At 67.5% G+C, this 56,379-nt stretch carries 52 protein-coding genes (2 of these 52 only partly in view); 40 read left to right on the top strand and 12 right to left on the bottom strand.

The annotated features are described in order from the left end of the window. From AC3WLC_RS07620 to AC3WLC_RS07525, 20 genes are all read left to right on the top strand, one after another. Positions 1-869 carry the 3' portion of a DHA2 family efflux MFS transporter permease subunit gene (locus AC3WLC_RS07620; RefSeq protein WP_493683327.1) on the top strand. The gene continues 682 nt to the left of window position 1, outside the view, so the window shows 869 of its 1,551 coding nt (coding positions 683-1,551); its start codon lies off the left edge, out of view; the stop codon is at positions 867-869. Positions 870-1,063: 194 nt separating this feature from the next. Continuing rightward, positions 1,064-2,314: an ABC transporter substrate-binding protein gene (locus tag AC3WLC_RS07615; protein ID WP_493683326.1), complete on the top strand. Its 1,251-nt coding sequence runs from the start codon at positions 1,064-1,066 to the stop codon at positions 2,312-2,314. A 170-nt stretch (positions 2,315-2,484) separates the two neighbouring features. Continuing rightward, the gene (locus tag AC3WLC_RS07610; RefSeq protein WP_454027732.1) at positions 2,485-3,339 is read left to right on the top strand and encodes a helix-turn-helix transcriptional regulator; all 855 of its coding nucleotides are present in this window, start codon (positions 2,485-2,487) and stop codon (positions 3,337-3,339) included. Continuing rightward, positions 3,332-4,345 (top strand): branched-chain amino acid ABC transporter permease, encoded by a 1,014-nt coding sequence (locus AC3WLC_RS07605; RefSeq protein ID WP_493683325.1) that lies wholly within the window; start codon positions 3,332-3,334, stop codon positions 4,343-4,345. Before AC3WLC_RS07610 ends, AC3WLC_RS07605 begins: the two co-directional genes overlap by 8 nt. Position 4,346: 1 nt before the next feature. Next, the gene (locus AC3WLC_RS07600) at positions 4,347-5,435 is read left to right on the top strand and encodes a branched-chain amino acid ABC transporter permease (RefSeq protein ID WP_493683324.1); all 1,089 of its coding nucleotides are present in this window, start codon (positions 4,347-4,349) and stop codon (positions 5,433-5,435) included. After that, positions 5,432-6,220 (top strand): ABC transporter ATP-binding protein, encoded by a 789-nt coding sequence (locus AC3WLC_RS07595; protein WP_493683323.1) that lies wholly within the window; start codon positions 5,432-5,434, stop codon positions 6,218-6,220. Before AC3WLC_RS07600 ends, AC3WLC_RS07595 begins: the two co-directional genes overlap by 4 nt. Beyond that, positions 6,213-8,456 (top strand): ABC transporter permease, encoded by a 2,244-nt coding sequence (locus AC3WLC_RS07590; protein ID WP_493683322.1) that lies wholly within the window; start codon positions 6,213-6,215, stop codon positions 8,454-8,456. The genes AC3WLC_RS07595 and AC3WLC_RS07590 overlap by 8 nt, the downstream gene beginning before the upstream one ends. After that, positions 8,453-9,328: a phosphoenolpyruvate hydrolase family protein gene (locus AC3WLC_RS07585; RefSeq protein WP_493683321.1), complete on the top strand. Its 876-nt coding sequence runs from the start codon at positions 8,453-8,455 to the stop codon at positions 9,326-9,328. Before AC3WLC_RS07590 ends, AC3WLC_RS07585 begins: the two co-directional genes overlap by 4 nt. 27 nt (positions 9,329-9,355) lie before the next feature. Then, positions 9,356-12,250 carry a flotillin family protein gene (locus tag AC3WLC_RS07580; protein WP_493683320.1) on the top strand — a complete coding sequence of 965 codons (2,895 nt, stop codon included), beginning with the start codon at positions 9,356-9,358 and terminating at the stop codon, positions 12,248-12,250. An 11-nt stretch (positions 12,251-12,261) separates the two neighbouring features. After that, complete coding sequence (locus AC3WLC_RS07575) at positions 12,262-12,699, top strand: SRPBCC family protein (RefSeq protein ID WP_091838493.1); 438 nt, start codon at positions 12,262-12,264, stop codon at positions 12,697-12,699. 2 nt (positions 12,700-12,701) lie between these two features. Continuing rightward, entirely contained in the window at positions 12,702-13,154 is a 453-nt protein-coding gene (locus AC3WLC_RS07570) for an SRPBCC family protein (RefSeq protein ID WP_493683319.1), read from the top strand. Between the two features lies 1 nt (position 13,155). Continuing rightward, positions 13,156-13,977 (top strand): FAD binding domain-containing protein, encoded by an 822-nt coding sequence (locus AC3WLC_RS07565; RefSeq protein ID WP_493683318.1) that lies wholly within the window; start codon positions 13,156-13,158, stop codon positions 13,975-13,977. Positions 13,978-13,988: 11 nt separating this feature from the next. Further along, the gene (locus tag AC3WLC_RS07560) at positions 13,989-14,471 is read left to right on the top strand and encodes a (2Fe-2S)-binding protein (RefSeq protein WP_493683317.1); all 483 of its coding nucleotides are present in this window, start codon (positions 13,989-13,991) and stop codon (positions 14,469-14,471) included. Positions 14,472-14,481: 10 nt separating this feature from the next. Continuing rightward, the gene (locus AC3WLC_RS07555; protein ID WP_493683316.1) at positions 14,482-16,230 is read left to right on the top strand and encodes a xanthine dehydrogenase family protein molybdopterin-binding subunit; all 1,749 of its coding nucleotides are present in this window, start codon (positions 14,482-14,484) and stop codon (positions 16,228-16,230) included. Between the two features lie 104 nt (positions 16,231-16,334). Further along, positions 16,335-17,528, top strand: coding sequence for a xanthine dehydrogenase family protein molybdopterin-binding subunit (locus tag AC3WLC_RS07550; protein ID WP_493683365.1), 1,194 nt, complete (start codon positions 16,335-16,337; stop codon positions 17,526-17,528). Positions 17,529-17,532: 4 nt separating this feature from the next. Continuing rightward, positions 17,533-18,417 carry an AAA family ATPase gene (locus AC3WLC_RS07545; protein ID WP_493683315.1) on the top strand — a complete coding sequence of 295 codons (885 nt, stop codon included), beginning with the start codon at positions 17,533-17,535 and terminating at the stop codon, positions 18,415-18,417. A 310-nt stretch (positions 18,418-18,727) separates the two neighbouring features. After that, positions 18,728-19,843 carry a vWA domain-containing protein gene (locus tag AC3WLC_RS07540; protein WP_493683314.1) on the top strand — a complete coding sequence of 372 codons (1,116 nt, stop codon included), beginning with the start codon at positions 18,728-18,730 and terminating at the stop codon, positions 19,841-19,843. Continuing rightward, on the top strand, positions 19,840-20,721 hold the full coding sequence (locus AC3WLC_RS07535) for an amidohydrolase family protein (RefSeq protein WP_493683313.1): 882 nt from the start codon (positions 19,840-19,842) through the stop codon (positions 20,719-20,721). Before AC3WLC_RS07540 ends, AC3WLC_RS07535 begins: the two co-directional genes overlap by 4 nt. Before the next feature lie 19 nt (positions 20,722-20,740). After that, on the top strand, positions 20,741-21,589 hold the full coding sequence (locus tag AC3WLC_RS07530; RefSeq protein ID WP_291671714.1) for an N-acyl homoserine lactonase family protein: 849 nt from the start codon (positions 20,741-20,743) through the stop codon (positions 21,587-21,589). A 154-nt stretch (positions 21,590-21,743) separates the two neighbouring features. Continuing rightward, the gene (locus tag AC3WLC_RS07525) at positions 21,744-23,378 is read left to right on the top strand and encodes an isochorismatase family protein (RefSeq protein ID WP_493683312.1); all 1,635 of its coding nucleotides are present in this window, start codon (positions 21,744-21,746) and stop codon (positions 23,376-23,378) included. Between the two features lie 35 nt (positions 23,379-23,413). On the opposite strand, the gene AC3WLC_RS07520 is transcribed toward AC3WLC_RS07525, so the two are convergent. The 4 genes from AC3WLC_RS07520 to AC3WLC_RS07505 form a co-directional block, all read right to left on the bottom strand. Continuing rightward, entirely contained in the window at positions 23,414-24,085 is a 672-nt protein-coding gene (locus AC3WLC_RS07520; RefSeq protein ID WP_493683311.1) for a GDSL-type esterase/lipase family protein, read from the bottom strand. Positions 24,086-24,137: 52 nt separating this feature from the next. Then, a complete protein-coding gene (locus AC3WLC_RS07515; RefSeq protein WP_493683310.1) occupies positions 24,138-24,992 on the bottom strand; it encodes an ABC transporter permease in 855 nt (284 codons plus the stop codon). Further along, positions 24,989-25,942, bottom strand: coding sequence for an ABC transporter permease (locus AC3WLC_RS07510; protein ID WP_493683309.1), 954 nt, complete (start codon positions 25,940-25,942; stop codon positions 24,989-24,991). Before AC3WLC_RS07510 ends, AC3WLC_RS07515 begins: the two co-directional genes overlap by 4 nt. Positions 25,943-26,008: 66 nt before the next feature. Beyond that, positions 26,009-27,586, bottom strand: coding sequence for an ABC transporter substrate-binding protein (locus AC3WLC_RS07505; protein WP_493683308.1), 1,578 nt, complete (start codon positions 27,584-27,586; stop codon positions 26,009-26,011). A gap of 148 nt (positions 27,587-27,734) precedes the next feature. On the opposite strand from AC3WLC_RS07505, the gene AC3WLC_RS07500 reads away from it, so the two are divergent. After that, positions 27,735-28,652, top strand: coding sequence for a LysR family transcriptional regulator (locus AC3WLC_RS07500; RefSeq protein ID WP_493683307.1), 918 nt, complete (start codon positions 27,735-27,737; stop codon positions 28,650-28,652). Positions 28,653-28,693: 41 nt separating this feature from the next. On the opposite strand, the gene AC3WLC_RS07495 is transcribed toward AC3WLC_RS07500, so the two are convergent. After that, positions 28,694-29,581 carry a LysR family transcriptional regulator gene (locus tag AC3WLC_RS07495; protein WP_493683306.1) on the bottom strand — a complete coding sequence of 296 codons (888 nt, stop codon included), beginning with the start codon at positions 29,579-29,581 and terminating at the stop codon, positions 28,694-28,696. Between the two features lie 174 nt (positions 29,582-29,755). Here AC3WLC_RS07495 and AC3WLC_RS07490 point away from each other — a divergent pair, with 174 nt between their 5' ends. Further along, positions 29,756-30,841: a YeiH family protein gene (locus AC3WLC_RS07490; RefSeq protein WP_493683305.1), complete on the top strand. Its 1,086-nt coding sequence runs from the start codon at positions 29,756-29,758 to the stop codon at positions 30,839-30,841. A 113-nt stretch (positions 30,842-30,954) separates the two neighbouring features. On the opposite strand, the gene AC3WLC_RS07485 is transcribed toward AC3WLC_RS07490, so the two are convergent. Together AC3WLC_RS07485 and AC3WLC_RS07480 are read right to left on the bottom strand one after the other, a co-directional pair. Beyond that, complete coding sequence (locus AC3WLC_RS07485) at positions 30,955-32,493, bottom strand: HAL/PAL/TAL family ammonia-lyase (RefSeq protein WP_493683304.1); 1,539 nt, start codon at positions 32,491-32,493, stop codon at positions 30,955-30,957. 45 nt (positions 32,494-32,538) lie between these two features. Beyond that, positions 32,539-33,795, bottom strand: a complete 1,257-nt coding sequence (locus AC3WLC_RS07480; protein WP_493683303.1) for an aromatic ring-hydroxylating oxygenase subunit alpha — start codon at positions 33,793-33,795, stop codon at positions 32,539-32,541. A gap of 153 nt (positions 33,796-33,948) precedes the next feature. Here AC3WLC_RS07480 and AC3WLC_RS07475 point away from each other — a divergent pair, with 153 nt between their 5' ends. After that, entirely contained in the window at positions 33,949-34,788 is an 840-nt protein-coding gene (locus AC3WLC_RS07475; RefSeq protein WP_493683302.1) for a helix-turn-helix domain-containing protein, read from the top strand. Positions 34,789-34,796: 8 nt separating this feature from the next. Here the strand turns inward: AC3WLC_RS07475 and AC3WLC_RS07470 are convergent, their stop codons facing one another. Beyond that, positions 34,797-35,771: a fatty acid desaturase gene (locus AC3WLC_RS07470; RefSeq protein ID WP_493683301.1), complete on the bottom strand. Its 975-nt coding sequence runs from the start codon at positions 35,769-35,771 to the stop codon at positions 34,797-34,799. Between the two features lie 304 nt (positions 35,772-36,075). Here AC3WLC_RS07470 and AC3WLC_RS07465 point away from each other — a divergent pair, with 304 nt between their 5' ends. From AC3WLC_RS07465 to AC3WLC_RS07425, 9 genes are all read left to right on the top strand, one after another. After that, positions 36,076-37,620, top strand: coding sequence for an ABC transporter substrate-binding protein (locus tag AC3WLC_RS07465; protein ID WP_493683300.1), 1,545 nt, complete (start codon positions 36,076-36,078; stop codon positions 37,618-37,620). 29 nt (positions 37,621-37,649) lie between these two features. Continuing rightward, positions 37,650-38,609, top strand: a complete 960-nt coding sequence (locus AC3WLC_RS07460) for an ABC transporter permease (RefSeq protein ID WP_493683299.1) — start codon at positions 37,650-37,652, stop codon at positions 38,607-38,609. Beyond that, entirely contained in the window at positions 38,606-39,463 is an 858-nt protein-coding gene (locus tag AC3WLC_RS07455) for an ABC transporter permease (RefSeq protein ID WP_493683298.1), read from the top strand. Before AC3WLC_RS07460 ends, AC3WLC_RS07455 begins: the two co-directional genes overlap by 4 nt. Position 39,464: 1 nt before the next feature. Then, positions 39,465-40,451, top strand: coding sequence for an ABC transporter ATP-binding protein (locus tag AC3WLC_RS07450; RefSeq protein ID WP_493683297.1), 987 nt, complete (start codon positions 39,465-39,467; stop codon positions 40,449-40,451). Next, complete coding sequence (locus tag AC3WLC_RS07445) at positions 40,448-41,422, top strand: oligopeptide/dipeptide ABC transporter ATP-binding protein (protein ID WP_493683296.1); 975 nt, start codon at positions 40,448-40,450, stop codon at positions 41,420-41,422. The genes AC3WLC_RS07450 and AC3WLC_RS07445 overlap by 4 nt, the downstream gene beginning before the upstream one ends. Next, on the top strand, positions 41,422-42,420 hold the full coding sequence (locus AC3WLC_RS07440; RefSeq protein ID WP_493683295.1) for an Ldh family oxidoreductase: 999 nt from the start codon (positions 41,422-41,424) through the stop codon (positions 42,418-42,420). The genes AC3WLC_RS07445 and AC3WLC_RS07440 overlap by 1 nt, the downstream gene beginning before the upstream one ends. Beyond that, positions 42,417-43,601, top strand: a complete 1,185-nt coding sequence (locus tag AC3WLC_RS07435; RefSeq protein ID WP_493683294.1) for a mandelate racemase/muconate lactonizing enzyme family protein — start codon at positions 42,417-42,419, stop codon at positions 43,599-43,601. Before AC3WLC_RS07440 ends, AC3WLC_RS07435 begins: the two co-directional genes overlap by 4 nt. Positions 43,602-43,758: 157 nt before the next feature. Beyond that, entirely contained in the window at positions 43,759-44,760 is a 1,002-nt protein-coding gene (locus AC3WLC_RS07430) for an ornithine cyclodeaminase family protein (RefSeq protein ID WP_493683293.1), read from the top strand. Between the two features lie 15 nt (positions 44,761-44,775). Beyond that, positions 44,776-45,588: a phosphate/phosphite/phosphonate ABC transporter substrate-binding protein gene (locus AC3WLC_RS07425; RefSeq protein WP_493683292.1), complete on the top strand. Its 813-nt coding sequence runs from the start codon at positions 44,776-44,778 to the stop codon at positions 45,586-45,588. Positions 45,589-45,638: 50 nt separating this feature from the next. On the opposite strand, the gene AC3WLC_RS07420 is transcribed toward AC3WLC_RS07425, so the two are convergent. The 4 genes from AC3WLC_RS07420 to AC3WLC_RS07405 are packed head-to-tail and all read right to left on the bottom strand — an operon-like array spanning position 45,639 to position 50,103. Continuing rightward, complete coding sequence (locus AC3WLC_RS07420) at positions 45,639-47,114, bottom strand: amidohydrolase family protein (protein WP_493683291.1); 1,476 nt, start codon at positions 47,112-47,114, stop codon at positions 45,639-45,641. A gap of 2 nt (positions 47,115-47,116) precedes the next feature. Continuing rightward, on the bottom strand, positions 47,117-48,418 hold the full coding sequence (locus tag AC3WLC_RS07415) for a TRAP transporter large permease (RefSeq protein ID WP_493683290.1): 1,302 nt from the start codon (positions 48,416-48,418) through the stop codon (positions 47,117-47,119). Next, on the bottom strand, positions 48,415-49,011 hold the full coding sequence (locus tag AC3WLC_RS07410; RefSeq protein WP_493683289.1) for a TRAP transporter small permease subunit: 597 nt from the start codon (positions 49,009-49,011) through the stop codon (positions 48,415-48,417). Before AC3WLC_RS07410 ends, AC3WLC_RS07415 begins: the two co-directional genes overlap by 4 nt. A gap of 48 nt (positions 49,012-49,059) precedes the next feature. Next, on the bottom strand, positions 49,060-50,103 hold the full coding sequence (locus AC3WLC_RS07405) for a TRAP transporter substrate-binding protein (RefSeq protein ID WP_493683288.1): 1,044 nt from the start codon (positions 50,101-50,103) through the stop codon (positions 49,060-49,062). Positions 50,104-50,396: 293 nt separating this feature from the next. Between AC3WLC_RS07405 and AC3WLC_RS07400 the strand changes: the two genes are divergently transcribed. The 8 genes from AC3WLC_RS07400 to AC3WLC_RS07365 form a co-directional block, all read left to right on the top strand. Next, positions 50,397-51,158 (top strand): maleate cis-trans isomerase family protein, encoded by a 762-nt coding sequence (locus AC3WLC_RS07400; RefSeq protein WP_493683287.1) that lies wholly within the window; start codon positions 50,397-50,399, stop codon positions 51,156-51,158. 53 nt (positions 51,159-51,211) lie between these two features. Continuing rightward, a complete protein-coding gene (locus AC3WLC_RS07395) occupies positions 51,212-51,904 on the top strand; it encodes a GntR family transcriptional regulator (RefSeq protein WP_493683286.1) in 693 nt (230 codons plus the stop codon). After that, positions 51,901-53,304 carry a dihydropyrimidinase gene (hydA, locus tag AC3WLC_RS07390; protein WP_493683285.1) on the top strand — a complete coding sequence of 468 codons (1,404 nt, stop codon included), beginning with the start codon at positions 51,901-51,903 and terminating at the stop codon, positions 53,302-53,304. Before AC3WLC_RS07395 ends, hydA begins: the two co-directional genes overlap by 4 nt. 180 nt (positions 53,305-53,484) lie before the next feature. After that, positions 53,485-54,387, top strand: a complete 903-nt coding sequence (locus AC3WLC_RS07385; RefSeq protein ID WP_493683284.1) for a DnaJ C-terminal domain-containing protein — start codon at positions 53,485-53,487, stop codon at positions 54,385-54,387. Positions 54,388-54,389: 2 nt separating this feature from the next. Further along, positions 54,390-54,665 (top strand): chaperone modulator CbpM, encoded by a 276-nt coding sequence (locus AC3WLC_RS07380; protein WP_377006253.1) that lies wholly within the window; start codon positions 54,390-54,392, stop codon positions 54,663-54,665. Between the two features lie 50 nt (positions 54,666-54,715). Then, positions 54,716-54,943 (top strand): hypothetical protein, encoded by a 228-nt coding sequence (locus AC3WLC_RS07375; RefSeq protein WP_346363628.1) that lies wholly within the window; start codon positions 54,716-54,718, stop codon positions 54,941-54,943. Positions 54,944-55,097: 154 nt separating this feature from the next. Next, on the top strand, positions 55,098-55,352 hold the full coding sequence (locus AC3WLC_RS07370) for a DUF2171 domain-containing protein (protein ID WP_493683283.1): 255 nt from the start codon (positions 55,098-55,100) through the stop codon (positions 55,350-55,352). Positions 55,353-55,646: 294 nt separating this feature from the next. Beyond that, on the top strand, positions 55,647-56,379 hold the 5' portion of the coding sequence (locus AC3WLC_RS07365) for a Dyp-type peroxidase (RefSeq protein WP_493683364.1). The gene runs 344 nt beyond the window's last position; only the first 733 of its 1,077 coding nucleotides appear in the window; its start codon is at positions 55,647-55,649; the stop codon falls past the right edge of the window.

Genomic DNA, 56,379 nt, shown 5'->3' with positions numbered 1-56,379 from the left:
TCGACTGGTTCGACTCGCTGGAGATCATCGTCGAGGCGGCGGTCTGCGTCGCGGCCATCTATATCCTGATCGTCCACACCTTCACGGCGCAGAACTCCTTCATCAAGCCGCGCCTGTTCCTCGACCGGAACTTCAATGTCGGCCTGATCTTCATCTTCATCGTCGGCATCTGCTACCTGGCCTCGCTGGCGCTGCTGACGCCCTTCCTGCAGACCCTGCTCGGCTATCCCGTCGTGACGGCCGGCATCGTCATGGGGCCGCGCGGCCTCGGCACCATGGCCTGCATGTTCCTGGTCGGCCGACTGATCGGCAAGGTCGACATCCGCATCCTGCTCGGCGCCGGCTTCCTGGTCAGCGCCTGGGCGATGTACGACATGGCCGGCTGGACGCCCGACGTCTCGCAGCAGCGGATCATGCTGACCGGCTTCCTCCAGGGCGGCGGGCTCGGCCTGCTCTTCGTGCCCCTGACGACGATCACCTTCGCGACGCTGCCGGCGGAGTATCGCGGCGACGGCACTGGCCTCTACAACCTCTCGCGCAATATCGGCTCCAGCGTCGGCATCTCGCTGGTCAGCTACCTGCTCACCCGCAATGTCCAGGTGAACCACGCCGAGATCGCGAATTATGTCACACCTTATAATCGCCTGTTCGAGCTGCCGGCGATCAAGCACGCCTGGGATCCGGCGACGCTGGCCGGGCGCGCCGCGCTCGACGAGGTGGTGACGCGACAGGCGACGATCATCGCCTATATCGATGACTTCAAGCTGCTGATGATCCTCTGCCTCGCGGCCCTGCCGTTCCTGGCGCTGCTGCGCACGCCGCGCCGACAGGCAGCGCCCGCCGACGACCATGCGATGGCGCTGGACTAGACGAACCCTGCGGGCCGGCAAAGCCGCCATGTGCCCCGCCAGCCCGACCGCGAAAAGCAGACCCTCGGCAATGTCTACGACCTTGGCAGTAGACCACCCTATGGTAGCGTAGACTTAGAGCGGAACAAAAATCCGCCATCGGCTCCGCCGTTGGACACCTTCGGCGCGGCCGGCCACGCAGGGAGGTGAATGCAATGCGGAAGGCATATATGGCCGCCGTTGCGGCATGTGCTTTGATTGCGGCCGGAGGCACCGGCCAGGCTCAGGAAAAACTCAAGATCGGCGTGTTGGCGACGCTCTCGGGCGCGCTGACCTCGGGCGGCGAGGACGGCGTCCGTGGCGCGCAGATCGCGCTGAAGCAGCGTGGCGGCAAGATCGCCGGCCGCGAAGTCGAGTTCATCATCGCCGCGACCGACGCCAGCCCGGACTCGGCGCTGCGGGCGGCGCGAAAGCTGGTCGAGCAGGACAAGGTCCAACTCATCCTCGGCCCGCTCTCGGGCTCCGAGGGCATCGCGATGCGCGACTACTCGAAGACCGTGCCCAACGTCACCGTCGTCGACGCCTCCTCGGGCGCGCTCGAGACGACTTATGTCAATCCGTCGCCGAACTATTTCCGCTTCAACAGCAACGGCGCGATGTGGATGGCCGGGCTCGGCGAATACGTCTTCAAGGACAAGGGCTACAAGAAACTCGCCGTGATCGGCGAGGATTACTCCTTCCCTTACACGCAGGTCTTCGGCTTCGCCCTCGGCTACTGCAAGGCCGGCGGCCAGATCGTCCAGCGCCAATGGGTGCCGCTCGGCACCAAGGATTTCGGCTCGGTCATCGCCAACATCCCCGATGACGTCGACGCGGTCTTCCTCGGCCTCGGCGGCGGCGACGCCGTCAACTTCCTCAACCAATACGGCCAGACCGGCGGCAAAGCGAAGTTCGTCGGCGGCTCGATCATGGTCGACCAGACCGTGCTCTCCTCGCGCGGCGCCGCCAAGAAGCTGCTCGTCGGCACGCCTTCCTCGGGCGGTGTCGCCGATGCCTGGGACGATCCGAAATGGAAGGCCTGGGTCAAGGCCTATCAGGACGCCTTCCCGGCGGACAAGCGCTTCGCCAGCCCGTCGCTGTTCGCGACCAATTACCACAATGCCTTCAACGGCATGGCGACCGCGCTGGAAAAGGTCAACGCCGACCTCTCCGACGGCGGCACCAAGCTCAGGGCAGAGCTCGCCAAGGTCGAACTCGATGCCCCGAACGGGCCGATCAAGCTCGACGACGACAGGCAGGCGATCGCCACGACCTTCATCACCGAAGTCGTCGAGGCGCCGAACGGTGACCTCACCAACAAGTTCGTCCGCACCGTCCCGAACGTCTCGAAGACGATGGGGCTGTCTGCCGAAGCCTTCAAAGCGGTGGGGCTGCCATCCCGGACCAATCCGGAATGCAAGCCCTAGTCGTCTTTATAGACTGACTCCCCGGACAGGGCGCGACAAGGATCGTGTCCTGTCCGGCCAGCCGTCCCGCTCCGGTCAACGACGTCGCGCACTTCTTGCGTGCGGCGTTGGGCCAAGGCTCACCTGATGAGGCAGCCTCAGGCCCACCGGACCTTGCCACGCGAGGAGCCATGAGTCGCGCAGTCGCGGTCTGCCACGGTCCGTTCGGACGGGTGTCGATCTACGACCTCGATCGCCCAATGGTGGTGCATGCCCATCGCGAAGCTCACCTGATCTTCTTCCTCGACGGGTCGCGCGGCCTCGTGACCGTCAATGACCACACGGTCCGGGTCGATCCCTTCATGGGCGTTGCGGTCAATCCCTGGGAACCGCATAATTTCCAACCGGAGCAGCCGGGTTCCTTCGGCCTGTTCCTCGTCATCTATCTCAAGCCGGAATGGCTGGCGGCGCAGGCCATGCCGTCGGCCGGTTCGCTGGTCTTCCCGTCATCCGAGTTGGTCGTGACCCGCGAGCTCGCCGCCTGGCGCGATCAGGCGGTCGAGATGCTGCTGTCGCAGCATCGCGATCTCAATCTCGCCCCGGTGCTGATGGCGCTGGCGCAGGCCTCCAGCGAACCGATCGGGCCGGAGCTTGTCTCCTCGCTGCTGCATGACACGTCTGAAGGCGCGCTCGACCGGCGCGTGTTGCGCGCCTGCCGCCTGCTGGAACAGCACACTTCTTGTGAAGGCGCTCTCGCCCGTGTGGCGCGCGAGGCTGGGCTGTCGCGTGCCCATTTCTTCAAGCTCTTCCGGCAACAGGTCGGCGTCACGCCGACCATCTTCGCCAATACCGCCCGAATCGACGCAGCGCTCGAGAGGATCGTGCTGTCGAGCGACCCGGTGACCAGCATCAGCCACCGCCTCGGCTTTTCCGGCCAGAGCGTATTCACGCGCTTCTTCACCGCCCATGTCGGCATGGCCCCCCGCGACTATCGCCGGGTGCTGCGCACCGTTAGCCTCCCGCAAGCGCAGGCGAGCCATGTCTGACTTCATCGGCCGCCGCCCGATCTGGTCGCTGGTGATCCTGATCGCGGTCGCTCTGCTCCTCTTCCTGATCTTCGCGGTCTGGACGCCCTGGATGGAGCTGACCTTCGGCAGGAAGCGCGTCTTCCTGAGCGCGCTCTTCAACGGCATCACGCTCGGCGGGCTCTATTTCCTCGTCGCCAGCGGCTTCACGCTGATCTTCGGCCTGATGCGCAACGTCAACCTGGCGCATGGCTCGCTCTATCTGTTCGGCGGCTATGTCGGCTACAGCATCGGCAACCTGACCGGCTCTTGGTTCGCCGCGCTGATCGGCGCCTTCGTGATCGTCGCGCTCGCCGGCATCTTGATGCAGGTCCTGCTCTTTCGCTGGATGGAAGGCCAGGATCTGCGCCAGACGCTGGTCACCATCGGGCTTTCGATCATCGTCGCCGACCTGCTGCTCTGGGGCTATGGCGGCGATACCTTCCAGGTCACGACGCCGGACTGGCTCTCCGGGCCGGTGCAACTACCTTTCATCGTCGCGCTGCGCAGCAATGGCGAGGCGGTGATGATGATGTACCCGCTGGTCCGCATCGCCATCCTGATCGGCGCGATCATCCTCGGCGTCGCGATGTGGCTTGTGCTCAACCGCACGCGCATCGGCATGCTGGTGCGCGCCGGCGTCGACGATCGCGACATGCTCTCGGCCACCGGCGTGCGCGTGCAGCTCGTCTTCGTCATGGTCTTCGCCTTCGGAGCCGGGCTCGCCGGTCTCGCCGGCGTCGTCGGCGGCACCTTCCAGTCGCTCCAGCCGGGCGAGGACACCAAGATCCTCCTGTCCTCGCTCGTCGTCGTCATCGTCGGCGGCATGGGCTCGATCCCCGGCGCGGCGATGGGCGCGCTGATCGTCGGCCTCGCCGAGCAGTTCGGCTCGGTCTACATGCCGACCTATGCGGTGATGCTGACCTTCGTCATCATGGTCGTGGTGCTGGCGATCCGGCCGCAGGGCCTGGCCGCGGTGAGGCGCTGATATGGCGCTGGCCGAACCCCGCCTCGCGATCGCGACGCCGCGCCCCCGCGAAGGGCTCGCCGAGGTGATCGCCCGGCAGGGCACTGGCTTCTGGGTCGTCGCCGCGCTGCTCCTGATGATGCCCCTGATCGCCAGTCCGTTCTGGCTCGTCCAGATCCTCGCCTACGCGATGATCCTCGGCATGATCGCGCTCAGCCTGATGTTCCTAGCCGGCTATGGCGGCATCGTCAGCCTGATCCAGATGACCGTCGCGGCCTTCGCCGCCTATCTCGTCGCCATCTTCGGCGACAGCGCCATCACGCAGATCAGCCTGAAATGGCCATGGTGGACGGCGGTGCCGGTCGCGATCCTGCTCGCCACCTTGTTCGGCACGCTGGCCGGCGCGCTCTCGGTCAGGACCGAGGGCATCTACACGATCATGATCACCCTCGCGATCGGTTCGGCCTTCTATTACCTGACGCTGCAGAACTACACGATCTTCAACGGGTTCAGCGGCTTCAACGGCGTGATGCCGCCGGTCTTCCTCGGCATCGACTGGGGCGGAACCGTGCCGTTCTACTATCTGACGCTCGGCTTTGCCGCCCTCGCCTATGCCGTGGTCGTCTATGTCTCGCGCGCGCCTTTCGGCCTCGCTTTGCAGGGCACGCGCGACAATCCCAGGCGCATGGCGGCGCTCGGCTTCGACGTCGTCGCCCATCGCATCGCCGCCTATGCCTTCGCGGCGGTGATCGCCGCCTTCGCCGGCGTGCTGCTGGTCTGGTATCAGCGCCAGGTCTCGCCTGGGACGGGCGGCGTCGGGCCGGTCGTCGACATGCTGATCATCGCCGTGGTCGGGGGCCTCAGCCGCCCGATCGGCCCCTTCATCGGCGCGCTGGTCTATGTCCTGCTGCGCACCTTCGCGCTCGATTTGCTCGATTGGGTCGGGTTCGAAGGCAAGCGCTATCAATTGCTGATCGGCTTCGGCTTCCTGGTCATCGTGCTGTTCTCGCCGGACGGCTTGATCGGCATCTGGCAACGCCTGCGCGAGCGCTATCGCAAAAGCCGCGAGGCACAGGACGCGCAGATGCGGACCGGCGGAGGCGCGCCATGAGCGCCGTGCCGAGCCTGGAGCGACTGAGCAGCGCCAGCTCGGGCAACGCGCTCGAACTGCGCGGCGTCTCGCGCCTGTTCGGCGCGCTGGCGGCCTTGTCCGACGTCACGCTCTCGGTCCGTCCCGGCGAGCGCCGGGCCGTGCTCGGCTCGAACGGCGCCGGCAAGACCACGCTGTTCAACTGCGTCACCGGTGATTTTTCGCCCAGCTCCGGCGTCATCCGCTTCTTCGGCGAGGATGTGACGGCCTTCCCGCCGCATGAGCGCATCCGCCGCGGCCTTCGGCGCACCTACCAGATCTCCTCGCTCTTCACCGGGCTGACGGTGATCGACAATGTCTACCTCGCCTGCCGCGGCGTCTCGCGGAACCGCTTCTCGCTCAGGCGGCCAGGCCGCGACGACACGCTCCAGCACGCCGCCGAAAGCCTGATCGACGCGGTCCATCTCACCGCGGTGAAGGACCGTCTGGTCGGCGAGCTCGCCTATGGCCAGCAGCGCCAGCTCGAGATCGCCCTCGCTCTGTCGGGCGCGCCGCGCTTCATCCTGTTCGACGAGCCGGCGGCAGGGCTGTCGCCGACCGAGCGGGCCGACCTCGTCCAAATCCTGACCTCGCTGCCGGCCCATATCGGCTACATCATCATCGAGCACGACATGGATGTGGCGCTGCGCGTCGTCGAGAGCGTGACGATGATGCACAATGGCCGCATCTTCAAAGAGGGGCGGCCGGACGAGATCGAATCCGATCCGGAGGTGCAGGAGCTCTATCTCGGGGGCGGCCATGGCTGAGCGCCTGAAAGCCCCACCCGCCGCCGGCGTCCCGATCCTGCAGATCGCGGGGCTCAACGTCTTCTATGGCCGCTCGCACGCCGTCCAGGGCGTCGACCTCACGCTGCAGCACGGCGTCCTTTCCGTCGTCGGCCGCAACGGCATGGGCAAGACGACCATGTGCAAGGCGATCATGGGGCTGGTGCCGATCGCCTCCGGCTCGATCCGCTTCTTCGGCGAGGAGATCGCCGGCCGCTCGCCGGCCGAAGTGGCGCGGCTCGGCATCGGCTATGTGCCGCAGGGCCGCCGGCTCTGGCGCTCGCTGACTGTCGACGAGCATTTGCGGCTGATGCAGCGCGGCAAGCGCAGCGCCTGGACGCCGGAGCGCATCTACGAGGTGTTCCCGCGCCTGGCCGAGCGCCGCAACAATGGCGGCGGCCAGCTCTCCGGCGGCGAGCAGCAGATGCTGGCGATCAGCCGGGCGCTGTTGCTCAATCCGCGCCTCCTGATCATGGACGAGCCGACCGAGGGGCTGGCGCCGGTCATCGTCGCCCATGTCGAGGAGATGCTGGTTCGCCTCGCCGAGCAGGGCGACGTCGCGATTCTGGTGATCGAGCAGAACATCGGCGTCGCGACGCAGATGTCCGATCCCGTCGCGATCATGGTCAACGGCCGGATCAACCGCATCATCGCCTCGGCGACTTTGGCCGGCGACCGCGACCTGCAGCAACGCCTGCTCGGCGTCGGCCGCCATGGCCATGACGAGACAGACGCGGCTTCGGAAGTGGCCCCGGCCGCCGGAACCGCACGGCCTGCCACGCAAGCGCCGGCTGGACCGATGCGCGTCTACGTCTCGAACCCGGTCATCCCGAACCGCTGGTCACAACCCGTGCCGGCGGCGCGGATCGAGGCGCAGGCCCGCACCATCTCGCGCCCGACATTGGCGACACGCGACGGCCAGCCAGTCGGGACGATCCGGCCGCTCGCGGCTGCGGCGAGCAGCGAGCCCTATGTCGTCATCGCCGGCACGCTCGACACCAAGGGCGAGGAACTGCGCTTCATCCGCGACCTGATCCGGGCCGAAGGCTTGCGCACCCGCCTCGTCGACCTCTCGACCTCGGGCCGCAGCGCCGGCGGCGACGTCACCCCGCAGGAGATCGCGCTCGCCTCGCCGAAAGGCTCGGCCGGCATCGCCTCCGGCGATCGCGGCACGGCGGTCGCGGCGATGACCGAGGCCTTCAAGGCCTGGCTGCCGCGCCAGCAGGGCCTGCTCGGCATCATCTCGGCCGGCGGCTCGGGCGCGACCGCGATGGTGACGCCGGCGATGCAGGCGCTGCCGGTCGGCCTGCCCAAGCTGATGATCTCGACCATGGCCTCAGGCGATGTCCGCGCTTATGTCGGCGCCACCGACATCGCCATGCTGCACGCTGTCACCGATGTGCAGGGCGTCAACCGCGTCTCGCGCCTCGTGCTCGGCAATGGCGCGCATGCCATCGCCGCCATGGCCAAGGCCCGCCTCGCCGAGCTGAAGCCCGAACCCTCGCGCCGCCGCGAGGTCGAGAAGCCGCTGGTCGGGCTCACCATGTTCGGCGTCACCACGCCTTGCGTGCAGCAGGTCTCCAGGCTTCTCGCCGATGAATGGGAGCCGCTCGTCTTCCACGCCACCGGCACCGGCGGGCGCGCCATGGAGAAGCTGGTCGAGTCCGGCCTCGTCGGCGCGGTGATCGACGTCACAACCACCGAGATCTGCGACCTGCTGATGGGCGGCCTCCTGCCGGCGACCGAGGACCGCTTCGGTGCGATCATCCGCACCCGCATCCCCTATGTCGGCTCGGTCGGCGCGCTCGACATGGTCAACTTCTTCGCGCCGGAAACGGTGCCGGAACGCTATCGCGCCCGGCAGCTCTATCCGCACAACCCGCAGATCACGCTGATGCGGACCACGGCGGAGGAGAATGCCCGCATGGGCCGCTGGATCGGCGAGCGGCTGAACCAGATGGAAGGGCCGGTCCGTTTCCTGATACCCGAGCTCGGCGTCTCCGCGCTGGATGCACCGGGCCAGGCCTTCCACGACCCGGCCGCCGACGCCGCCCTGTTACAGGCGCTGGAGCAGACGGTGCGCACCGGCCCCAACCGGCAGCTGATCCGCCTGCCGCTCCACATCAACGACCCCGCCTTCGCCGCCGCTCTGGTGCAGCAATTCCGCACGCTGCATGCCGGCCGGCGCCGCGAGCGGGTCGGCGGAGGCAGGTCATGACGGCTTTCGACAAGAAGACCCTGCTGAAGCGCTTCCGGGCGATGATCGCCAAAGGTGAGCCTATCGTCGGCGGCGGCGCTGGCACCGGTCTCTCGGCCAAATGCGAAGAGGCCGGCGGGATCGATCTGATCGTGATCTACAATTCCGGCCGCTACCGCATGGCCGGGCGCGGCTCGCTCTCCGGCTTGATGCCCTATGGCGATGCCAATGCGATCGTCATGGAGATGGCGGCCGAGGTGCTGCCGGTGGTGAAGAACACGCCGGTGATCGCCGGTGTCTGCGGCACCGACCCGTTCCGGCGCATGGACGTCTTCCTCGACGATATCAGGCGCCTCGGCTTCTCCGGCGTGCAGAACTTCCCGACGGTCGGGCTGATCGACGGCACCTTCCGCGCCAATCTCGAAGAGACCGGCATGGGCTATGGCCTCGAGGTCGAGATGATCGCGCTCGCCAACGCCAAGGGCCTGCTGACCACCCCTTACGTCTTCTGCGAGGACGACGCGCGGGCGATGGCGAAGGCCGGCGCCGACGTCATCGTCTGTCATCTCGGGTTGACCACCGGCGGCTCGATCGGCGCCGAGACGGCGCTCAAGCTGAAGGACTGCCCGGCGCTGGTCGAAAGCTGGGCCAAGGCGGCGCTCGCGGTGAAGAAGGACGCAATCATCCTCGTCCATGGCGGGCCGGTCGCCGAGCCCAGCGATGCCGACTTCATCATGAAGAACACGGCGCACTGCCACGGCTTCTACGGCGCGTCCTCGATGGAGCGCCTGCCGGTCGAGGTCGCGATCCGCGACCAGACCCGCGCCTTCAAGCAGATCAGCCGCTCGGCGGCGACGGGAAAGCCGGCGCGCAAGGCCGGCAAGACGAAATGACCCGGGCACGGGCGGGAGGATGCTGACATGACGGGACAGCTGATCGGATCGCTGATCCTCTGGCTGATCGTGGCGGTGATCGTCATCGCCATCGTCGTCTACCTGGTGAACTGGCTCTATCGCCGCTCATCGAAGGAGGTCTCCTTCGTCCGCACCGGCCTGTTCGGCGAAAAAGTGGTGATCAATGGCGGCGCCTTCGTGCTGCCGATCATCCACGACGTCACGCCGGTCAACATGAACGTGCTGCAGCTCGCGGTGACGCGGGCGAACAACGACGCGCTGATCACCCGCGACCGAATGCGCATCGACATCGACGCCGAGTTCTATGTCCGGGTGAAGCCGGAGCGGCAGTCGGTCTCGGTCGCCGCCGCCACGCTCGGCCGGCGCACCTTGCAGCCGGACCAGCTCAATGCGCTGCTCTCCGGCAAGTTCATCTCGGCGCTGCGCACCGTCGCCTCCGAGATGACGATGGAGGAGATGCACGAGCAGCGCGGCACTTACGTCCAGCGCGTCAAGGACGCCGCCGCCGAGGCGCTCGACCAGAACGGGCTCGTGCTGGAATCGGTCGCGCTCACCGATCTCGACCAGACCGACCTGCAATATTTCAACCCGTCCAACCGCTTCGACGCCGCCGGTCTGACCCGGATCATCGAGGAGATCGAGGACAAGCGGAAGCTGCGCAACGACATCGAGCAGGACTCGATGATCCGCATCCGCACCCGCAATCTCGAAGCCGAGCGCCAGGCGCTCGACATCGAGCGCGAGAGCGAGGCGGCGCGGCTGGAGCAGCAGCGCGAGATCGAGATCAAGCGCGCCATGCAGCGCGCCGAGGTCGCCCGCGAACGCGCCGTCCGCGACACCGAGGCCGAGCAGGCGCAGATCACCTCGCGCGAGGAGATCGAGAAGTCGCGCATCGCCAATGAGCGCGCGATCAGCGAGGCGCGCATCGCCTCGGAGCGTGACATCCGCCAGCAGGAGATCGCCCGGACGCAGGCGGTCGAGGAGGCTGAGATCGCCGCGCGCGAGCATGTCGAGAAAGCGCGCATCGCCAACGAGCAGGCGATCAATGTGGCCCGCATCGCCTCCGACCGCGATATCCGCCAGAAGGAGATCGAGCGCACCAAGGTGCTGGAAGCGGCCGAGATCGCCGCGCGCGAGGCGACCGAGAAGGCCCGTATCGTCCAAGAGACAGCGATCAACGCCGAGCGCATCACCCGCGAGCAGGAGGTGCGCAATCGCGAGATCGAACGCACCCGCGCACTGGAGCAGGATGACATCGCCGCGCGTGAATCGGTCGAGACCGCCCGCATCTCGCAAGAGGAGCGCGTCCGTGCACTCCAGATCGCGCGCAACCGCGCGCTCGACGAGGCCGAGATCGCCGCCCGCGAAGCGATCGAGAAAGCCCGGATCGCCCAGGAGAATGCGATCGCCGCCGACCGGATCGCGCTCGACCAGCGCACCCGCCTGCTCGAGATCGGGCGCGCCGAGACGATCGAGGCAGCAGAGATAGCCTCGCGTGAGGCGACCGAGAAGGCTCGCATCACGCAGGAGCAAACCATTTCGAGCGCCCGCATCCGCCGCGACGAGGAGGTGCGCAGCCTCGAAATCGCCCGCAACCAGGCGATCGACACCGCCGAGATCGCGGCGCGAGAGGCGACCGAGGCCGCCAAAATCGCACAGGAGCGGGTCAACGCGGCCGAACGCATCGCGGCGGAGCTTGCGACGAAGGAACTGGAGATCAAGCGTGCGGCGGAACTCGATGGTGCGGAGCTCAAGCGCCGCGATGCGGTCGAGCGGCAGCGCATCGCGACCGAGCTGAAACTCGACCAGGAGCGCATCACCTCGACCAGAACCCGCGAGATCGCGCAAATCGCCCAGAAGGAGGCGATCGAGGTCGCCGAAGAGCAGCGCGCCATCGCGCTCGCCGCCAAGAAGGTCGAGCGTACCGACGCCGACAAGGCGCTGCGCCAGGCCGAGATCACGGCGCGCCAGCAGGTCGAGACCGTCGACATCGCCCGCGAGCAGGCGCTGGAAGCAGTCAGGATCGAGCGCCGCCGCGCGCTGGAGCAATTGGAGATCGCCCGCAATCAGGCGCTTCAGGAGGCGCAGATCGTCTCGAACGAGGAGATCGAGCGGGCTCGCATCTCCTCCGACCGCGGCCTCGATGAGGCGCGCATCGGCCGCCAGCGCGAATTGCGCAAGCTCGAGATCGGGCGCGAACGCGAGGTCGAGACGGCCGCCATGGACAAGGCGATCGCGCTCTATGCCAAGTCGCTGGAGGAATCGGCGGCGCAGGCCAGTGCCGAGATCGCCCGCGCCAAGGCGGTCGAGGCCGAGGAGAAGGTCAAGACCGTCCGCGAGAGCGAGAGCGCACAGCGCCGCAAGACCGTCGAGATCCTGCTCGCCGAGAAAGCTGCCGAAGAGTCCCGCATCGCGGCCGAGGCCGACAAGGTGCGCCGCGCCGTCGAGGCCGAGGCGCAGAAGCTGCTCTACGAGGCCGAGAACGTGCTCAGCGACGGCGCCCGCTACGGGCTGTTCCGGCGCCGCCTGCTCGACAAGATCGAGGGCATCGTGCGGGAGAGCGTCAAGCCGATGGAGAAGATCGAGGGCATCCGCATCCTGCATGTCGACGGGCTCGCCGGGGCGGCCAGCGGCAGCGGCGCCGGCGGAGCGGCACGCTCGCCCACCGACGAGGTCATCGAATCGGCGCTGCGCTACCGGGTCCAGGCGCCGATGATCGACCAGGTGCTGAAGGAGATCGGCATCGAGGGCGGCAATCTCGCCAAGATGGGCGGGCTGATGCGCGAGGCCTCCGACATGCAGCGCGTCGCCAAGGAAGCGCAGCCGGCCAAGCCGAAGGATGGTGGCGATCCCGCCCCCGAAGGTGGCGGTGGCCGCTCCGGCTCCGGCAAGAAGTCGTGAGGCGCTGAGCGATGGCCCGCGTTTACGTCTCCAGCGTCATCGCCGCCCCGGCCGCCAAGGTCTGGGCCCGGGTGCGCGACTTCAACGGCCTGCCGAACTGGCATCCGCGCATTGCCGAGAGCCGGATCGAGAACGGCGAGCCGGCGGACAAGGTCGGCTGCATCCGCGCCTTTTCGCTGCGCAGCGGCGACCGTTTGCGCGAGCAGCTGCTCGGCCTCTCTGACTACGACATGTTCTGCACCTATTCGATCCTGGATTCGCCGATGCCGCTGACCAATTACGTCGCGACGCTCAGGCTGACGCCGATCACCGACCAGGAGCGCACCTTCATCGAATGGTCGGCCGATTTCGACTGCGCGCCGGACAAGGAGGCCGAGCTCGTCGCCGGCATCGGCACCAATGTCTTCCAGGGCGGCTTCGACGCCCTCAAGCGCGCCTTTGGGGGATAGCCATGCCCCATGTGGTCCGCAGCACGATCATCGATGCGCCGGTGGACCGGCTCTGGTCGGTCCTGCGCGACTTCAACGGGCATGACCGCTGGCACCCGATCGTGGCGAGGAGCGAGATCGAGCGCGCCTATCCGCCGGACCGTGTCGGCTGCATCAGGCGCTTCCTGCTGCGCGACGGCAGCGAATTGCGCGAGCAGCTGCTGACGCTCTCCGATCTCGAGATGACCTTCAGCTACTGCCTGCTCGATACGCCGATCCCGCTGTTCAACTACGTCGCCCATGTCCGGCTGCTGCCCGTGACCGACGGCAATCGCAGCTTCTGGCACTGGGAAAGCCGCTTCACCACGCCGCCCGGGCGGGAAGCCGAACTCGCCCGGCTGGTCGGTGACGAGGTCTACACCAACGGCATCGAGGCGGTGCGCCGCCTGCCCGCGATCGTCGGCGAGGAGGCCTGACATGCTCGACCTGAGAACCTGCGCCAGCCTGTCGGAAGCCGCCGGCATCCTCTCCGGCGACCGTCAGGCGCTGCTGATCGGCGGTGGCACACTGGTGATGCGTGAGGTCAACGAGGGCCGGCTAACCGAGGGCACGCTGGTGCGCGTCACCGATCCGGCCTTGCGGCAGATCAGCACCAGCGGCGCCCGCGTCGAGCTCGGCGTCGGCGTGACCATGGCAATGGTGCTGGCCAATCGCGACCTCGCTGTCCTGCACGCCGCGGCGCGGGCCATCGGCGGGCCTGCGGTCCGAACGATGGCGACGATCGGCGGCAATCTCTTCGCTGGCACGCCCTATGGCGATTTCACCGTGGCGCTGCTGGCGCTCGATGCGCAGATCGTGCTGCAATCCGGCTATGGCTCGGGCCGGGCGGTGCCGCTGGAGGATTTCCTCAGCGCCCGCGAGCGCGGCGGCCAGGGGCTGGTCACGGCAGTGCAGTTCGCGCGGCCGCAGAACCCGGCCGAGTTCCAGTTCCGCAAGATTGCCCGGGTCAAGCCGAAGGGCATCTCCGTGCTCTCGATCGCGGCGCATCTACCGCTCTCGGGCGGCCGCATAATGCAGCCGCGCGTCGCCTATGGCGCGATGGCCCCGACCCCGATCCGGGCTCGCGGCGTCGAAAGGGCGCTCGATGGCAAGCCGCTCGACCAGAGCGCGATCCAGATGGCGAAGCAGGCCGCGCTCGAAGGCTGCCGCCCGGCGACCGATGCGATCGCCAGCGAGTGGTACCGGCGCGAGATCCTCCCCGTCCATCTCGGCCGGCTGCTCGCCGGCGAACCCCGCTGAGGAGGCGCGCCATGGCCAAGCTCCCGGTCCAGTTCCGCCTCAACGGCAGCGATCGCGCCACCTTCGTCGATCCGGCGAGCAATCTGCTCGACACGCTCCGGCGCGGGCTCGGCGATTTCGGCCCCAAATATGGCTGCGGCCAGGGCACCTGCGGCGTCTGCACCGTGCTGGTCGACGGCGAGCCGCAGCTCGCCTGCCTGACACTCGCGGTGTCCTGCGAGGGGCGCCAGATCGAGACCACCTCCGGCATGGCCGATGGCCCGAACCTGCACCCGCTGCAGGACGCCTTCATGGACCATTTCGCCGCCCAATGCGGCTTCTGCACGCCGGGCATGCTGACCGCGGCGCGGGCGCTGCTGGCCAAGAACCCGCAACCGAGCCGCGAGGAGGTCGTCGAGGCGATCAGCGGCAATATCTGCCGCTGCACCGGCTACGAGCCGATCATCGCCGCCATCCTCGCCGCGGCGAATGCGCCCGGCGCGCGCCGAGCCTGAGGAGGTCGCCATGGCAACGATGGAGATGCGCAAGGACCTCTTCGCCGACGAGCGCGACGACAATCTCAACGTCATCGGCAAGGGCGTGCAGCGCCAGGACATGCCCGGCCATGTCACGGCACGCACCCGCTTCTTCGACGACCACGCCTTCGACGGCATGTTGCATCTCAAGGTCGTGCGCAGCCCGCATCACCATGCCCGCATCCGTTCGATCGACATCTCGGCGGCCGAGCGGGCGCCAGGCGTCAAGCGTGTGCTGCGCGGCGCCGATGTGCCCGTGAACAAGAACACGCTGCTCAGCCTGATCAATTTCGGCAAGGACGACGAGCCGTCGCTGGCGGTGAGCAAGGTCAGCTACAAGGGCGAGCCGGTCGTCGCCATCCTCGCCGACAGCGAGGCGCAGGCGCAGGCGGCGCGCAAGCTGGTGCGCGTCGACTACGACCCGCTGCCGGCGGTGTTCGACGTCGAGGAGACCCTGAAAGCCGGCGCGCCGGTGGTCAACGAGACCTATCCCGGCAACTACTTCGAATATCACGAGCGCTTCGACCACCAGAAGCTGCGCTTCGGCGATGTCGAGCGTGGCTTCGCCAGCGCCGACATCGTGATGGAGCATCGCTACCAGATGTCGCCGATCGAGCACGCGCCGACCGAGACCAACGGCTCGATCGCCGCGCCCGAGCAGAACGGCCGCTATCTCGTGCATTCCTGCGCGCAAGGCCTGTTCTTCGCGCTGGGCACCACCGCCAAGATCGTCAATGTCGAGTCGAACCAGCTGCATTTCATCGGCGGCACGGTCGGCGGTGGCTTCGGTGGCAAGGTCGACTCGCTGACCGAGCCGCTGGCCGTGCTCGGCGCGATGCTGACCGGCCGGCCGGTGCGCTTCGTCCTCGATCGCGAGGAGGAGATGCTCTACGGCTCGCCGCGCGGGGCCGAGCGCATCTACATCAAGGACGGGCTGATGCGCGACGGGCGCATCGTCGCCCGCCATATCCGCAGCTATTTCGACGCCGGCGCCTATACGCGCCTGTCGAGCTACGCCGCAATCAAATGCACGGCGCATGTGCCGGGGCCGTACTGGATCCCCAACGTCACCTCCGACATCTATGTCGCCTACACCAATCGCTGCCCGTCCACCGCGATGCGCGGCTTCGGCGTCACCGCTGTCGACTTTGCGCTCGAGGTCCAGATGGACCGCCTCGCCGAAGCCGCGAACATGGATCCGATGGAGCTGCGCATCCTAAACGCCTATCGCGATGGCGACATGAAACCGCATCGGCGCGCGGCCAAGAACACGGCGCTGGTCGAATGCGTGCAGGTCGCGGCCGAGAAGGCGAACTGGCCGCTATCGGAGCAGGCGAAGCGGGCATCGTCGCTGATCGGCGGCGGCGCCGGCGAGCGCGCGCAAATCCCGGCGACCCAGCTCGACGCGCGCGGCCAGATCGGCCGGCCCGATACGCGCAGCGGGCCGGTGACGCAAGTCCTGCCGGCCGGCACGAGCCGGATCGCGCCGAGCAAGCAGCCGGTGATGGAAGGCGCCCGCGACGGCCGCGCCGCGCCGACGCAGGTGCCGCGCTACGAGCCGCCACGACCGGCAGCGCCACTGCCTCCGGCCTACCAGCCTGCGCCACCGCCCTATCAGCCGGCCAGTTCGTATTCGCCACCTCCCGCTCACCCTGCCCCGGCATCGCCGGCCGCACCGGCTCAACCGCAGCACGGCGCGGTGCGGTTCTCGTCGGTCTTCGGCACGAGGAGGCGCTGAGATGCCGGCGATCAACGACGCGGCTCGAAGCAGGCCCTTCCCCTCCCCCTTGTGGGGAGGGGATAGGGGTGGGGGTGGTTCCGCTCGGCGAGCGGCCACAGGAGATGGCGCCGGCAGGAGCGGCTCTCGAACCTCCTCATCTGTCGCCCCTGCCCGCCGACCCCCACCCCTCTCTCCTCCCCACAAGGTGGAGGAGAAGCGGTTCGCCTTGCCATCACTGCGGCTTTCACGCTGCGCAGGGAAGGAGCGCTGAAATGGCCCGTCACGAAGGCCGCGGCATGGCCTCGGTCAATTATCCGATCGGCATGAACCTCGGCGGCGATCCGAGCCAGGCGCTGATCCATTCCAACCCGGACGGCAAGTTCACCGTCGCGCTCTCGGCGATCGATCTCGGCCAGGGCATGAAGCAGGTCTCGCGCCAGATCGCGGCCGAGACGCTCGGCGTGCCCGTCGAGGACGTCTATGTCGACACCGCCGACAGCGACACCGGCCCGCACGACATGGGCTCCTTCGCCTCGCGCGGCACGCACCGCATGGGCAATGCCATCATCGTCGCCGCCCGCGAGGCGCGCGGCGTTCTGCTCGAAGCCGCGGCGGAGGAGCTCGAGGTCAACGCCGCCGACCTCGTCACCGACGGGCGCGGCAACATCCATGTCCGCGGCGCCCCCTCGCGCAGCATCACGGTCAAGGCGACGGCGCAGGCGGCGCAGTTCAAGCAGGGCAAGACCATCGCCGGGCGCGGCATCTTCCTGATCCCGCTCTCGGCCGTCGATGCAGAGACCGGCGAGATGAATCCGAACACCGCCTTCGCCCATGCCTGCCTCGTCGCCGACGTCTCGGTCGATGACGAGACCGGCGAGGTCGAGGTGCTCCGCATGACCAGCGCCTATGAACTCGGCCGCGTCATCAATCCACGCATGGTCGAGCAGCAACTGGTCGGCGGTGCCTGGATGGGGATCAGCCACGCGCTCTACGAGACGCCGGAGCCCTACTACCCCAGCCCCGAGCACGGCCCGCGCGACTTCAACGAGTATTTGATGCCGGGGCCGGGCGACATCGCGCCCTATCACGTCACGGTGTTGGAGCGACCGGCGCCGGACGGCCCGTTCGGCGGCAAGGGCCCGGGCGAGATGTGCGCCAATCCGGTGCTGCCAGCGGTCGCCAACGCCGTCTACAACGCCGTCGGCGTCAGGGTCGACGAGTTGCCGATCACGCCCGAGAAGATCCTGCGCGGGATCAAGGCCAATGGCGGCGTCAAGCCCGGCCCACGCCGCGGCGGCCCGGTGAACTGGCGGTGACCTGATGGCGCTGAGGACGACCGTCGCCGGCATCTCCAGCCCGGAGGACCTCGCAGAGGCCCTGCAGGCGGCGATGTATCTCGCCGATGACGGCATCGCCACGGCCGGCTACCTCTCGCTCGCGCTCGGTAAGCCGCTGCTGCTGGAGGGCGCCCCCGGCGTCGGCAAGACCGAGGCCGCGAAAGCGCTCGCCGGCATCCTCGGGCGCCAGCTCATCCGCCTGCAATGTTTCGAAGGCATCGACGCGGCCGCCGCGCTCTACGAGTGGAACTATCCGCGCCAGATGCTCGCCATCCGCCAGGCCAAGGAGGGCGAGCAGCTCGACATCTACCGCGACGACTTCCTGATCGAGCGGCCGATGCTGACGGCGCTGCGGCGGCCGGACCAGGTCGTGCTGCTGATCGACGAGATCGACCGTTCCGACCACGAGTTCGAGGCCTTCCTGCTCGAATTCCTCTCGGATTTCTCGATCTCGATCCCCGAACGCGGCACGCTGCGCGCGCCCGAGAGGCCGGTCGTGATCCTGACCTCGAACCGCACGCGCGAATTGCACGAGGCGCTGCGCCGCCGCTGCGTCTACCACTACATCGCCTATCCCGAGCCGGAGCGGGAGGCGCAGATCATCATGCTGCGCTCCTCGGCCGTCGCCGAGAGCACTGCGCGCGCCGTCGTTCATGCCGTCGGGCTCTTGCGGCAGGAGCCGCTCGCCAAGCCGCCGGGGGTCGCCGAAGCGGTCGACTGGGCCGAGGCGGCGACGGCGCTCGCCCTGAGCGGCGCACCCTGGCCGGAAGCCTTCCGCCGCTCGCTCGGCGCCGCGATCAAGGACGAGGAAGACCTCGCTCACTTGCGACCACGCCTGCCGCTGTTCATCCCGGGGCTGGCGGCATGATCGTCTCGACTTCATTGCGAGCGCAGCGAAGCAATCCAGGGGCGGCAGTGCTCGACGTCCCCCTGGATTGCTTCGTCGCTTCGCTCCTCGCAATGACGGAGAGCGCAAGCGCGTCCCCTTCCCCCTTGTGGGGAAGGGCTAGGGATGGGGGGCGAACGACTGGGTACAAGGCCGCTCGTAAGAGCGGACTATTCCAACTCCCGGCGAATTCGTTTCGACTCTACGCCCCCCACCCCTGCCCCTCCCCACAAGGGGGAGGGGTTCCCCGTGCCTCTTTGCCTTTCGCAAGGGGAGAAGGGAGGCGCGCCTCATGATCACGCCGTTGCCTCCTGCCGCCCGGCTCTTCGTCGCCTTCCCGGCGCTGCTGCGTGAGCACGGCATCGCCGTCGCGCCCGAGCAGACGACCAGCTTCCTGATGGCGGTCGAACTGCTCGGCCCGCGCAGCATCGCCGATATCCGCAAGTCCGCGCTCGCAACGCTTAGCCCCCATCCCGAGCAGCGCGAGCGCTTCGACGCCTTGTTCGACATGCATTTCCTCGGCGGGGCGCTCGCCGAGCCCGGCGATGATGATTTCGCGCCGGACGAGGACATCTCGGTCCAGGAGGATACCGGCTCGCGCGAGGTGCTGATCGGCGAGGAGGCCAACGAGACCGGCCAGGCCGCGACCGGGGCCGAGGCTCTCTCGATCCGCCAGCTGAAGACGCTCGACGACAGCGAGACCTTGCGCCGCTTCGGCCGGGCGCTGCCGGCCGCCTTGCCCCGCCGCCGCGGCTATCGCCACCGGGCAGCTCGGCGCGGGCCGATGGTCGACCTCGCCCGCAGCCTCAAGGATGCGATCCGCCATGATGGCGAGGTGATGAGCCTGAAGCGGCTGAGGCGCGTGACACGGCCGCGGCCGATCCTGCTCCTGATCGACGTCTCCGGCTCGATGAAGCAGCGCAGCGACGCCAATCTCGCGCTGGCGCATACGATCATCCACGCAACCCGGCAGGTCGAGGTCTTCACCTTCGGCACACGGCTGACCCGCGTGACGCGGGCGCTCCGGCGCAAGCGCCGCGAGCAAGCGCTGGCCGAAGCCTCCGGCCTCGTCGCCGACTGGGATGGCGGCACGCGCATCGGCGATGCGCTGCAGGCCTTCCTCGCCGTGCCGCGCTTCGCCTCCTACGCGCGCGGCGCCGTCGTGGTCGTGCTCTCGGACGGTCTCGAACGCGGCGATCCCTCGGCGCTTGTCACAGCGGTCGCAAGGCTGGCGCAGCGCGCCCATCGCATCGACTGGCTGACGCCGCTCGCCGCCGACCCCGGCTATCGGCCCGAAACCGAAGCGCTCCGGCTGATCGCGCCGCGCCTCGCCAGCCTCTCGGACGGCGGCAGCACGGCGCGGATCTGCCGGCACATCCTGTCACTCGGAGGCTCGCTGGCGGCATGACCGGTCTCGTCGATTCCCATTTCCACATCTGGCGGCAGGCCGATCTGCCCTGGCTGCTCGGACCGATGCAGCCGCGCATCTTCGGCCCCTATGAGCCGATCCGGCGCGACTATCCGATCGCGGAATATCTCGGGGATTGCCGACCGGCCGGCGTGACCGAGGCCGTCTATGTCCAGGCCAACTGGGCGACCGACCGCTTTCTCGACGAGGTGACTTACGTCTCGCAGGCCTCTGACGAAACCGGCTTCCCGATCGCCATCGTCGCCTACGCCGACATGCTGGCGGGGGATGTTCGCCCGCAGCTCGACCAGCTCGCGCGCAATGCCCGGGTACGTGGCGTGCGCATGCAATTGCACTGGCACGAGAACACGCTCTACCGCTTCGCCAGTGGCCCGGATCTCGCACGCGATCCCAGGGTGATCGCCAATATCGGGCGGCTGGCGGAATACGGCTTCAGCTTCGACCTCCAGGTCTTCGCCAGCCAGATGGCGGGCGCGGCCGAGCTCGCCGCCGCCTGCCCGAAAGTCACCTTCGTGCTCCAGCATGCCGGCATGCTGGAAGACCTCTCACCGGAGGGTCTCGCCGCCTGGCGCGCGGGCATGACGCTGCTCGCAGCCCAGCCCAACATCACCAGCAAGCTCTCCGGCCTCGGCACCTTCCTGCGCCGGAACGATCCCGAGACGATCGCCTCCATCATCGGCGAGACGCTTGCCCTGTTCGGACCGGAGCGCTGCCTGTTCGGCTCCAATTTCCCGATCGAGAAGCTCTGGACGAGCTACGCCGAGCTGATCGCCGCGCATCGCGCCGCGGTGCCGCAAGCGGCGCAGGCGGCCGTGTTCAACGATACCGCGAGGCGGGTCTACCGCCTCGGCCAATAATCAAAAGGGGAGGACGTTCATGGCCCTCGAAATCAAGATCCTCGACTATGGCGATATCGAGCTGGAATCGAGCTTCCTCGTGCTCGGCCGCGATTGTGGCCGCACCCGCCGCGTGCCGACCTATGGCTTCCTGATCCTCGGCGGTCCCTGGCCGGTGGTGGTCGATACCGGCTACCGCCACAACCAGATCATGGAGAGCCTCGGCATGCGCGGCCTCCAGTTCCATGAGAACATGATCGAGAACCAGCTCGCCAGGCACGGCGTGCGCATGGGCGATGTGCGCTATGTCATGCACACCCATCTCCATATCGACCATGCCGGCAAGGACGAGCTCTTTCCGATGAACACCACGGTGCTCGTCAACCGGCGCGAGCTTGAATACTCCGTCTCCGGGCTGATGCACCCGCAATACCCGGCGCCCGACATCAAGCACCTGATCGATCGCCTGCACACGCGCGATGCGCTGCGTTTCGAGGATCTCGAACTATCCGGGATGATCGAGCTCTTCCCCGGCTGCTACCTCGAAGCCGCCGGCGCCCATACCGAGGGCTCGATGAACGTCCATGTCGACACCAATGAGGGCCGCGCCATCATCTGCGGCGACGTGATCTACGACTTCAACGATCAGATCGTCTCGCCCTTCCACGAGCTCCACGCCAACGAGCCGCGCACCACCGGCAATCACGGCGTCTCCAAGCGCGAGGAGAAGGCGGCGATCAAGAAGCTGCTAGCCAACGGCGCCTTCCTGCTGCCGGTGCACGACAAGCCGGCCAAGATCGCCCATGGCCAGGTCGTCGGCCGCATGGACATGGCGGTGCCCGGCCCGGTCGTGCAGTCGCTGCCGGCGCGCAACTGGTTCGCGGCGTGATGGATGCCGCGCTGCACCGTCGTCATTGCGAGCGTAGCGAAGCAATCCAGGGGCGGCAGCGCTCTACGTCCCCCTGGATTGCTTCGTCGCTGACGCTCCTCGCAATGACGGGGTGCGCGACCGTCACTCATGCTTCGATCGCCATGGTACCCGCATGACCACCCACATCGCCGTCCAGCCCGGCTTCGCCGACCTGATCGACCTCTGGGCGCCGGTGCGCCAGCTCGGCACCGGCTTCGAATTCTCGGAGGGCCCGATCTGGCATCCCGCCGAGCAGCATCTGCTGTTCTCGGACATGCCGGGCGATGTCCGCCGCCGCTGGGACAAGAATGGCGTGCGCGAGGTCAGGCGGCCGGCGAACAAATGCAACGGCATGACCTATGATGCCGCGCTCGACCTGATCATCTGCGAGCACGCGACCTCCTCGCTGATGCGCGAGCGGCCGGATGGGCAGCGCGAGGTCATCGCCTCGCATTTCGAGGGGATGGAACTCAACAGCCCGAACGACGTGGTCGTGAAGTCGGACGGGTCGATCTATTTCTCCGATCCCTGGTATGGCCGCATGCCGGTCTTCGGCGTCGAACGGCCGCGGCAACTCGGCTTTCAGGGGGTCTATCGCATTCCCCCGGAGGGCGGAGCGCCGCAGCTCCTGGTCGACCGCTATCTCTTCGACCAGCCGAACGGGCTCTGCTTCTGCCCGACGGAAGACCGGCTCTTCGTCAACGACACCGTCCAGCACAACATCCGCGTCTTCGAGATCAAGCCGGACGGCCGGCTCGGCTCCGGCCGCATCTTCGCCTCCGGCATCGTCGGCTCCGAACCCGGCGTCCCCGACGGGATGAAATGCGATGCGCGGGGCAATATCTGGGTCACCGGCCCCGGCGGCGTCTGGGTCTATTCGATCAAGGGCGAGCTGATCGGCAAGCTGCGTGTGCCGGAACTCGTCGGCAACCTGACCTGGGGCGGACCCGACTGGCGCACGCTCTTCCTCACCGCGAGCCATTCGCTCTATGCGGTCGAGACCAAGGTCGGGCCGCGTATCGAACCCTATATGAAGGCGGGCAATGCCAACGCCGGGCGTTCGAGCCATGGAGGGGACGCGACAGAGCGACTTGCCGCTGATGCCGGTTCTACAGCGACCGTTTCCGCGAACAGCACGAAGAAGGCCTCCGCCGGCTACCGGCTCGATCCGTCGCGCTGCGCCCTGCTCATCCAGGACATGCAGAACGACGTCGTCATGGAAGGCGGCGCCTTCGCCTCTTCCGGCTCGCCGGAACATTGCCGGCAGCAGAACGCGATCGCCAACGGCGCCCGACTGGCGCAGGCGGCGCGGGCGCGCGGCATCCCGGTGATCCATGTCTGGTTCATCGTCGAAGCCGGCGCACCCGGCGTCACCATGAACGCCCCGCTGTTCGAAGGCCTGGCCGACGCCAAGGCGCTGGTGCGCGGCACCTGGGGCTCAGCACCAGTGCCGGGCCTTGAGGCACAGGGCGGTGACCACATCGTCGAGAAGCAGCGCATGAGTGCCTGGGAGGGCACGCGGCTGGAGACGGTGCTGAGGGCGCTTGGCCGCGACATCGTCATCGTCACCGGCGCCTGGACCAACATGTCGATCGAGCACACTGCCCGCACCGGCGCCGACAAGGGCTATTTCATGCTGGTACCGGAGGATGCCTGCTCGACCATGAACGCCGAATGGCACACGGCCTCAGTCAACTACGCGCTGCAGAACGTCTGCGTCGTGACCGATGTCGACGCCGTCATCGCCGCGACGGACGCCGGAGTATAGCGGCATCGCTGCCGGACATGTCGCGACAGCTCACCTCACCTCGCCGCGCCCGTCGAAAACCCGAGAACACCGGCGAGCACGCCGGCCCAAAGCGCATAGCCCGCCACATTCAGATGCACGCCGTCGGGCTCGTAATAGCGGCCCATCGGCCGGCCGTTCAGCCCAATCAGGCAGCTGCCGACATCGACATAGCCGCCGGCCTGGTCGCCCGCATGGCTGTCCCTGAGCATCGCGTTGAAAGCATCGAACTCGCCGGCATGGAGCCAGCGTCCGGGGCTATGCTTGATCGAGAGGCGGTGGATCGGGACGGGGCCGAACTTCTCCCGCAGCCGCTGCGTCAGCCGCTCCAGCGCCTCGAAGGCCGCGCCGGCGTCGAGCCCGTCATTGGCGATGTCGTTCTCGCCGAAATAGAGCACGATCCGCCCGGGCTCGACGAGATCGAGCAGAGCGTCGCAATAGCGCAGGCCGCTCTCGGCCGTGCCGCCGCCGAAACCGAGATTGGCGACCTCCAGCGAACCGAAATCCTCGGCCATCCGGTCCCAATAGCGGAAGGAGGACGAGCCGAAGAAGACGACCGGCTTGCCGGCGAAGCGCCGGCGCAGAATCTGGCCGCGAACCGCGAGCACGTCATCGTCATAGCGCGTGGTGGTCCATTCTGCCGGAAGGGTCAGCGTGGCGGCGGGAGCGATCGAAGGATGCCGGTTCACGGAACGGGCCTCATGAGCAGGGAATGCGGGCGGTGGCCGGGCCGGAACGACATCACGCCCTCCGCCCGGAAAGACGCGGATCGATGCGCTCGCGCAGGGCGTCACCGAGCACGTTGATCGCGATCACCAGCAGCGACAGGAACAGGCCGGGAAAGGCGATGATCCAGGGTGCGACGCGGAAGAACTGGCGGCCGCCGGCCATGACGTTGCCCCAGCTCGGCAGGTCCGGCGAGATGCCGACGCCGATGAAGCTGAGGATGGCTTCGGCGAGGATCGCCGAAGCGCAGACGAAGGTCGCCTGGACCACGAGCGCTTCCGTTGCGTTCGGCAGGATATGCCGGATGAGGACGCGCGGCGTGCTCGATCCGATCGCGATCGCCGCGTCGACATAGGGCATCTCGCGCAGACTGAGCACCACGCCGCGCATCAGCCGCGCCGTCCGCGGGATCTCCGGCACGCTGATCGCGATCATCACGGTCGCAAGCCCGCCGCCGAGCAGCGAGGCGAGCGCGATCGCCAGCAGCACGCCGGGAATGGCCATCAGCCCGTCCATGATGCGCATCAGCACGCTGTCGGCCAACCGGACATAGCCGGCGACGAGCCCGATCAGGCCGCCTGCCAGCAATGTCAGCACGGAGACGCCGAGCCCGACCATGAGCGAGGTCCTGGCGCCCGACAGCGTCCGCACGAAGATGTCGCGGCCGAGATTGTCCGTCCCGAACCAGTGGGCCGGGCCCGGCGGCTGCAGCGCCTCGCCCATGTTGAGGTCGCTGCTGTAGCCGAGGATCGGCGGCGCCAGCATCGCGCAGGCCGCGACCAGCGCGACAATGGCGAAGCTCAGGCCGATCACGACCGTCGACGCCTTGAGGGAATGGCCAGCGCGGGCCATCTGCGGCTGCGCGCTCATGAGCGCATGTCCTGTCGGATGCGGGGGTCGAACAGCGCATAGCTGAGATCGACGAGCAGGTTCACCACGACCAGGACGAAGGCGAAGACCAGCATCACCCCCTGCACCACCGGATAGTCGCGCGACAGGATGGCATCGACGGTCAATCGCCCGACCCCCGGCAGGTTGAAGACGGATTCGGTGACGACGACCCCGCCGAGCAGGGCCGCGAAGGAGGTGCCGACGACGGTCACCACGGGCACGCCGATATTCTTCAGCGCATGCGTCGCGACCACCTTGCGCTCGGGCAGGCCCTTGGCCCGCGCGGTCCGGATATAGTCCTCGGACAGGACGTTGAGCAGCGTCGCCCGCGTGATCCGGGCGACCAGCGCGGCGAAGAGCAGCGTGAGCGCGACCGTCGGCAGCGTCAGGCTGCGCAGGCTGTTCCAGAGGCCGCTTGCCAGCGGCCGATAGCCCTGCACCGGCAGCCAGCCCAGCTCGATCGCAAACACCTGCATCAGCGCATAGCCGATCACGAAGACCGGGATCGAGAAGCCGGCGACGCAGAGCGCCATGACGAGATAGTCGGTGACCAGGCCGAGGCGCCGGGCCGCGAACACGCCGGCCGGCACCGCGACCAGGACCGACAGGAGCGTCGTGGTCAGCGCCAGCATCAGGGTCGGCTCGGCCCGCTGCAGGATCATCGTCGCGACCGGGCGGCCCGAATAGACGGACACGCCGAGGTCGAACTGCGCCAGCTGGCGCAGATAGATCAGGAATTGCACCACCAGCGGCTGGTCGAGATGCAGCCGCTGGCGGATCTGCGCGATCTGCTCGGCGCTGGCATTGTCACCCGCCATGGCCGCCGCCGGATCGCCCGGCCCGATATGCAGGAGCATGAAGACGACGATGAGGACCGTCAGCATGACTGGCAGCGTCGCCAGGAGCCGCGAGAACAGAAAGCGCGCCATGAGCAGACCTTGAAGGCACGGGCCGGACGCTTCGTCCCGGCCCGCCGTGTCGGAGATGCGGCAGGATCAGTCGGATTTGCGCACGTTCCAATAGGTCAGAGTCGCCCCCGGGACGAAGCCCGACACGCTTTTGCGCCAGGCCGAGAGGTCGTTGAACTGCCCGAGCGGAATATAGGTGACGATCTCGTTCGAGCGCGCCTGCATCTCGACCGCGATCGCCTTGCGCGCGGCATCGTCGGAGGCCAGCAGGAATGTCTGCCAGAGCTCCTGCAAGGGCTTGTCGCAAGGCCAGCCGACGAAGGCCTTCTCGCAGGCGCCGGTGACATAGGGGTTGGTCAAGGGATCCATCAGCGCATCGCCGGCAAAGCCGGTGATGAAGACGTTCCAGCCGCCCTGCTTCGGCGGGTTCTTGTTGGTCCGGCGCGTGAACATCGTCGCGGTGTCCATCTGCACGTCCTCGACGGCGAATCCGGCCTTGCGCATCGAATTCACCATCACCGTGCCGACGTCGCGTTGGACCTTGGCATCCATCGGATGGAGATAGACGATCGGCGTCCCATCATAGCCGGCCTCCTTCAGCAGGGCTTTCGCCTTGTCGAAGTCCTGCTTCATGAAGCGCTCGCTGCCGACATCGGTCTCATAGGGGCTGCCGCACATGAACAGCGCCGGGCAGAGCTGGTAGAGGTCCTTGCGGCCGCCGAACACGGCTTGCATCGAATCCGACTGGCTGATCGCGTATTGCAGGGCCTGCCTGATCTTGACGTTGTCCATCGGCGGCTGGGTGTGGTTGATCACCACCTGGAAGTTCTTGCCGAGGATGGGCGCCTTGGCGATCTGGATCGACTTGTCCTTCTCCAGCACCGGCAGCATTTCGGCCGGCACCTCGGCGACATAGTCGATCTCGCCGGCCAGCAGTGCATTGACCGCACTGAGATCGTCGCTGAACTGGATGCGTTCGATGCGATCGACCCCGGCAGTCTTGCCGCCGGCAAGACCGCTCGGCGCCTCGCCGCGCGGCTTGTAGCCCGCATGCCTGGCGACGACGAACTTGACGCCCGGAACCCATTCGTCCGGCAAGAGCTTGAACGGGCCGGAGCCAACGAACTCCTTGAGCTCGGTCGTCGCGGGCGTCCTGGCGAGCCGCTCCGGCATCACGAACAGCGGATAAGCGGTCATGCGGGCGAAGCCGTCGATCAGGCGGGCGAAGGGCTCCTTCAGCCGGACCTCGAACGAGGTCGCATCGATCGCCTTGATCGCATCGAGACGCTTCTCGACCTCGGCCCCGAGGCTGTCCTTCTTCATCCAGCGCTCGATCGAGGCAACGCAGTCCGCAGCCGTGACGGGCTTGCCGTCATGGAAGCTCAGGCCCTGGCGCAGCTTGAAGACATAGGTCTTGCCGTCGTCGGAGAGCGTGTGGCTTTCGACCATCTGCGGCTGGGCGCGATAGTTGCCGTCCAGCGAGAACAGCGTGTCGTAGATCAGATAGGCCATGTCCCGGACCGGATAGGCCGAGGTGAACAGCGCATCGAGCTGCTTGATGTCGCCGGTGTTCTTGATCTTCAGGACGGTTTCGGCCTGTGCCGGCGCGACGGCCGCAAGGCAGAACGCTCCGGCCAGCCCGGCCGCCATCACGGTTCTCAACATCGACCCCCTCCCGGCATTTTCGAGTGCCGCCCGGTGCTCGCCAGGCGCGTCATTGAGGGCCGAAGCTAGCGAAGCTTGCCGCTTGCACATAGGGCTGGAGTTGTGTTTCAGATATAGCAATTTGTTATATCCGGAAGGCATAACCGGAGTGAAGCTGCGGCAGCTGAAGAACTTCCTGGTGATCGCCGAAACCGGCAGCCTGATGAAGGCCGCCCTGCATCTGGGCGTGGCGCAACCCGCCCTCAGCCGGGACCTGCGGCAACTGGAAGAGGAGCTCGCGACCCGCCTCTTCCATCGCGATGGAAGAGGCGTCTCGCTGACGCGCGACGGTGCGGCGTTCCAGGCCGCGATAGCCCCGCACATCGCTGGGCTCGACGCGGCGAAACAGGCCCTGGTCGGCAGACGGCCCGGCTATGCCGGCTCGATCCGCCTCGCCTGGACCGGCACGATCAGCATCCCGCTGGCGACGCCGATCATCTCGGCCTTCACCCAGCGCTTTCCCGAAGTCGAACTGCACGCCCGCGGCGGATCGAGCCTCCACATCGCCGAATGGGTGGCGCGCGACGAGATCGACATCGGCATCTTCAATTCTGAACGCCCCGCCACCGGCGCGCTCGTCGAGACATTGGCCCGCGCACCCCTGTTCCATGTCGCGCGGGCCGACGGGCCGGTGCCGCCGACCATCACCTTTGCGCAGGCCGCCGCTGGCCCCCTCTTCGTCCACAGCCGGCAGAACGCGCTCGGGCGCATCGTCGAGGCCTGCGCCCGCGAGCACGATATCCCCTTGAAGATCTATGCCGAGGTCGACGACTTCCTGGCAGTCCGGCCGATGATCGAGGAAGGGCGGGCGGCGGCGATCGTGCCGCGCAGCCTTCTCTCCAGCGACGCCCCCACAAGGCTCGCCGTGCGGCGCGTGACAGAGCCGGAGCTGACCTTGTACTTCCACCTCGCGGTCTCGAAGGTCAAACGCAGCCGCCCCGCGGTCCTGAGCCTGGCCGATGTGATCAGATCCGCGGTCGCAGATGCGACCCAGGCCGGGCAGTTCGACGGCGAGCTCCGGACTTGACCTGATCCGCTGCCCTGGCGAAGCCCATGCGCCGGGACGATCTACGCGGCCTCATCGGCAAGAAGCGCGCGAAAGGCCTGCGCGGGCCGGCCAACATAGCGTTCCTTGTGCCGCAGCATGACGAAGCGGCGCGCGGGGATTTTCGCAGCGACCTCGGCGAGCAGGCCCGAGCGCAAGGCGTTGGCGACGACGAGCCTCGACATCAGGGCGGCAGCGGAGCCCGCATCGACGGCGGTGCGCACGGCTTCGTTGGCGGGCAGTTCCAGCAGGACGTCGAGGTCCGCGACCGAGCGCCCGGCGCCGGCGAGAACCGCTTCGAGGGCTTGCCGCGTCCCTGAACCGGGCTCACGCAGAACCCAGGGACTCTCGACGAATTCCGCCGGATCGACGCGCTTCCTCCCCGCCCAGGGATGACCGGGCGCGACGACGATCGCCAGCTCGTCCATTGCGATGATTTCCTGTGCCAGCAGCGGAGCGTCGATCTCGCCTTCGACGAAGCCGATATCGGCAAGCCCGTCATGGATGGAGGCCGCGACCGTCTCGGTATTGCCGATCACCAGCGGCGTCTCGATCCCGGGATGCCGGGTGCGAAACAGCGCGAGCTTTCGCGGCAGCCAGTAATTGCCGACCGTCTGGCTCGCCGCCAGGGACAGCCGCCCGCGCTTCAACCCGGCGAGGTCCGAGAGGACCTGCTCGCCCGTCGCGGCGCGCGCGAGGATCGCGCGAGCCTCGTTCAGGAACAGGCGCCCCGCATCGGTCAGCACGATCCGGCGCCCGACGCGATCGAACAGCTTCACCGCATGGCGATGTTCGAGCGCCGCGATCGCTGCGCTCGTCGCCGATTGCGTCAGATTCAGCTCCGAAGCCGCGCGCGTGACATGCTCGCGCTCGGCGACCGCGACGAAGATGCGAAGCTGTTCGAGCGTCATGGGAGTCGATGAGTCCTTGGGCAGGCCCGGCTTCCGGATGCTCTCGCGAGGATCGCTCCCGAAGAGTCGCCATCAAAAATGATCGATTTTTTCGATTGAAACAAGAAAAACAACACGTTGGATTGCTTAAGCCAAATAGCTCAGAACCGGCGCATCGAATGGCCGGGTACTGTGATGACACTTGAAAGCCCAGATCGGACGAGTTTGGTTGACCGGGCAGCCTCGGGCGCCAAGCGCATCGGCCCGGGCCTGCTGCTGTGCCTGGCCGTTTCGGTCGCGGCGCTCGGCGCCGAACATCTCGAAGCCTGGTTCTTCCAGCGCGCCTGGCTCGAAGCACTCGTCCTGGCGATCCTGTTGGGCACCCTGGTCAGGAGCCTCTGGAAGCCCGACAGCCGCTGGCGCCCGGGCATCGCGTTCTCGGCGAAGACCTTGCTGGAGATCGCCGTCGTGCTGCTCGGCGCCTCCCTGAGTGCCGCCACGGTCGCCGCCACCGGCGCACCGCTCCTTCTCGGCATCGCCGCCGTGGTCTTCGTCGCGATCGGCCTGAGCTACGGTATCGGCCGCCTGCTGGGACTGTCGAAGCGGATGGCGATCCTCGTCGCCTGCGGCAATTCGATCTGCGGCAACTCGGCGATCGCCGCCACGGCCCCGGTCATCGGCGCCGATGGCGACGACGTCGCCGCCTCGATCGCCTTCACCGCGGTGCTCGGCGTCGTGGTCGTGCTCGGCCTGCCACTGCTGATCCCGGCGCTGGGCCTCAGCGTCCACCAGTTCGGCATCCTGTCGGGCCTGACGGTCTATGCCGTTCCCCAGGTCCTCGCCGCCACGGCGCCGGCGGGCGCCGCCGCGATCCAGATCGGAACCCTGGTCAAGCTGGTGCGCGTGCTGATGCTCGGGCCCGTCATCCTCGTGCTGTCGCTGCTGTCGAGCCGGCTGCGCGAGGAGACCGACGCGCAGGTCGCGGCAGAGCGTCCCGCGCCGCGTCCGGTCGGGCTGCATCGCCTCGTGCCCTGGTTCATCGTCGGCTTCGTGGTGATGGCGGCATTCCGCTCGGCGGGGCTCATTCCGGCGATCCTGCTGCCGCCGCTCGCCACCGTCGCGAACGTGCTGACGATCGTCTCGATGGCGGCGCTCGGGCTTAGCGTCGACATCCGCTCCGTCGCCCAGGCCGGCCCGCGCGTCACCGCCACCGTCGTCCTCTCGCTGCTCGCGCTCGGAGTGATCTCGCTCGGCCTGATCCGCCTGCTCGGGGTGGCCTGAGACCAGATCACGATGATTTTGGATCGAGGCGATCCAAAATCATAAAACGTGATCGATTCTAATAGTTTAGAGCAGGATGCGAAAAACCGGTTCCCGCTTTTTCGCATCCTGCTCTAACCCAGCGAAAAGAGCGCGCTGTCGCCAAGGCCAGCGCGCAGCCTGCCGAGCAGCGCCCCGTCGCGCAGGATCGCCGCGACGCGGTCGGCATCCGGGCCGTTCTCGCGATCGTCCTGGAGCATCGGGATATCCTTGCGGATCGCCTCGTAGAGCGCACCGGTCGCTTGGGCGAGCCGGGGCTTGCCGCGCATGTCGACCGCCTGCGCCGCGACCAGCGCCTCGATGGCGAAGATCAGCCGCAGCGGCAGGATCTGCTCCTCGAGCTTGCGGATCGTCAGTAGCGTCTGCGGCGCGTGGTCCTCCACCGTTTCGGACACCGGGATCGAATCCGTGCTCGCCGGCGTCGCCTTCAGCCTCACCTCGCTTTGCAGGGCTGACACCGTCTTCTGCATCGAGTTGTAGCCGTTCGAAGCCCCGCCCAGCGGCGAGAGGTATTTCGGCAGGCCGGAGAGCTGGGCGTTCATCAGCTTGATCGTGCGATAGGCCGAGGCCGTCGCGAGCTGGACGTTGATGATCGCCAGCGTGTCGAAGGCGAGCGCGATGTCCGGCGTGTGGAAATTGGCGGTCGACAGGATGAGGTCGTCCTCGGCCATGACCAGCGGGTTGTCGGCGGCGGAATTGACCTCCGTCGCGACGCTGGCGACGGCGGTCTCGAAGCTGGCGAGCGCCGGCCCGTAGATCTGCGAGAGCACGCGGAAGCACAGCGCATCCTGGATCGAGCGGGCGGCGCTAGGGTCGTGCAGGTAGCTGCCGCCCAGTATCGCACGGAAGGCCGCCGCCGCCTGGACCTGACCGCGCGCCGGCCGCGCGGCGGCGAGGCGCGCGTCGAAGATGCGCGGATTGGCGGCGTAGCCCTCGCCCGCGAGGGCCGCGACGACCATCGAAGCCGACATGAGGTCGGAGAGCTCCGCCAGGACGAGCGCCCCATAGCCGCAGCTGACCGCGCTGGCGTTCAGGATCGCGAGGCCGTCCTTGGGGCCGAGCCGGGCCGGCGCCAGACCGGCGGCGCGCAGCGCCTCGGCCGCCGGCATCCGGCGCCCGTTCAGATAGGCCTCGCCGAGCCCGATCAGGGCTGCACCGAGATGGGCGCACAGGCCAAGATCGCCGGCGCCGATCGAGCCGCGGCCGGGGACGACCGGCGTGATGCCGGCATTGAACATGGCGACGGCAAGGTCGAGCACCGCCGGCGAGATGCCCGATCCGCCCTGCGCCATGCCGACGATGCGGCTGAGCAGCATGGCGCGGCCGGCCCGTTCCGGAAATGGCTCGCCCACGCCGATACAGCGGCCGCGCACCATCTTGACCTGGAAGGCTTCGATCTCCTCCGGCGGGATCCGGTAGCCGACATTGCCGCCGAGCCCGGTATTGAGCCCGTAGATCGGCTCGTCGCGGTGCATGTAACGATCGACGACGGTCCGCGCCGCGGCGACCCGCGCGACGGCGGCCGGGTCGAGGGCGATCCTATGCCCTTCATCGACGATGGAGAGGATGGTGCCGAGGCCGACGCTCGTCGCGCCCAGTTGCATGACGCTCATGCGGGTTTCCTTTTGATCGTCGGACTGAGGATGGTGCGGGCCGCGTTATTCGGCAGCCGCAGGATGGGAGATGGCCCCGGCGAAGCCCTGCATCGTCCGGGCATACCATTCGACGAAGGTCCAGACACCGTGCTCGGAGGCCTCGGCATAGGGGCCGGGACGATAGCCGACGGAACGGACGCCGCGCTGGTTGCGCTCGACCAGCTGCCGGTCCTGGTCGTTGGTGGCGCGCCAGACCTCGACGAGCCGTTCGAGGTTGTAGTCCCTGCCCTCGACCGCCTCGGCATGCACTACCCATTTGCAGGTGACGATGGTCTCGCCCGCCGATTTCGGCAGCATCTGCACGATGATGGCGTAGTCGGCGTGGATATGGCCGAACATGCTGGGATAGTGGGTGAAGCGCAGCGAGCCGATGTCCTGCTCCGGCCAGTCGCCGAGACGGCGGGAGACCGCGGGCTTGCCGTCCATGGTGATCGAGAGGTTGCCCGCCTTGAACGGCATCCGCCCGACGCGGAAATCGGCGCCGTCTTTGGTGACACTGGGCAGGCCGGTCGCCTCGCAGCGCCGCCAGAATTCGGCGATAGTGGGATCGCTCCAGGGATCGGCGAAGTCGAAGATCAGGAGCGTGTTCATCAGTTCGGGATGCCCGGCCTGGCAATGGTCGCACTCGCGGGCGTTCTCCATCACGAGCTTCCAGTTGCCCTGCTCGTGCAGCGTGATCGTGTGGACGACCTTGCCCTCGCCGAGCCGGTGCGGCGCAGCCGCTGGCCCGAGCGCTGCGGCGAAGGGCGCGATGTCCGGAGCCTCCTCGGCGAGGCAGACATAGATCAGCCCGGCGATCTCGCGGACATGGACCGGCCGCAGGCCGAGCTCGCCCTTGTCCGCCGCCGGATCGAGATTGGGTGCGCGCAGGAGCCGGCCGGTCGGGTCGTAGCTCCAGTGATGATACGGGCAGACGAAGCTGGTCCTGCGCCCGCATGGCTGGTCCAACACGATCGAGCCGCGATGCCGGCAGCTGTTGAAGAAGGCGCGGACCGCCATCTCCCGGTCGCGGCAGACGATGACCGAGGTCTCGCCGATCTCGAAGGTGAAGAACGCGCCGGGCTTGCCGATCTCGCAGGCGAGGCCGGCGAAGACCCAGCGGCTTTCGAAGATCGCCTGCATGTCCAGGCGGAAGAAGTCGGGATCGTCATAGAACGGGCGCGGCAGCGAGGTGTGCGGCACCCGCTCTACCAGGAGATGCGCCATGCGCTCCCGGCTCGCCCGGTCCTGTACCCTTTCGCCAGCTTTCCAGCGCGTCATCGCCTTCGGTCCCCGCTTCGCCATCGAGTTAAGGTCGCTGGAGCGGGCTGGCCAAGGCGCATCATGTGATGTTTGTTGACAAAGCTAGCATTCGAACCTTGTCTGCCGCTTCGAGGGACAATTGTAGACGAAACGGAACGATCGGATGGTTTCATGAACGCCGCCGACGCCGCAGCCGGCTTCCGGCAACGCCTGCAATCCCTCATCGACGGCTCGGGCCTGAACCAGGCGGCCTTCGCCCGCATGGCCGAGATCGATCGCTCGACCCTGTCGCAATTGCTTTCGGCGGATGGGCCACGCATGCCGCGCGCCGACACGCTCATCGCCCTGGCGAAGGCCTGTCAGGTCTCGGTCGACTGGCTGCTCGGGCTGACGCCGCGCAAGGAGGTCGGGACGCAGATCATCGACTCGATCATGCAGATCCAGACCCATACCCGCTCGCCCATCGACGATCACTTCCTCGGCTGGCTGCGCGAGGTCGAGGGTTATCGCGTCCGGACAGTGCCGGACAGCCTGCCGGACTTCCTCAAGACCGAGGAGGTGCTGCGCTACGAGTATCAGGGCTCGTCGTTGAACAATGTCAGCCATTCCTTCGGCGCGCGCCTCGCGCTGATGCGCCGGCCGGAAAGCGAACTGGAGGTTTGCACCTCCATCCAGGCACTGACGACGATGGCCAAGGGCGAGGGCAAATGGGAGGGCCTGAACAAGACCGCCCGCCGCCGCCAGCTCGAGCATTTCGGCGAGCTCTATGCCGAGCTCTACCCGAGCCTGCGCATGTATTTCTATACGCTGACGGAGACCTATTCGAACCCCTTCACCGTCTTTGGGCCGAAGCGGGTGACGCTCTTCCTGGGCACGAGCTATCTGGTGCTGAACGGCATCGACTATGTCCGGCTGTTCAGCAAGCGCTTCGACGAGCTGATCAAGCTCGCCGTGGTCCAGCCTCACCAGATCGCGCAGACGCTCGACGACGTGCTGAGCGAGCTCGGCTGAAGCAGCGCTTACGCCGCCTCCGTCCGCCGCGGGGCCGCCTCGCCCGGCGAGGCGGTTACCCCGAAGGGATGGGCGACCGCGTCGTGCTCGCGCAGCAGGAAACGGCGCGCCACGTCGCGATAGCCGTCATAGACCATGCCGCCATTCTCGCGGACGAGCCGGTCGCGATTGGCCCGGTACCAGCGCGGGATCTCGTACCAGGGCATGACCGGGCGTTCGTGGTGCACGGCGTGCAGGTTGTTGTAGAGATAGAGCAGGCCGAGGATCGGCGCGTTCTCGACGATGGCGGTGCGCTCCAGCACGCCCTCGGCCGCCTTGTGCTCGGCGAAGGAGCGCAGCAGCATCAGCGCCGTCGCCGGATAGACGATCGCCAGCAGGTAGAAGGGCAGGCTCATCTCGCAGACGAGGACGAGCCACGCCAGCACGAGCAGCAGCATCGGCAGATGCTCGGCCCAGGCGCGCCGGGCCGTCCTGTCGCCGCGCCTGACCGCCCGGGCTTCGTCGGCGAGAAAACGCCCGATCGCCCAGAACGGCCCGATCACCAGGCGCCCCAGCAGCGTCTTCTGCGCCCGCAGCAGAGTGCGGCCGAGGGGGCCGAGCCCGTCCCAGTCCGCGGCGGAGAGATAGCGCGATTCCGGATCGTCGAGCGGATCCGTCAGCCGCTCATCATGATGATGGCGCAGATGCAGGACGCGATAGCTCTCATAGGGCAGCCAGAGCGACAGCGGCAGGCAAGCGAGAGCGCGGTTGACGCGGCGAGACCGCGTCGGGTGGCCGTGCAGGATCTCGTGCTGCAGCGAGCTGTGCCAGGCCACGAGCCAGGCACCGGCCGCCACGACCAGCCAGATGGGCAGGCTGGCGTGGAAATAGGTCGTCGCGAACCAGCCGCCATAGATCACCGCGGCGAGCAGAATCGTCGGCCACTCGATCCTGCGTCGGCGAGACTCGAAGCGCGAGGCAGCAGGCGTGGCATCGAGGCGCATGGCGGACTCCGGCGAAGGCATGCCGCCTGAATGCCTGCGGCCGCCCCGTTTCGCTACGCTACAGTTGCGGCGAATCGTCACCTAAAGCTTCGCAAGAGAGCTCTATGATTACGATTGTAACGACAATCTCTTTTTCGCTCGATTTGGCGAAAGAAAGTTCACGTTCAATCGATCTGCCGGACGGATTTTCTATTGCATATGCAAATCGAACCGCCCGACTTTACGGCCCTTCCAAATTGGGAAAGGATCGGCTCGACGGATCGGGCAACGACCCGCATCTCAACGCAAAAATCAGGGGATCATCATGGCTCATTCCTTGTCCCGCCGTGCGTTCGTCGGTGCATCGGCAGCGGCGCTCTCTCTCGCCTCGGGTGCGCGCGCCCCGGCTTTCGCCCAGCAGAAGACCAGCATCTCCGTGCGCATCGAGCGCGACATCACCGCGCTCGATCCGGCCTTCCGCGGCGGCCCGCACGATGCCAACGTCATCCGCTGCGTGTTCCAGCGGCTGGCGGCCCTGAAGCTGGACGGCTCCGGTCTCGAGCTCGATGCCGCCTCCGAGCTGAAGCAGGTCAGCCCGACTCTGATCGAGTTCACCCTCAAGCCGGGCCAGATGTTCACCGACGGCTTCGGCGAGATGACCGCAGAGGACGTCAAGTTCTCCTATGAGCGCTTCGCGGTCGCGCCCGTCGACGGCAAGGTCTCGCCCTACAAGGCCGACTGGACAGGGCTGACGGAGGTCGAGGTCACCGGCACCTATACCGGCCGCATCAAGCTCAGCCAGCCGAATGCCGGCCTGATGGCCATCGCCATCGGCGACTGCTCCGGCTGCATCGTCTCGAAGAAGGCGCTCACTGCGCGCGGCGCCGAGCACAACACCAAGCCGGTCGGCTCCGGCGCCTACCAGGTCGTCTCGGTCGAGAAGCAGCGCGGGGCGGTGCTCCGGCGCAACCCCGACTACAAGGGCCCGCAGCCGGCCTTCGACGAGGTCAAGGTCAACTTCATCCAGGATCCCAAGACCGCGGAGCTGGCGCTGCGCTCCGGCGAGCTCGACTTCGCCGTGCTGCCGCCGGCCATCGCCGAGCCGATGCGCGGCGCCTCCGGCCTCAGCGTCGAGAGCCAGCCGGGCCTCGCCTTCATCTGGCTCGGCATCAACATGCAAAAGGCGCCGTTCACCGACGTCCGCGTGCGTCAGGCCGTGCGGCTCGCGCTCGATGTCGACCAGATGCTGCTCGCCGGCTTCAACGGCAAGGCCCCGCGCCTCAACACGTTGATCATGGCGCCGATCCTGGGGCAGTGGAAGGAGGCGCCGGTCTACAAGCGCAACGTCGCCGAGGCCAAGCGGCTCCTGGCCGAGGCTGGGCAGACCGCGATCAAGACCCGCATCACCGTCCTGAACCAGCCGGCCTTCCAGACCATGGCCCTGGTCGCGCAGGCCCTGCTCCGCGAGGTCGGCATCACCGCCGATGTCGACGTCCGCGAAGGCGGCACCTATTGGGACGCGGGCAAGGGCGACGCGGGCAAGGACCTCGACATGTTCATGCTGCGCTTCAACGGCAAGCTCGACCCGAGCTTCCTGATGCAATGGTTCACCACGAGCCAGATCGGCATCTGGAACTGGCAGCGCTTCGACAGCCCCGAATACGACAAGCTCGCACAGGCCGCGATCGTCGAGACCGACCCGGCCAAGCGCGCCGAGATCGTCGTCAAGGCCCAGCAGGAGATGGACAAGTCGGCTGCCTTCATCTGGCTGACCAACGACGTCGCCTATGTCGTGCGGCGCAGCACGGTCAAGCCCGCCTTCCTGCCCGGCGCGCTCGACTGGCAGCTCGATCAGTTCGCCCGCGCCTGAGCGGCAGCGTCGAACGGGAGTTGCCCCGGATGAGTGAAACGGCTCACTACGTCGCCATTCGGCTGGCGACCACGGCCATGATCGTGCTCGGAGCGATGCTCCTGCTCTTCGCCCTGTCAGCGCTCGTCCCCGGCGATCCGGCGACCGCCCTACTCGGGCCTGCCGCGACGCCGGAATATGCCAAGCGTTTCATCGCGGAGATGGGGCTGGACCAACCCTGGTACCAGCGCCTCTTCACCTTCCTCGGCAACATCCTGCTCGGCAATCTCGGGACCGACGTGCTGTCGGGGCGGCCGGTGACGCGGGTCATCGCCGACGTGCTGCCCTACACCTTCATCCTCACCTTCACGGCGATCGGCCTCGCCGTCGCCATCGGCGTGCCGCTCGGCTGCTATGCCGCGACGCATCGCGGCTCGGTGCTGGACCATGTCTTCGCCTTCGTCAGCGTCGCCTTCATCGCGATCCCGGCCTTCGTGATCGCGATCTTCCTGCTGCTGATCTTCGCGATCTGGCTGAACTGGCTGCCGGTGCTCGGCGCCGGCGAGGCGAGCAGCTGGCTCGACCAGGCCAAGCGCCTGATCCTGCCGACGATCGCGCTCAGCGTCGGCTGGATCGGCTTCATCGCCCGGCTGGTGCGCAGCTCCATGCTGGAAACCATGGGCGAGAACTTCATCCGGCTCTCGCGCGCCTATGGCCTGCCGAGCCGGCTCGTCACCTACAAATACGCGCTGAAGAACGCCTGCATCCCGACGCTGGCCGTGCTCGGCATGGGCGTCGGGCGGCTGCTCGGCGGCGCCGTGCTCATCGAGATTGTCTTCGCCCGTCCCGGCCTCGGCCGGCTGATGTTCGACGCGATCTCGACCCGCAATTTCCCCGTGCTCCAGGGGGCGGTGCTCGTCGTGGTGCTTATCTTCGTGCTGACGAACCTGCTCGTCGACATCAGCTACGCGGCGATCGACCCGCGCATCCGGCGGCAGGGCTCCCGATGACCAGCCTCATCGCCATCAGGCGCACCTTCGGCCGCATCATCTCGACGCTGGGTGGTGCCGTCGGCACCGTCATCATCGTCGTGGTCATCGGCGCCGCCATCCTCGCGCCACTGATCGTGACGCATGATCCCGACGCGCTCGACATCCTCAACCGCTTCTCCGGCCCGTCGGCAGCCCATTGGCTGGGCACCGACCATCTCGGACGCGACCTCTACAGCCGCCTCGTCTTCGGGGCGCAGGTGGCGATGCTGGTCGCGCTGATCGCGATCACCTCCGCCCTGGTGCTGGGGACGCTGCTCGGCATCCTGGCGGCGACGCTCAGCACGCGCTGGGAGCGGGTGATCCTGATCGTCTTCGACATCATCTCCTCCTTCCCGAGCCTCGTCCTGGCGCTGGCGGTGGTGGCGGTGTTCGGCCCGTCCACGGCGCTGGTGACCGCGATCGTCGCGGTGACGCTGGTGCCGCATTTCGGCCGCGTCGCCCGCGCCCAGATGCTGACCCTGCGCAATGCGCCCTTCATGGAGGCCGAACGCCTGCTCGGTACCTCCGCGACGCGGATCGTGCTGTCGCATGTGCTGCCCAACATCGCCGGCCCGCTCGTCGTGCTGGCCAGCATCGACATCCCTGTCGTCATCACCATCGAGGCCGGGCTGTCCTTCATCGGGCTCGGCGTGCGCCCGCCGCTCGCGAGCTGGGGCACGCTGATCTATGACGGCTATGCCTATCTCTCGGACTCGAAGATCCCGGTGATCGTCGCCAGCGCGGCGCTCGCCGTCGCGACGCTCGGCTTCACCCTGTTCGGGGAAGCGCTGCGCGACGCCGTCGACCCTCGCCTCGACCGGGGAGGACATTGAGATGGCCGCTCACTCCGATCCGATGGTCGCGATCCGCAACCTCAGGCTCGACGCCAGGACCGACCAGGGCCCGGCCCATATCCTGCGCGGCATCGACCTGGATTTCGCGCGCGGGCGCATCATCGGCGTCGTCGGCGAATCCGGCTCCGGCAAGTCGACGCTGGTGTCCTGCCTGCTGCGGCTCCTGCCCAACAATCTCGACAAGATCGAGGGCGAGATCCTGTTCGAGGGCACCGACCTGCTCAAGCTGCTGCCCGCGCAGATGAACGACTGGCGCGGCCGGAAGATCGCGATGATCTTCCAGGACCCGATGACGGCGCTGAACCCGCTCTTCACCGTCGGCACCCATCTGCGCGACATCCTGCGGCGGCGCTTCCCGCAGCTGTCGCGGCAGGAGATCAGGGAGCGCAGCCTCGCCATGCTGACCAAGGTCGGCATCTCCGACGCGTCGGCGCGGCTGGGTGCCTATCCGCACCAGCTCTCGGGCGGCATGCGCCAGCGCATCGTCATCGCCCTGGCACTGCTGGTCGAGCCCGACCTCCTGCTGGCGGATGAGCCAACCACGGCGCTCGACGCCACCGTGGAGGCGCAGATCGTCGAGCTGCTCGACCGGCTCCGCCAGGACTTCTCGGGGTCGATCGTCTTCATCTCGCACCATCTCGGCCTGGTCGCCGAGCTCTGCGACGATCTCTGCGTGATGTATGGCGGCGCCATCGTCGAGACCGGCCCGGTCGCCGAAGTGCTCGCCCGGCCGCGCCATCCCTATACGCGCGCACTGCTCGATTGCGAGATTGAGGACGGCCAGGAAGGCCGGCTGGCGACCATCCCGGGCGAAGTCCCGAGCGCGACCTGGACAATGGACGCCTGCATCTTCGCCAGCCGCTGCGCACATGCGGCCGAGATCTGCCGGCAGGGCCCTCCGGCGCTGCTGCCGGTCGGCGATGGCCGCAAGGCCGCCTGCAAGCGATCGCTCGAGGTGCTGCCATGACCGCGGACAACTCCGCCATCCCGCCCGTGATCGCGCTGGAGGATGTCAGCGTCGTCTTCGGCGGCAAGGTACGCGCCCTCGACGGCGTCTCCCTGCACCTGCACCGCGGCGAGATCGTCGGGCTGGTCGGCGAATCCGGCTCCGGCAAGAGCACGCTGTGCCGCACGCTGATGGGGCTGGGCGAACCGACCTCCGGCAGCGTGACAGTCGACGGCGAACCGCTCGGCGCCCGTCTCGCCCGCGACAGGCTCGGCTTCCGGCGCGAGGTCCAGATGCTGCTGCAGGATGCGGTGGCGTCGCTCTCGCCGCGCATGCGGGTGCGCAAGCTCGTCGAGGAGCCGCTGCATGTGCACAAGCTCCCGCTGGAGGACGGACGCGCGCGCATCGAGGTGCTGCTGAAGCGGCTCGGCCTGCCGGCCAACGCCATGGAGAAGTTCCCGCACCAGCTCTCCGGCGGACAGGCGCGCCGCGTCGCCATCCTGCGCGCGCTCGTCCTGCGGTCCCAGATCATCGTCGCCGACGAGCCGACGGCCGGCCTCGACGTCTCCGTGCAGGGCGAACTGCTCAACCTGATGCTCGATTTGCACGCCGAGTTCACGCTGACCTATCTGATCGTCAGCCACAATCTCAACGTGATCCGGCGGATCACCACGCGCAGCGTCGTGATGTATCTCGGCCAGGTGGTCGAGGAAGCCTCGACGGCCGCCCTGTTCCGCAGGCCCGCCCATCCCTATACGGCAGCCCTCCTCTCGACCAACCCAGCGGTCGACCCGGCCAGGCGCCGGGAGCGGATCGTGCTGCGCGGCGAGATTCCGAGCCCGATCAACCTGCCCAGCGGCTGCCGCTTCCACACGCGCTGCCCGCGCGCGGCAGCGCGCTGCTCGCAAGAGGCTCCGCAAGTGCGCAGCGTCGGCGAGGGACAGAGCGTGCGCTGTCATTTCCCGCTGACCGACGACGTGGTGGCCGCCTGATGCCGATCCTATCCCTTGACGAGATCGAAACCCTGGCCCGGCGGACGCTGGCGGCCTGCGGCGCCAGCGACATGGCCGCTGCCTCGGTGGCGCGCTCGGTGCGCCGTGCCGAGGAGGACGGCCTCGGCAGCGTCGGCCTCGGCTATCTCGGCACCTATCTGTCGCATCTGAGGAGCGGCAAGGTCGACGGCCGGGCCAAGCCTAGCGTCGAGCGCCCGCGCGCCGGCACCGTTCTGGCCGATGCCGGCCACGGCTTCGCCCATCCGGCCTTCGACCGCGCCAGGCCCGTCCTCGTCGCGGCCGCCCGCGAGGCGGGCACGGCGACGCTGGCCATGCGCCGCTCCTATTCCATCGGCGTCGTCGGCCACCCCGTCGAGGATATCGCCGCAGAGGGGCTGATCGCCCTCGCCTTCACCAATTCGCCGGCGAACATGGCGCCCTGGGGCGGGCGCAAGCCGCTCTTCGGCACCAATCCGCTGGCCTTCGCCGCGCCCCGCGCCGGCAAGCCCCCGCTGGTGATCGATCTCGCCACGACGCAGGTCGCCAAGGTCACGCTCACCGCCGCCGCCAGAAAGGGCGGACCGCTGCCGGAGGGCTGGGCCTTCGATGCGGAAGGCCGCCCGACCACCGATCCCGCGGCCGCTCTGGCCGGCTCGATGGCGCCGTTCGGCGGAGCCAAGGGCGCCATGCTCGCGCTCATCGTCGAGATCCTCGCCGCCGGCCTCGCGGGAGCGACCTTCTCGAAGGACGCCTCGCCCTATGCCCGCGCCGACGGCCCACCGCCCGGCGTCGGCCAATGCATCATCGCCTTCGACCCGTCGGCCTTCGCACCTGATTTCCCCGAGCGGATCGAAGACCTTTTCGCCGCGATTGCGGCGCAGGACGGCGCCCGCCTTCCCGGAGACCGCCGGCTCTCGGCCCGCATGACCGCTCGCGCCGATGGCGTCGAAGTCGATCCGGAGCTGCTGGCTCAGATCGAGGAGATCGCCGCCACATGAAGATCGCCGCCATCCGCGCCACCCCGGTGAACATCCCGCTGGAAGCGCCCTATCTCTGGTCATACGGCTCGCTCGCCGGCTTCTCCAAGACCATCGTCGAGGTCGAGACCTCGGACGGACTCGTCGGTCTCGGCGAGGGCCCCTCCCCGGCCAACGCCGCCACCATCCTCAATGGCTTCGCTCCGCGCCTGATTGGGCAGGACGCTTTCGACATCGCCGCCTGCGAACGGCTCTGCCTGCCGTCCTGGCGCGGCGTCTATACCGATGTCGACTTCGCCGGCATCCGCGCGTTCGGCGCGATCGAGATGGCGCTCTGGGACCTACGCGGCAAGGCCGCCGGCCGCCCGCTCCACGATCTCTTCGGCGGCCGCGTGCGCGATGCCGTGACCTTCACCGACTATTTCTCCTTCCGCGAGCAGAAGGACGGCGTCGGCGGCGAGAGCGATCCGCAAGCCGTGCTCGACTACTGCCTGCGCCAGAAGGAGCGCTTCGGCACGACGATGTTCGAGGGCAAGCTCTCGACCGCGGACCCTGCGCCCTCGATCCGCACGCTGGAGCTCCTGCGCGATCGGCTCGGCGACGACGCCGTCCTGCGCGTCGATTCCAACAAGGCCTATTCGCTGGCGACAGCGACGCGCATCGCTCGGGCGATCGAGCCGCTCGGCATCCGTGCCTGGGAGGATCCGGTCGCGACCTTCGAGGACATGGCCAAGCTGCGCCGCCACACCGCCATCCCGTTCTCGGTGCACACGCCGGACCTGCGCCGGGCCGTCGCGCTCGGCGTGCCCGACGCCTTCTGCACCGACGTCAACGTCCATGGCGGCATCGGCCGCGCACTCAAGTTCATCGCCGCCTGTGAGCAGATGGGCCTGGATTTCTGGTGCTATTCCGGGGATTCCGGCATTGCGAGCTCGGTCTATCTGCATCTTGCGGCTGCGCATGATCATATCCGCGAGCCCTCGCAGTCGCTGTTCCACATGCAGCCCTTCGACGTCATCGAGGAAGGCCCCTTGCGTCCGCGCGGCAATCTCGTGCCGGTGCCGACCGGCCCAGGCATCGGCGTGACGCTGTCGAAGGACAGACTCGCCTTCTGCCACCGCCATTTCGTCGAGCATGGCCCGTTCGACAAATTCCACGACCCGGACCGGCCGGGCGTGTTCAGGAGACTGCCGCTGTCGTGACGATCTGAAAGCAGGCGGACGCCGGAGACCATGGGAGCGCCGACAGCCGCTCCTCCCCGGCCGCACCGCAGGATGACGAGCCGAACCGGCGCAGGACGCCGCGCCACCGCGCGGCGAAGCCTGGCTTGCGCCCCGAAAACCAGACCCGGAGGGAATGATGAAGGCGATCTACATGGATTATCTCAACCGCCTCGACGTCGAGGAGCTCGCCATGACCGATGGCGAGATCCTGGAGGCGATCGAGACCAGCCTGGCGACGCAAGGCCGCGGCGAGAGTGTGATCGAGCCGCGCGTCCATCTCGAACCCGGCGTCGCCAACGGGCATTTCAACGTGCTGCGCGGCGCGCTCAAGGAGCCGATCGACTCCGCCGGCGTGAAGGTGGTCGGCGACTTCGTCGACAACTACAAGCACGGCCTGCCCTCGGAGCTGGCGAGCCTGCTGCTGTTCGATCCGCGCACCGGCGTGCCCAAAGCCTTCCTCGATGCCAGCGCCATCACCGACATGCGTACCGGGGCGGTCACCGCCATCGGCGCGAAGTATCTCGCACGGAAGGGCTCCAAGATCCTCGGCCATGTCGGCGCGCGCGGCACCGCCTACTGGAATGTGCGGCTGCTGAATCACCTCTTCGACTTCGACGAGATCCGCGTGCATTCGCGCCGCCCAGAGAGCCGCAACGCCTTCGCCGAGCGGCTCGCCCGCGACCTCGGCAAGCCGGTCGTGGCGACCGAGGACTGGCAGTCCTGCGTCGAGGGCGCCGACATCGTCGTCGAGGCCTCGCGCCTCGACGCGCCGACGCCGATGCTGAAGACGGGCTGGATCAAGAAGGGCGCCTTCGTCGTGCCCTATGGCACGATGAGCGCGATCGAGCTTTCGCTGACCGACATCATGGACAAGCTCGTCGTTGACGACTGGGGCCAGTGCAAGGGCGGCAAGTTCGGCAGCCTGCGCGCCCATGTCGAAGCCGGCAAGCTCTCGGCGGAGACGCTCCATGCCGAACTGGGCCAGATCGTCGCCGGCCTGAAGCCCGGCCGGCAGAGCGACGACGAGACCAACCTGTTCTGGCATCGCGGCCTATCGCTCTCCGACATCGCGCTCGGCCACGCGATGCTGAGCAAGGCGCGCCGGCTCGGCATCGGCCAGCGCCTGCGCTACGCCTGAGACGGACGGCAGCCGATGCGCCTCGTCGCCAATGCCCGCATGTATGCCGCCACGGCCGACGCGGCGGCAGCCTGGACAGCCTTCTTCGGGTGGCTGTCGCAGGCGAGCGGCGTCGATCTGGAGATCATCGACCACGGCTTCCCCAAGCCGATGGCCGAGCTCTGGCAACGCGGCGACCTCGGCTGCGTCTTCATGTGCGGCAGGCCCTGGCGGCGCGCAGATCCAAGGCCGGTTCCGCTCGCAGCGCCGGTGCCGGCAGCCGCCGGCTATGGCGGCCAGCCGCGCTACTGGAGCAATCTCGTCATCCGCGCCGACGGACCGATCAGCAGCCTGGAGGACAGCTTCGGCGGCCGGCTCGGCTATACGATCGAGGAGAGCCAGTCCGGCTTCAACGCCTTGCGCCATCATCTGCTGCGCTGGCGCACGCCCGCGAGACCACAGCTCTATCGCGAGAGCATCGGTCCGCTCCATACGCCGCGCGGCGTGGTCAGGGCGTTGCTCGCCGGACAGATCGATGTCGGCCCGCTCGATTCCTATGCTTTCGATCTGATGCTGCAGGACCCGGACGATCCGGCGCATGGCCTGCGCGCCGTCGCCAGCACCGAGCCGGCACCGCTTCCGCTCCTGGTTGGATCCCCCCTGCTCGATCCAGGCACCGCGGAGCGTTTGCGGACCGCCCTGCTCGCGAGCGCCGACGACCCAGTGGCCCGCCCGATCCTCGACCGGCTCCTGCTCGAGCGTTTCGCCCCCGTCGATGCGGCGCGCTACGACATCCTCGAGAGATGGGACGAGGAAGCGATGGGCTCGGGGTACCCCGAGCCCGCCTGACACGTCACGCGCCGGCGGCAGCTCCGCCGCGACCCGCCGCCTTCAGCCGTTCATGTCCCGCCGGCGGCAACGGCGGCGTAATGGCGGCGCAAGGCCTCGGCGAGTTCCCCCGCCAGCTGCCGCGTTCCGGCATCGAGCCGCGTCTCGGCAGCGGTCCGGCTCGCCGCGGCGCGGATGCTCTCGGCTTCCGCCGTCACCGATGCGCCGCGCCGATGCAGGATGCGGCCGCCGACCATGGTCATGACGATGTCGCGGCCGGTGGCCCGCGCCAGCATGGCTTCGAGCATCGGCATCTGCGGATCGAGATAGGCGCCTTCCGAGCCGGCCAGATCGATCGCGACCAGATCGGCCTTGAAGCCGTCGCGGATGCGTCCAGTGTCAGCGAGGAAGGCGGCCTCCGCCCCCCATTCCGTGGCGACGGCGATGGAGGTGCGGAGCTGATCGCCAGCGGCAGCCGTGGCGCTGCGTCCGAGCAGGCGCCCGAGCCTAAGCTCCGACAGATAGTCCTCATTGTCGTCAAGCGCGCAATTATCGGTGCCGAGGCCGAAGCGGATGCCGGCCTCCATCAGCGCTGCGACCGGCGGAGCGCCGTTGCCGAGGCGCATATTGGAGCCGGGATTGACGACGATCCTGAGGTCGAGCCGAGCCGCCTCGGCAATGTCGCCCGCGCTCGCATGCACAAAATGGGCGGCGCTTGCACGGGTCTCGAAGACGCCGAGGCGTTCCAGCCGCGCCAGCACGCCTTCGGGATAGAGCGAGCGCGCACAGGCGGCCTGCGCCGGCGATTCCAGCAGATGGAAATGCAGGCCGAGCCCATGCTCCCGCGCATCGGCCGCGAGCGCCCGCCAGGCTTCGTCGCTCACCCATTGCGGCCCGGCCGGCCCGTAGGCGAAGGAGAGCCGCGGATGCCCGGCATAGTCGGCGCGAAGCCGCGCCATCAGGTCGATCGTCCCGGCCAGCGGCAGATAGCCGGGTTTGCCCGCCACAATGAGGGCTCGCACCTCGGGCGACAGGGAAGACAGGAACGTCGTCTCGTCCACCGGCGGGTAGACGAGGCCGCCGCGGTCGGCATAGCCGACGCAGATCGTGGCGCGCAGGCCGGCTTCGTCATAGGCGCGGATCGAGGCGCGCAACTCCGCCTCATAGTCACCCGAGCCATAGGAATAGTTGGCGTGCAGCGTCGCCGTGACGCCGTTCTCGATCATCTGGAGCGCGGCGAGCCGGGTCACGGCATGGACATCCGGCACGCCGCGCCCGCGCCGGCGGGCGATCCAGGGCTCCAGGCTGTCGTCGGGGAAGCCGAGCTGGATCTGGCTGAGGCCGCGCCCGTGCTGATGCGCGTTGACCAAGCCGGGCATCAGGCAGGCATGGCCGAGGCAGACGGTCTCGGCGCCAGGATGGGCGGCGTGGATATCGGCCGCCGGCCCACAAGCGACGATGAGGCCGTCTCGCACGGCCACCGCCCCGCCCGCGATCACGGGCGAGGCGGCGTCGCGCAGGACATGGTCCGCTTCGAGGACGAGCATGCTCAGAACAGCTTCTGCGGCAACCACAGCGCCATCTGCGGCCACGCCACGAGCAGGGCCGTGAAGGCCAGCATCAGCAGCACGAAGGGCAGCGATCCGTAGATCACGTCCATGATCGAGCCGTGGTTGCGCACGCCCTGGACGACGTAGAGGTTCATCCCGATCGGCGGCGTGATCAGGCCGATCTCCATCATCAGCACCAGGAAGATCCCGAACCAGACCGGATCGATGCCAAGATGCACGACGAGCGGGAAGACGACGGGCAGGGTCGCGATCATCATGGACAGGGTTTCCATGAAGCAGCCGAGGATCAGGTAGAAGATCACCAGCACCAGGATGATCTCGAGCTGCGTCGCGCCGAACTTTGAGACGAAGCCGGTCAGCGCCTGCGGAATGCCGAGCACGCCGATCACGAAGTTGAGGAAATGCGCGCCGACCATGATCAGGAGGATCATCGAGGAGATGCGCACCGTCGCGATCATGCTCTCGTGCAGCAGCGAGAGCGAGAAGCCCTTGCGCGCCATCGCCACGCCGATCGCGCCGACGACGCCGACCGCGGCCGATTCCGTCGGCGTCGCCCAGCCCAGATAGATCGAGCCCATCACGATCACGAAAATCACGAAGGGCGGGAAGATGTCGAGCAGGCTCTTGATCTTTTCCGCCGTGGACCTCGCCGGAAGGGTCGGTCCCGCGACGCTGGGCTTGAGGATCGCCATCACCACGATCAGCGCCATGAACAGCGCGGTCAGGAGCAGGCCCGGCACAATGCCCGCCGCGAAGAGCTGGCCGATCGAGGTGTTCGTCATCGACCCGTAGATGATCATATTGATCGAGGGCGGGATCAGGATGCCGAGCGTCGCGCCTGCGGCGATCGAGCCGGTGGTCATGCGGTCGTCGTACTGGCGCTCGCGCAGCAGCGGCAGCGCGACGGTGCCGATCGTCGCCGCGGTCGCGACCGACGAGCCGGAGACCGCCGCGAACACCGCGCTTGCGCCGATATTGGTATGCAGCAGCCCGCCCGGCAGGCGCCGCAGCCAGTCCGAGAGGCAGCGATAGAGCCCGTCGGCGACGCCGGAGCGGACCAGGATCTCGCCGAGGAAGACGAAGAGCGGGATGGCGGTCAGGATGAAGTCGTTCTGGCCGCTCCACATCTGGTTGCCGAAGCCCATCAGGGTCGGCCAGCCCAGGAAGCCCCAGGCCCCGATGAAGGCGGTCAGGAAGAGCGCGACCGCCACGGGCAGCCCGATCATCATCAGGCCGAGCATCATCACGAAGCCGATGGCGGCGCCGGTCACACCGATCATTGGCCGGTCGCCTTCATCTCGAGGGAGGACACCGTTTCTTCTTCGATGATCTCCTCCAGCGTCTTGACGCCGTAGAAGCGGTTGAGACGGCTGCGCCCCTGCCCGATCAGCCAGCTCGCATGCAGCGCGACCGCGGTCGCGGTGATCGCGAAGAACAGCAGCCCGGCGAACCAGAGCAGCTGCGGCTGCCAGAGCGGCGTCATCAGCGGCGTTCCGGAGAGCGCCTGGAACTCGATGCTCTCGCTCAGCGCAGCATAGGAGCGCCAGGCCATGAAGCAGGCCATCAACGCGATGCACCAGGCCGAGACCAGGTTGAGGATCGCCTGCGGCCCGCGGCCGACGCGCTCGATCAGGATCTCGACGCGGGTATGGGCCCGTTCCAGCAGGGCATAGGAGAAGCCGAAGGCGGCCAGGATCGCCAGCACATAGCCGCCGAATTCGTCGCCACCCTGCAGCGACACGTTGACGAAGCGCCGCAGCAGGATTTCGGCGGTGACGAGCAGAGCGAGCCCGAGAAGAAGATAGCCTGCGAGCAACGCCAGCCATCTGGCGGCGGGCAGCAAAGCGCGCGCGACCGGGTTTTCCGGAGTCATGGACCAATCCCTTGGAAAAAGGGCCGCCCCATCGGACGGCCCTGTCGATTACTGGATGGTCAGGCCCGCTGCCGCGCCCGCCGTCTCGTTCCACTTGGCCGAACAGGTGGCGTCGACGGCGTTGCAGGTTTTCTTCCAGATCGGCAGCACGACCTTCTCCGCGACCTCCTTGATCGCCTGCCGGTCGGCGGGGCTGATCTCGACCAGCTTCATCGTGAACTTCTTGTGTGCCTTGCAAGCGGCCTGGCCGGTGCTGCAGGCCGTCGCGTCGTCATTGGCGGTGATCGCGAGATCCCAGAGCTGGTCCTCCAGCGCCTTGAACTGGACCATCAGCTTCGCCTGCTGCTCGGGCGAGAACTTCTTCCAGGTGTCGAGATTGATGAAGTGGCCCTGCACCGAGCCGGACACTGAGAGCGGCAGCAGATGCGTCGTCACCTCCGGCCAGTTGCCGGTATTGCCCGAGGTCGGCGACGTCACCCCGCAGGAGGCGACGCCGCGCTGCAGGGCCGGATAGACCTCGGAGAACTGCAGCGTGACCGGCGTCGCGCCGAAATGCTCCAGCATGGCCGACATGGACGGGGTGAAGGAGCGGACCTTCAGCCCCTTTAGGTCCTTCAGGCTCTTGATGTCGTGGTTGCAGTAGAAGACCTGCGGGCCGAACGGCCACAGCGCCAGGACCTTGGCGTTGAAGCGCTTCTGCAGGCGCTCGTCGAAGGCCGCACGGTAGGCGTCGACGACCTTGCGCTGGCCCGCCATGTCGGTGGCGACGCCGATCAGGTCGACGCCCTCGAAGAAGGGATCGTCGCGCGAAGCCATGCCGATCTGCACGGACATGACGTCGAAGGAGCCACCGCGCAGCATGCGCAGCGCATCCGGCGCCTTCACGCCGACCACGTCCATCGGGTTGTAGTTCATCGCGATCGGAACGCCCGACTTGGCGCCGAGCGCGTCGAAGAAGGCCCGCTCGATGTCGACCTGCTTGACGTTCTGCGAAAAATTGCCGGCCACCCGCAGCGGCGTCTGCGCCGAAGCCGGCGAGAGACCGACTACCAGGCCGGCGGCGAGTACCGCGCTCGCGATGATGCTTCTCATGGTGCCTTCCCCTTTTGCATTATGAATACAGTTTACGCAGGCGCTGCCGATAATCTCCTCATTCCCGGCAAACCTGTCTCCCAGGCAAAATCCTCCTTGACCCGAGCGAGCTGAAAGGCATCGCGCAGTTCTGATTTTCATCGCTTTCGATCAGGTTATCGAGAAAAATCCACCGCACAACCGAAAAAATGAAATCGAGACGCGGCTTGCCAAACCAGCAGAACCCGCTGCATAAAAAACGCCCAGCTCGCATCCTGGAGCTTGAGGCGATCCGGTGAATAGGCAGTTTCTGCATGCAATATGACAAAAAGCCGATTCTGGTCGGGATGCTCACCCCCTCGTCGAACACGGTGCTGGAGCCCTATACGGCCGCGCTCGCCGCGCCGCTTTTCCCGCGGGTCAGCGTCCATTTCAGCCGCTTCCGGGTGACCAAGATCGCGCTGGACGAGGCCTCGAACAGCCAGTTCACGCTGGAGCCGATCCTGCAGGCGGCCGAGCTGCTCGCCGATGCCCGCCCCGATGTCATCGCCTGGAACGGAACCTCGGCGAGCTGGCTCGGCTTCGACAGCGACGAGAAGCTCTGCGCCGCGATCACCGAGCGGACCGGCGTTCCCGCGACCAGCGCGATCCTCGGGCTCAACCGCCTGCTCGCGACGCTGGGCGTGCGGCGCCTCGGGCTCGTGACGCCCTATACCCCGGACGTGCAGAGTAGGATCATCGCCAATTACGCCACGGCCGGGATCGAGACCGTCGCCGAGAGGCATAGCGGCCGCACGGACAATTTCTCCTTCGCCGAGGTTCCGGAAGCCGACATCGCCAGGATGTGCCGCGAGGTCGCCGCCGCGCGTCCCGACGCCATCGCCATCGTCTGCACCAATATGCGCGGGCCGCTGATCGCGCCGGAGCTCGAACAGGAACTCGGTATCCCGATCCTCGATTCCGTCGCCTTCACGCTCTGGGGCTGCCTCGACGCGATCGGCGTGGATATGCTTCCTTTGCGCAAGTTCGGCCGGATGTTCGCCTGCCGACCCGCTCCTTTGTCCGCGTCAGCATGAGGCAGGCCGTGCAGGCATTCTCGGCATTTCCGGAAGAGCAGGACGTGCCGAGCATGGCCCCCCCGACCCTGCACGACCGCCTGATCGTGCGGTTGCGGGCGATCTTCCTCAACGGCGAGCTTCCGGAAGGCAGCCGCATCCCCGAAGTCGCGCTCAGCGAGCGCTTCGGCGTGTCCCGGACGCCGCTGCGCGAGGCGCTCAAGGTCATGGCCGCCGAAGGCTTCGTGATCCTGCGCCCGAATCGGGGCGCGGTGGTCGCGCCGATCGACCCGACCGAGATCGCCCCCCTCGTCGAGTTCAAAGGTGCGCTCGAGCGCCTGATCGGCCTGCTCGTTCCGGCTCGCGCCAGCAATGCGGACATTGCAGAGCTCGAAGGGTTGCATCGCGAGCTCGGCGAGACCCTGATCCGGCAGGACCATGCCGATTATACCCGCCTCAACTACGCCTTCCATCAGCGCCTGGCCCAGGCGACGCGAAACTCGGTGCTCGTGCAGAACTACGAGGCGGTGCAGCAGAAGATCTGGCGCTACCGCTTCACCATCAACGAGCTCTCCGAACGGCTGGCCGCCTCCTATGCCGAGCATGAGGGCATCATGGTCGCCCTGCGCGCCCGCACCCGGCTCGATCTGGCCGAACGCCTGGAAGAGCACAACCGCCTGACCGGCGAGGCGATGGCGCAGGCGCTCGCCACCAGCGGCAGGCTCGGCCCATCCACCAAGAGCCGGAAGCGGAACCGATCGGCATGACCCAGTTCGACACGATCATCCGCGGCGGGCGCATTTCGACCGCATCGGACACCTTCCATTGCGACATCGGCATCAGGGACGGCCGCATCGTCGCGCCCGGCGAGCAGCTCGGCAGCGCCGCCAATGTCATCGATGCCACCGGCAAATGGGTCTTGCCCGGCGGGATCGACAGCCATGTGCACGTCTCGCAGCCCTCCGGCGAAGGCATCGTCATGGCCGACGATTTCGAGAGCGCGACACGCTCGGCGGCGCTCGGCGGCAACACCACCATCCTGCCCTTCTGCACGCAGGAGAGCGGCGTTCCCCTGCGCGAAAGCGTCAAGGCCTATCACGCCAAGGCCGAAGGCGCCTGCTACACGGATGTCGCTTTCCACCTGATCATTTCCGAGCCGACCGAGAGCGTGCTGGGCCAGGAGCTGCCGGCGCTCGTGCGCGACGGCTACACCTCCTTCAAGGTCTTCATGACCTATGAGGGGCTGGCGCTGAGCGACTTCCAGATGCTCGAGGTGATGGCGGTGGCGCGCGATACGCGTGCTCTCGTCATGGTCCATGCCGAGAACTACGACGTCATCCGCTACCTGACCGACCAGCTCGAACGTGCCGGCAGCACGGCGCCGCGCTTCCATGCCACCTCGCGCCCGATCATCGCCGAGCGGGAGGCGACTTATCGGGCGATCTCGCTGGCCGAATTGTCGGATGTGCCGCTGATGGTGGTGCACGTCTCCAATCGCGAGGCGATGGAGGAGATCCGGCGCGCCCAGCAGAAGGGTCTCAAGATCTTCGCGGAGACCTGCCCGCAATATCTGACGCTGACCGCTGATGATCTCGACGGCCTCAACATGGAGGGCGCCAAATATGTCTGCTCGCCGCCGCCGCGCGACGCCGCGAGCCAGCAGGCCTGCTGGGAAGGCCTGCAGCAGGGCGTGTTCTCGGTCTTCTCCTCGGACCATTGCCCGTTCCGCTACGACGACCCGCAGGGCAAGCTCGCGCCGAAGGGCCGGACCAGCTTTCGCTGGGTGCCGAACGGCATTCCGGGCGTCGGCGCGCGCCTGCCGATCCTGTTTTCGGAAGGGGTGATCAAGGGGCGGATCGATATCAACCGCTTCGTCGCGCTGACCGCGACCAACCATGCGAAGATGTACGGACTCTCCCAGCGCAAGGGCACGATCGCGGTGGGAGCCGATGCCGACATCGCGATCTGGGACCCGCAGGTCGAGCAGACGCTGACGCATGCGATGGTGAACGACGGCTCCGACTACACGCCCTATGAAGGCATGAGGATCACCGGCTGGCCCGTGACGACCCTCGTGCGCGGGCAGATCGTCGCGCATGACGGCCGGATCGAAGCCCGCAAAGGCCATGGCACCTATCTCAGGCGCGACATCAGCCAGTTCGCCTGAGACGGATTTTCGCGTCCTGGGCTGAGCGTCTTCGTCGCCCAGCTCCCTGCCCCCGAATCTCGGCGCCCTCACGGCCGAGATCGATGCGCCGCGCCCCGAGGGGTTTGCGCTCGGGCGCCTGTCGGTGCACGAATTGGCTTTCGCGCCAGGCGCGGTCGACGACATCTTTCGGAGTGGCCCGTGAGAAATCCTTACGAGGTTCTCGGCGTAGCCGCGGCGGCCTCCGCCGCCGAGATCCAGAGCGCCTATCGCAAGCTGGCGAAGAAGCTGCATCCCGATCTCAACCCCGGCGACAAGGCGGCGGAGGAGAAGTTCAAGGAGGTGGCCGGCGCCTACGACCTGCTCAGCGATGCCGACAAGCGCAAGCGCTTCGATACCGGCGAGATCGATGCCTCCGGCGCCGAGCGGCCGCAGCACCATTACTACCGGGATTTCGCCTCGTCGGATCAAGGCAACCCTTACGCCGACGCGTCCGGCTTCGCCGACTTCATGGACGAGGACGATGCCCTCGCCGAATACCTGCGGCGCAGCCAGAGGGCACGGGCGAACCGGCGCGGGCAGGATCTGCACTATCATCTGGCGGTCGACTTCGCGGATTCGATCGCCGGCGCGACCAAGCGCCTGACCCTGCCCGATGGCGGTACGATCGACGTGACGATCCCGCCCGGCCTCGTCGACGGCCAGACGCTCAGGCTGAAGGGCAAGGGCGCGCCCGGAACGGGCACGGGCGGCCCGGGCGATGCGCTGATCGAGATCGAGGTCAGGCCCGACCGGCGCTTTGCCCGCGAGGGCGACGACATCACGCTCGAATTGCCGATCTCGCTGACCGAGGCGGTGCTGGGCGGGCAGGTACGGGTGCCGACGCCGACCGGCGACGTCACCATGTCGGTGCCGAAGGGATCGAACACCGGGACGAAGCTGCGCCTGCGCGGCAAGGGTGCGCCACGGCGCGGCGGCGGCCAGGGCGACCAGTTCGTCGTCCTCAAGGTGGTGCTGCCGAAGTCGCCCGATCCCGAACTCGAAGCCTTCATATCGGGCTGGAAGGCCAAGGACTATGATCCGCGCGAGGGGAGAGCGTCATGAGAATGACCAAGCAGGAGTTCCTGGCCTCGTCCGGACTGCAGGTGCAGGTGCTGGAGTTCTGGCTGGAGCAGCGCTGGCTGATTCCGCAGGAGACGGAAGGCGAGCTGCATTTCCATGACATCGACATCGCGCGCGCCCATCTCATCCGCGGGCTCAAGGACGATATCGGAGCCAATGACGAAGGGATCGACGTGATCCTGCATCTGATGGACCAGGTCCATGGGCTGCGGCGCGCGCTCACCGAGTTGCGCGAGCAGATCGGCGGAGGTCGAAGCTAGATCCCTCGTTTTAGACACGGCCTCGGAGGCACGACTCACAGGAGGACGCCATGACGGAACCCTTCCCCGGCCAGGGCCGGATCGAGATCGACATGCTCGTGCTGCGCGCCCTCGTCCGCAAGCTGGTGGAGAAAGGCGTGCTGTCGTCCGACGACGTCAAGGCGCTGCTGTTCGAGGCGGCCAAGCAGATGAACGAGGTCGGCAGCGAGCAGACCGACCAGGCGGCCCGCAGCATGGTCGCCCAAGATCTGGCGCCGGCCTTCCTGGGCCGGACATGAAGCCTGATCTGCAACGGCAAGACGCGGAAGACGGACGAGGAGAAACTGGAACTGACGTGAGCGCCGGCCGTTAGGCTCCTGCCCGCCCAAAACGGCAGCCGTCGTACCGCCGTAATGTCCACACCCGACAGATCTCACCCAGGAGGAGCTCAGCATGAACGCCAAGGTCAGTGAAGGCATGGAAGTCATCGGCGCCGACGGCGTCCATGTCGGGACGGTCGATCGCGTCGAGGGCGAGCGCATCAAGCTCACGAAGAGCGACGCCTACGGCCAGCACAAGGGGCACCATCACTTCATCGAGCTCGGCTTCGTCGCTGGCGTCGAAGGCGACAAGGTGCGGCTGTCGGCCAATGCCGACATTGCCGTGACGCTGGAAGAGGAAGACTCGGGCAAGCCGGTCGATCTCTGACGATCCCGGCCGCAGCCCCTGCCGGCTGCGGCCGCTCCGTTAGGCTCCCGATCGGTTGGCCCAATACAGCTCCGTGACCTCCCGGCTTCAGGCGCGAAAGCCCTCTCCCGTTCCGGGGGAGAGAGGCACCATATCCTGTCCCAACCCAGATCTGCGCCCCGTAGCCCTTCTGCCAACGGAGAGGGCGGCGTGTCGCCGACGCTCTTCCAACCGGCGCCGCATCGCGCCATCATCGGCATGACGGTCCGGGTGGCCGACGGAATTTCGAGCGAAGGCTACCAGGCAGGAGCGTCAATGGATTCGGGCGTGCCATCCGTCAGCTCGCAGCCGGTCGTGGCGGCGCTGACGCGCTCCGCGATCTTCCTCGTCGCGACGATCAATCCCGGCGGCGCAGCCGAGACGGCCGTGCGCGGCCTGTGCGCCGATCTGTCGTCGCTGCTGCGGGCCGTCGGCTTCCGCGATCTCCAGGGCAATCTGTCCTGCGTGATGGCCATCGGCTCGCAGGCCTGGGACCGCCTCTTCGACGGGCCGCGGCCGAAGGAGCTGCATCCCTTCCAGGAGATCCGCGGCGTGCATCACGCCGTCTCGACGCCGGGCGACATCCTGTTCCACATCCGCGCGAGCAAGCGGATGGACCTGTGCTTCGAGCTGGCGCGGCAGATCATGATCCGGCTGGGTGGTGCCGTCACCGTCGTCGACGAGGTCCACGGCTTCAACTATTTCGACGACCGCGACCTGATCGGCTTCGTCGACGGCACCGAGAACCCGGCGGGTCCGGATGCGGTCAAGGCGGCCATCATCGGCGACGAGGACACCTGCTTCGCCGGGGGCAGCTATGTCATCGTCCAGAAATATCTTCACAACCTCGCAGCCTGGGACAAGGTGCCTGTCGAGGAACAGGAGAACATCGTCGGCCGCCACAAGCTCTCCGACATCGAGCAGCCCGACGCGATCAAGAAACCCTATGCCCACAATGTCCTGACCAGCATCACTGAGGATGGCGAGCCGGTCGACATCCTCAGGGACA

The organism is Allobosea sp. GW821-FHT03A12, from assembly GCF_058986765.1.
The sequence above is the reverse complement of the archived record's forward strand: the minus strand, read 5'-3'. Positions and strand labels throughout refer to the sequence as shown.

Excerpts from the sequence above, each read along its gene's own strand:
- AC3WLC_RS07615 (WP_493683326.1), top strand. The coding sequence starts at position 1,064 with ATGCGGAAGGCATATATGGCCGCCGTTGCGGCATGTGCTTTGATTGCG.
- AC3WLC_RS07610 (WP_454027732.1), top strand. The coding sequence starts at position 2,485 with ATGAGTCGCGCAGTCGCGGTCTGCCACGGTCCGTTCGGACGGGTGTCG.
- AC3WLC_RS07605 (WP_493683325.1), top strand. The coding sequence starts at position 3,332 with ATGTCTGACTTCATCGGCCGCCGCCCGATCTGGTCGCTGGTGATCCTG.
- AC3WLC_RS07600 (WP_493683324.1), top strand. The coding sequence starts at position 4,347 with ATGGCGCTGGCCGAACCCCGCCTCGCGATCGCGACGCCGCGCCCCCGC.
- AC3WLC_RS07595 (WP_493683323.1), top strand. The coding sequence starts at position 5,432 with ATGAGCGCCGTGCCGAGCCTGGAGCGACTGAGCAGCGCCAGCTCGGGC.
- AC3WLC_RS07590 (WP_493683322.1), top strand. The coding sequence starts at position 6,213 with ATGGCTGAGCGCCTGAAAGCCCCACCCGCCGCCGGCGTCCCGATCCTG.
- AC3WLC_RS07585 (WP_493683321.1), top strand. The coding sequence starts at position 8,453 with ATGACGGCTTTCGACAAGAAGACCCTGCTGAAGCGCTTCCGGGCGATG.
- AC3WLC_RS07580 (WP_493683320.1), top strand. The coding sequence starts at position 9,356 with ATGACGGGACAGCTGATCGGATCGCTGATCCTCTGGCTGATCGTGGCG.
- AC3WLC_RS07575 (WP_091838493.1), top strand. The coding sequence starts at position 12,262 with ATGGCCCGCGTTTACGTCTCCAGCGTCATCGCCGCCCCGGCCGCCAAG.
- AC3WLC_RS07570 (WP_493683319.1), top strand. The coding sequence starts at position 12,702 with ATGCCCCATGTGGTCCGCAGCACGATCATCGATGCGCCGGTGGACCGG.
- AC3WLC_RS07565 (WP_493683318.1), top strand. The coding sequence starts at position 13,156 with ATGCTCGACCTGAGAACCTGCGCCAGCCTGTCGGAAGCCGCCGGCATC.
- AC3WLC_RS07560 (WP_493683317.1), top strand. The coding sequence starts at position 13,989 with ATGGCCAAGCTCCCGGTCCAGTTCCGCCTCAACGGCAGCGATCGCGCC.
- AC3WLC_RS07555 (WP_493683316.1), top strand. The coding sequence starts at position 14,482 with ATGGCAACGATGGAGATGCGCAAGGACCTCTTCGCCGACGAGCGCGAC.
- AC3WLC_RS07550 (WP_493683365.1), top strand. The coding sequence starts at position 16,335 with ATGGCGCCGGCAGGAGCGGCTCTCGAACCTCCTCATCTGTCGCCCCTG.
- AC3WLC_RS07545 (WP_493683315.1), top strand. The coding sequence starts at position 17,533 with ATGGCGCTGAGGACGACCGTCGCCGGCATCTCCAGCCCGGAGGACCTC.
- AC3WLC_RS07540 (WP_493683314.1), top strand. The coding sequence starts at position 18,728 with ATGATCACGCCGTTGCCTCCTGCCGCCCGGCTCTTCGTCGCCTTCCCG.
- AC3WLC_RS07535 (WP_493683313.1), top strand. The coding sequence starts at position 19,840 with ATGACCGGTCTCGTCGATTCCCATTTCCACATCTGGCGGCAGGCCGAT.
- AC3WLC_RS07530 (WP_291671714.1), top strand. The coding sequence starts at position 20,741 with ATGGCCCTCGAAATCAAGATCCTCGACTATGGCGATATCGAGCTGGAA.
- AC3WLC_RS07525 (WP_493683312.1), top strand. The coding sequence starts at position 21,744 with ATGACCACCCACATCGCCGTCCAGCCCGGCTTCGCCGACCTGATCGAC.
- AC3WLC_RS07515 (WP_493683310.1), bottom strand. The coding sequence starts at position 24,992 with ATGAGCGCGCAGCCGCAGATGGCCCGCGCTGGCCATTCCCTCAAGGCG.
- AC3WLC_RS07510 (WP_493683309.1), bottom strand. The coding sequence starts at position 25,942 with ATGGCGCGCTTTCTGTTCTCGCGGCTCCTGGCGACGCTGCCAGTCATG.
- AC3WLC_RS07505 (WP_493683308.1), bottom strand. The coding sequence starts at position 27,586 with ATGTTGAGAACCGTGATGGCGGCCGGGCTGGCCGGAGCGTTCTGCCTT.
- AC3WLC_RS07495 (WP_493683306.1), bottom strand. The coding sequence starts at position 29,581 with ATGACGCTCGAACAGCTTCGCATCTTCGTCGCGGTCGCCGAGCGCGAG.
- AC3WLC_RS07490 (WP_493683305.1), top strand. The coding sequence starts at position 29,756 with ATGACACTTGAAAGCCCAGATCGGACGAGTTTGGTTGACCGGGCAGCC.
- AC3WLC_RS07485 (WP_493683304.1), bottom strand. The coding sequence starts at position 32,493 with ATGAGCGTCATGCAACTGGGCGCGACGAGCGTCGGCCTCGGCACCATC.
- AC3WLC_RS07480 (WP_493683303.1), bottom strand. The coding sequence starts at position 33,795 with ATGACGCGCTGGAAAGCTGGCGAAAGGGTACAGGACCGGGCGAGCCGG.
- AC3WLC_RS07475 (WP_493683302.1), top strand. The coding sequence starts at position 33,949 with ATGAACGCCGCCGACGCCGCAGCCGGCTTCCGGCAACGCCTGCAATCC.
- AC3WLC_RS07470 (WP_493683301.1), bottom strand. The coding sequence starts at position 35,771 with ATGCGCCTCGATGCCACGCCTGCTGCCTCGCGCTTCGAGTCTCGCCGA.
- AC3WLC_RS07465 (WP_493683300.1), top strand. The coding sequence starts at position 36,076 with ATGGCTCATTCCTTGTCCCGCCGTGCGTTCGTCGGTGCATCGGCAGCG.
- AC3WLC_RS07460 (WP_493683299.1), top strand. The coding sequence starts at position 37,650 with ATGAGTGAAACGGCTCACTACGTCGCCATTCGGCTGGCGACCACGGCC.
- AC3WLC_RS07455 (WP_493683298.1), top strand. The coding sequence starts at position 38,606 with ATGACCAGCCTCATCGCCATCAGGCGCACCTTCGGCCGCATCATCTCG.
- AC3WLC_RS07450 (WP_493683297.1), top strand. The coding sequence starts at position 39,465 with ATGGCCGCTCACTCCGATCCGATGGTCGCGATCCGCAACCTCAGGCTC.
- AC3WLC_RS07445 (WP_493683296.1), top strand. The coding sequence starts at position 40,448 with ATGACCGCGGACAACTCCGCCATCCCGCCCGTGATCGCGCTGGAGGAT.
- AC3WLC_RS07440 (WP_493683295.1), top strand. The coding sequence starts at position 41,422 with ATGCCGATCCTATCCCTTGACGAGATCGAAACCCTGGCCCGGCGGACG.
- AC3WLC_RS07435 (WP_493683294.1), top strand. The coding sequence starts at position 42,417 with ATGAAGATCGCCGCCATCCGCGCCACCCCGGTGAACATCCCGCTGGAA.
- AC3WLC_RS07430 (WP_493683293.1), top strand. The coding sequence starts at position 43,759 with ATGAAGGCGATCTACATGGATTATCTCAACCGCCTCGACGTCGAGGAG.
- AC3WLC_RS07425 (WP_493683292.1), top strand. The coding sequence starts at position 44,776 with ATGCGCCTCGTCGCCAATGCCCGCATGTATGCCGCCACGGCCGACGCG.
- AC3WLC_RS07420 (WP_493683291.1), bottom strand. The coding sequence starts at position 47,114 with ATGCTCGTCCTCGAAGCGGACCATGTCCTGCGCGACGCCGCCTCGCCC.
- AC3WLC_RS07415 (WP_493683290.1), bottom strand. The coding sequence starts at position 48,418 with ATGATCGGTGTGACCGGCGCCGCCATCGGCTTCGTGATGATGCTCGGC.
- AC3WLC_RS07410 (WP_493683289.1), bottom strand. The coding sequence starts at position 49,011 with ATGACTCCGGAAAACCCGGTCGCGCGCGCTTTGCTGCCCGCCGCCAGA.
- AC3WLC_RS07405 (WP_493683288.1), bottom strand. The coding sequence starts at position 50,103 with ATGAGAAGCATCATCGCGAGCGCGGTACTCGCCGCCGGCCTGGTAGTC.
- AC3WLC_RS07400 (WP_493683287.1), top strand. The coding sequence starts at position 50,397 with ATGCAATATGACAAAAAGCCGATTCTGGTCGGGATGCTCACCCCCTCG.
- AC3WLC_RS07395 (WP_493683286.1), top strand. The coding sequence starts at position 51,212 with ATGGCCCCCCCGACCCTGCACGACCGCCTGATCGTGCGGTTGCGGGCG.
- hydA (WP_493683285.1), top strand. The coding sequence starts at position 51,901 with ATGACCCAGTTCGACACGATCATCCGCGGCGGGCGCATTTCGACCGCA.
- AC3WLC_RS07380 (WP_377006253.1), top strand. The coding sequence starts at position 54,390 with ATGACCAAGCAGGAGTTCCTGGCCTCGTCCGGACTGCAGGTGCAGGTG.
- AC3WLC_RS07375 (WP_346363628.1), top strand. The coding sequence starts at position 54,716 with ATGACGGAACCCTTCCCCGGCCAGGGCCGGATCGAGATCGACATGCTC.
- AC3WLC_RS07370 (WP_493683283.1), top strand. The coding sequence starts at position 55,098 with ATGAACGCCAAGGTCAGTGAAGGCATGGAAGTCATCGGCGCCGACGGC.